The sequence below is a fragment of the Pantoea sp. GbtcB22 genome (assembly GCF_019091025.1).
In the GTDB taxonomy this organism is placed as follows: Bacteria; Pseudomonadota; Gammaproteobacteria; order Enterobacterales; family Enterobacteriaceae; genus Pantoea; species Pantoea leporis.
On the sequence record NZ_JAGXKB010000008.1, the window covers coordinates 1 to 56,439 of the forward strand.

Sequence of the window (56,439 nt, forward strand, 5' to 3'; positions counted from 1 at the left end):
GAGCGGTAGTTCAGTTGGTTAGAATACCTGCCTGTCACGCAGGGGGTCGCGGGTTCGAGCCCCGTCCGTTCCGCCACCCTAATTAGGGGCGTAGTTCAATTGGTAGAGCACCGGTCTCCAAAACCGGGTGTTGGGGGTTCGAGTCCCTCCGCCCCTGCCAGAAAATAATCCTTTGCTTCGGCAAAGGATTTTTTTTGTCCAGAATTCGGCAGTGAAATGAGTTTGAGTTTCACTGTGATCCACTCAAACTCCCTCATTTATTATCTTATTGTGTCAAAACCGGATATTTAAGCAGCTGACGAATGTGACTTTGCTGATCGCTATTCTGCAGCCACACCGCATATAACGGTCGCACGGCGACGGGTGTATCTGGAATAACCATCAAATCACTATAAATGCCGTGCCAAAAATCAGGTAAAAAGGCACAAGCACCGGTGGTATGCAGTAATTCGCGTGTTAAATGTGCGGATGTGGTGGTTAATACGGGAACATCATCACTGGACAGATAACTTTCATGCTGATGAAAATCTGCGCCCCATTCCAGCTTGATATAGTCATATTTTTCACGCTTCTCGGTTTTACGCGCCCGGAATAATGCGAGCGAAATATGCCCTATTTGCTGGCTGGTTAACTCATCCATTTTTGGCGCTTCAGTTGTGATCAACAGGTCCAACTGACGTTCATGCAATTGCTTAACCAGTAAATGTCGCTGGGCGATACGTGCCTCGAGATGAAGGCTTTCGCGATTCTCATAAAGTGTTTGCAACCAGGGAGTTAAATACGCTTCCCAAAGGGATGCGCTACCTCCTATTGAAAGCTCATGATGCTGTTGTGTATGCGAAACTTCCTTTTTGGCCATCAGCCAGGTGCTCATCAGGCTTTCGGCATAGGGTAATAAACGCTCGCCTGCTGAAGTCAGCCGGATGTTATTACGGTGACGAGTAAAAAGGTTTACGCCCAGCTGATTTTCCAGCTGACGAATGCGAAAACTAACGGCAGATTGCGTGAGGTAAAGCGCTTCAGCAGCACGCCCGAAATGGCGTGTTCTGCTCACTTCGAGGAAAGTTTTCAGTAATTCCGTATCCACTGCATTCTCCCAAAAATTGTTTGTCGTACTGATTTAAATGTTTTGTTTTACACTCTGTCAAGCCTATCTAATACTCCGCGCCATAAATAGCACGGCCATATGAGAGTCAGGAGCGTGTAAAATGGCGGATAGCTTCGCAACAACGAATCGTTTCTTTGATAACAAACATTACCCACGTGGTTTTTCGCGTCATGGTGATTTCACCATTAAAGAAGCTCAGCTTCTGGAGCGCCACGGTTACGCCTTTAATGAACTGGATCTCGCTAAGCGTGAACCCATTACAGAAGAAGAGCGTTCATTTTTAGAAGTATGTCGTGGTCTTCGTGAGCCACAAACGGAAGCTGAACGTGTATGGTCGAAATACACCGCACGTATCAAGCGACCTAAGCGTTTCCATACGCTATCTGGCGGCAAGCCGCAGATGGATACGGTGGAAGATTTTAGCGATAGCGATGATTAAGAATAGCGGGGCTTATATAAGCCCCGTTTTTTATTCCAGAGTCTTGTGCAGATAGATCATTAAGCGGTCGATGCTGCGATATCCCACCGCTTCCTGCAAATGACTACGAGTAATCTGCTCTTCACCTGCTAAATCAGCGATTGTCCTGGCCACCTTTAAAATCCGCTGCCAGGCGCGTACTGAAAGCCCCAACGAATTCAACACTTCTTCCAGCCATTCAGCATCCTGCTGCTTCAATGGACACCAGCGCAAAATCTCTGGGTTAGAGAGATGAGCATTCACTTTTCCGCTGCGTGCTGTTTGAATCTTTCGTGCGGCGAGGACGCGAGTTAAAACTTCAGCGCTGCTTTCGCTGACTTGTTGTTTCTTACTCAGAGACCCACTGGGAAGAAGTGGGACCTCTAACGATAAATCAAAGCGATCGAGAAAAGGTCCTGATAACCGATTGAGATAGCGCAACACCTGCTGAGGTGATGAGCGATTATGGTTGCCCTGATAATGCCCGGTCGGGCTGGGATTCATCGCGCCGATCAATTGAAAGCGCGCGGGATACGTCACTTTAGCGCGCGTGCGTGAAATGGCGATTTCCCCGGATTCAATCGGTTCGCGCAAAGCATCAAGCGTTCTGCGCTCGAATTCTGGCAGCTCATCGAGGAATAACACGCCATTGTGTGCCAAGGAGATTTCTCCCGGCCGCGGCAAGGAGCCGCCCCCAACCAGCGCATAGAGTGATGAACTGTGATGAGGCGCTCTGAACGGCCGTTTGCGCCACTGATGATGGAGATTGCCACTGCTTACCAGACTGGCGATAGCGGCGCACTCCAGCGCTTCCTGGTCGTCTAACGGTGGCATGATACCGGGCAGACGCGTCGCTAACATGGTCTTGCCGGTGCCAGGCGGCCCAATCAGTAATAGGTTATGCCCGCCAGCTGCGGTGATCTCCAGTGCACGTCGGCCCTGATCCTGGCCAATGATATCGCTGAGGTCCTGCTTTTCCTGTTCAAGCGTTTCGGGCTGATAATGCGCGACAGTGAGAGTGGTTTTGTTATGGAGAAACGCACAGATTTCTACCAGATGTTTGCCAACCAGCGTCTCGCCCTGTTGAATCAACCCTACATCCTGTTGATTCTGTTCAGCTAACACCATTTGTCTGCCTGCTTGCAGTGCCGCCATCGCAGCTGGAATAGCGGCCTGAACGCCACAGAGCGCGCCGTTAAGTGCTAACTCCCCCAGGAATTCAAATTGCCCCAGTTTTGCGTCTGGCAGCTGCTCAGAGGCCGCCAGAATGGCGATAGCGATGGGGAGGTCATAGCGTCCGCCCTCTTTTGGCAGATCGGCAGGCGCCAGATTGATGGTGACGCGTTTCGCCGGGAAGGTGAACCCGCTATTAATAATCGCGCTTCGCACCCGTTCCCGCGCTTCTTTTACCGTGGTTTCAGGCAGTCCAACCAGCGTCAGGGCCGGCAAGCCGTTGCTGATGTGCACTTCCACCGTCACCAGCGGAGCCTGAACACCCAGCGCAGCTCGTGTTAATACCTTCGATAAAGACATAACCGCTCCTTGTTGTCCTTATCATCAAAGCAGCCAGACAGATGAACAATGGCTTACTGCTCAACTTCAGAGCCAGATTCCTTACATTCCCTGATAATTGCCGCTCTTTCACTGAAAATCAGAGCTTGATCGTAAACTCCAAATGAAGATTACGACGCGGGCGTTATGAATTTTTATCACAAATGTAAATAACCTTTTATTTACAATGTGATAACGGCGGGCCGCCAGCGGCATCATAAAATTTTCCAATGAAAATTATTGTCAACGACACGCTAACTATGGTAACTCTGTAGGTATTACTTCGAACAATCGAAAAAACAAACAACACATGAAAGCCCTTCTACAAGTGATTAGCCTAGTCGTGATTAGCGTGGTGGTGATTATTATCCCACCGTGCGGGGCATCGCTTGGAGAAAGAAAGGCTTAAAAATCAAGTCTGGAATTCCAAAAACCCCCGCACCGAAAGGTCCGGGGGTTTTTTTTTGACCAGGCTAAATATCAGCAAGTTAGCGAGGAACAGATTATGAGCAGTAGCATAAAATTCTGTTGTTCCCCTAGGAATACAGGAGAATAACCATGACAGGTGCACAGTGGGTAGTTCAGGCTTTACGCGCGCAGGGTGTCGATACAGTGTTTGGCTATCCTGGCGGCGCAATCATGCCAGTGTACGATGCGCTCTACGATGGCGGCGTGGAACACCTACTGTGTCGTCATGAGCAAGGTGCGGTGATGGCTGCTATCGGTTATGCCCGCGCAACCGGCAAGACTGGCGTATGTATCGCCACTTCGGGGCCCGGCGCCACCAACCTGATCACCGGTTTGGCGGATGCGATGATGGATTCGATCCCGGTTGTGGCGATCACCGGCCAGGTATCATCGGCCTTCATCGGCACCGATGCCTTCCAGGAAATAGACGTTCTTGGTTTATCGTTAGCCTGCACCAAACACAGTTTCCTCGTTGAATCGCTTGATGATTTACCCTCTGTGATGGCAGAAGCTTTTGCCATCGCGCAATCGGGTCGTCCCGGCCCGGTACTGGTCGATATCCCTAAAGACATTCAGATCGCCAATGGCGAACTGACGCCTCATCTGCTGCCAGTTGAGGAAGAAATCGGCCACTCCGCGCAGCATATTGCAGAGGCGCGCACATTGATGGCGCAATCGCATAAGCCGATGCTGTATATCGGTGGCGGCGTGGGTATGGCGCAGGCGGTTCCAGCCTTACGTGCCATGGCGCAGGAAACCGGTATTCCGATGGTTTCTACGCTGAAAGGTCTTGGCAGCGCGGATGCCAGCAGCGATCTCTATCTCGGGATGCTGGGCATGCACGGCACCAAAGCCGCTAACCTCGCGGTACAATCCTGTGATTTGCTGATTGCGGTTGGCGCGCGTTTTGACGACCGCGTTACTGGCAAGCTGGACACCTTCGCGCCGCACGCCAGCGTCATCCATATCGATATCGATCCTGCCGAGCTGAACAAACTGCGCCGTGCTCACGTTTCACTACAAGGCGATATGAATCAGGTGCTGCCGGCACTGAGCATGCCAATGCACATTGATGGCTGGCGCAAAGAAGTCAGCGCGATGAAAAGCGAATTCGACTGGCGCTACGATCATCCCGGCGAAGCGATTTATGCGCCGTTGTTGCTGAAGCAGTTGTCTGACCGCAAAGCGGACAGCGCCGTAGTCACCACCGATGTAGGTCAACACCAGATGTGGGCCGCTCAGCACATGAGTTTCACCGCGCCAGAAAACTTCATCACCTCGAGCGGTCTCGGCACTATGGGCTTTGGCCTGCCGGCGGCGATTGGTGCGCAGGTGGCACGTCCAGATGACACAGTGATCTGCGTGTCTGGCGATGGTTCTATCATGATGAACATTCAGGAGCTGGGCACCATCAAGCGCGGCAAGCTGCCGGTGAAAATTCTGCTGCTGGATAACCAGCGTCTCGGCATGGTGCGCCAGTGGCAGCAACTGTTCTTTGATGGTCGCTACAGCGAAACCATTCTGACCGACAACCCCGATTTCCTCACGCTGGCCAGCGCGTTTGATATCCCAGGCCAGCGCATTAGCCGTAAAGATCAGGTCGACGCCGCCCTCGATGCTCTGCTGAACAGTGAAGGTCCTTACTTCCTGCATGTTTCGATAGATGAGCATGAAAACGTCTGGCCATTGGTACCGCCAGGTGCCAGCAACGCAAACATGATGGAGAAAACCGCATGAATCAGCATCAATTGTCTATCGAAGCCCGCTTTCGTCCTGAAATATTGGAGCGCATTTTGCGTGTCGTGCGTCACCGTGGTTTCCAGGTGTGTGCGATGAATATGGCCACCGCGGTCAATGCGGAGAACATTAATATCGAAATGACCGTTGCCAGCCAACGCTCAGTCGATTTACTGTCTTCGCAGTTAAGCAAACTTATGGATGTCGCTTGCGTCGAGATCCAACAACAGACAACACAACAAATCCGCGCATAGTCGCCAAAGGAAAAAGCAATGAGTACGAAGAAAGCAGACTTTATTTGGTTCAATGGTGAGATGGTTAAGTGGGAAGACGCCAAGGTCAGCGTTATGTCTCACGCCCTGCACTACGGTACTTCTGTGTTTGAAGGCGTGCGTTGCTACGACTCACACAAAGGTCCAGTGGTGTTCCGCCACCGTGAGCATATGAAGCGTCTGCATGAATCCGCTAAAATTTATCGTTTCCCGATTAAAGCCAGCGTTGATGAGTTGATGGAAGCGTGCCGCGAAGTGATCCGCGTGAACAAACTGAAAAGCGCTTATATCCGTCCGCTGGCCTTCGTGGGCGACGTGGGTCTGGGTGTGAACCCGCCAGATGGCTACACCACCGATGTAATCATCGCTGCCTTCCCTTGGGGTGCTTACCTGGGCGCTGAAGCGCTGGAAAACGGTATCGATGCCATGGTTTCTTCGTGGAACCGCGTTGCACCAAACACCTTGCCAACCGCCGCGAAAGCGGGTGGTAACTATCTCTCCTCTCTGCTGGTAGGCAGCGAAGCGCGCCGCCACGGCTATCAGGAAGGTATCGCGCTCGACACCAACGGCTATATTTCAGAAGGTGCTGGCGAAAACTTGTTCGAAGTGAAAGATGGCATTCTGTTCACGCCGCCGTTCACCTCTTCAGCGCTGCCGGGCATCACCCGTGACGCCATCATCAAGCTGGCACAAGACATGGGTATCGAAGTGCGTGAGCAGGTTCTGTCGCGCGAATCCCTGTATCTGGCCGACGAAGTCTTCATGTCAGGTACTGCAGCGGAGATCACCCCGGTGCGCAGCGTCGACGGCATTCAGGTCGGCGAAGGTAAACGTGGTCCGGTCACAGGTCGTATCCAGAAGGCATTCTTTGGCCTGTTCACTGGCGAGACGGAAGACAAGTGGGGCTGGTTGGATCCGGTTAACGCATAACGAGATTTTTTGCGGGCGTCAGATGGCGCCCGCAACCTTATTATTACTGGAGTAAATAGAGCATGCCTAAGTACCGTTCCGCCACCACCACCCATGGACGTAACATGGCCGGTGCCCGTGCCTTGTGGCGCGCGACAGGAATGACCGACGACGATTTCGGTAAGCCGATTATCGCCGTGGTCAACTCATTCACCCAATTCGTACCGGGCCACGTGCACCTGCGCGATCTTGGCAAACTGGTTGCTGAGGAAATCGAAGCAGCCGGCGGCGTGGCCAAAGAGTTCAACACCATTGCGGTGGATGACGGTATCGCCATGGGTCATGGCGGCATGCTGTATTCACTGCCTTCACGTGAGCTGATTGCCGATTCAGTGGAGTACATGGTCAACGCGCACTGCGCCGATGCCATGGTATGTATCTCCAACTGCGACAAAATCACTCCAGGCATGCTGATGGCGTCACTGCGCCTCAACATTCCGGTGATCTTTGTGTCTGGCGGCCCGATGGAAGCCGGTAAAACCAAACTGTCTGATCAAATCATCAAGCTGGATCTGGTTGATGCAATGATTCAGGGCGCCAACCCGAACGTCAGCGATGCCGACAGCGATCAGATCGAACGTTCTGCTTGTCCAACCTGCGGTTCCTGTTCCGGTATGTTCACCGCCAACTCGATGAACTGTCTGACCGAAGCGCTGGGCTTGTCGCAGCCGGGTAACGGTTCACTGCTGGCCACACACGCCGATCGTAAAGAGCTGTTCATCAATGCCGGTAAGCGCATCGTTAGCCTGACCAAACGCTACTACGAGCAGGATGACGTCAACATGCTGCCGCGGAACATCGCCACCAAAGCGGCGTTCGAGAATGCGATGACGCTGGATATCGCCATGGGCGGTTCCACCAACACCGTTCTCCATCTTCTGGCTGCCGCGCAGGAAGGCGAGATCGATTTCAATATCTCCGATATCGACCGTCTGTCACGCAAAGTGCCGCAGCTGTGTAAAGTGGCGCCAAGTACGCCAAAATACCATATGGAAGATGTGCACCGTGCGGGTGGCGTTATCGGCATTCTCGGTGAGTTAGATCGCGCCGGTTTGATCGACACCAGCGCGCGCAACATTCTGCAGCAGAGCATGCGTGAAACCATCGATCAGTACGACATCATGCTGACCAAAGATCAGGCGGTTAAGGATATGTTCCGTGCCGGTCCTGCTGGTATTCGTACCACCAAGGCGTTCTCGCAGAACTGCCGTTGGGACACGCTGGATGATGACCGTACCGATGGTTGTATTCGTACGCGCGAACACGCGTACTCGCAGGATGGCGGCTTAGCTGTGCTTTACGGCAACATTGCCGAAGATGGCTGCATCGTTAAAACCGCGGGCGTAGACAAAGAGATCCTCACCTTCAAAGGCCCGGCGAAAGTGTACGAAAGCCAGGATGATGCGGTTGAAGCGATCCTTGGCGGCAAAGTGGTAGCCGGCGACGTCGTGGTGATCCGCTACGAAGGACCGAAAGGCGGACCGGGCATGCAGGAAATGCTCTATCCGACCACTTATCTGAAATCCATGGGCCTCGGCAAAAGCTGCGCACTGATCACCGACGGTCGCTTCTCTGGCGGTACGTCAGGCTTGTCGATTGGACACGCCTCTCCGGAAGCGGCGAGCGGCGGCACCATCGCGCTGGTGAAAGATGGCGACATGATTGAGATCGATATCCCGAACCGTGGCATCAAGCTGGCGGTACCGGATAACGAACTGCACGCCCGTCGTGAAGAAGAGCAAGCGCGTGGCGATGCGGCTTATACCCCGCACGGCCGCGTGCGTGAAGTCTCCTTTGCCCTGCGCGCCTATGCATCACTGGCGACCAGCGCAGACAAAGGCGCGGTGCGCGATAAGTCCAAGCTGGGAGGCTAACCGATGGCTGAGTCTCAACCGCTCTCCGCGACGCCAAACGGCGCGGAGTATTTGCGCGCAGTGCTGCGTTCACCGGTGTATGAAATTGCCCAGGTGACGCCGCTGCAAAAAATGGAAAAAATTTCATCGCGTCTTGGCAACACCATTCTGGTGAAGCGTGAAGATCGTCAGCCGGTGCACAGCTTCAAGCTGCGCGGGGCTTACGCGATGATTGCCGGGCTGAACGAAGAGCAAAAAGCGCGCGGCGTGGTCACGGCTTCGGCCGGTAACCATGCGCAGGGCGTGGCGCTTTCGGCCAGCACGTTGGGCATCAAATCACTGATTGTGATGCCGCTGGCCACGGCAGACATCAAGGTTGATGCGGTACGCGCATTTGGCGGTGAGGCTTATCTGTTTGGTGCCAACTTCGACGAGGCGAAAGCCAAAGCGATTGAGCTGGCAGAGCAGCAGGGTTACACCTTCGTTCCTCCGTTTGACCATCCGGCAGTGATCGCCGGGCAGGGCACGCTGGCGATGGAGTTGCTGCAGCAGGACGCGCATCTTGATCGCGTCTTCGTGCCGGTCGGCGGCGGTGGTCTGGCGGCGGGTGTCGCGGTGTTGATCAAGCAGCTGATGCCGCAGATCAAAGTGATTGCCGTGGAATCGGAAGATTCAGCCTGCCTGAAGGCCGCGCTGGATGCGGGTGAACCGGTAGATTTGGCGCGCGTGGGCTTGTTTGCGGAAGGCGTGGCTGTCAAACGCATCGGCAGCGAAACCTTCCGTCTGTGTCAGGAGTATCTCGATGACATCATCACGGTGGATAGCGATGCAATTTGCGCAGCGGTGAAAGATCTGTTCGAAGATGTGCGCGCCGTGGCGGAACCTTCCGGCGCGCTGGCGCTGGCGGGTATGAAGAAGTACATCCAGCTGCACGACATCAAAGGTGAGCGCCTGGCGCACGTGTTGTCGGGTGCCAACGTCAACTTCCACGGCTTGCGCTATGTCTCCGAGCGTTGCGAACTGGGCGAACAGCGTGAAGCGCTGCTGGCGGTCACCATTCCAGAACAGCAGGGCAGTTTCCTCAAGTTCTGTCAGACCATCGGCGGGCGCTCCATCACCGAGTTTAACTATCGTTACGCCGATGCGGATAACGCCTGCATTTTCGTCGGCGTGCGCTTAACGCGCGGGCTGGAGGAGCGCGGTGAGATCATCAGCCAACTGAGCGAAGCCGGTTATCACGTGGTGGATCTGTCGGATGACGAAATGGCCAAGCTGCACGTGCGCTACATGGTCGGCGGACGTCCATCGAAGCCGCTGCGCGAACGCCTGTTTAGCTTTGAATTCCCGGAAGCACCGGGCGCGCTGCTGAAGTTCCTGCAGACGTTGGGTGCGCACTGGAATATCTCGCTGTTCCATTATCGCAGCCACGGCACCGATTATGGCCGCGTGCTGGCGGCATTTGAAGCCAACGATCAGGAACCGGATTTCGAAACCCATCTCACCGCGTTGGGTTACGAATGGCATGACGAAGCGAGCAACCCGGCGTTCCGTTTCTTCCTCGCCGGGCAGTGATTACAGCTGGTGCCAGAACGCATTGATAAGCGGCTCTCCGAGCCGCTTTTTTTGTACGCAAACGCCGAGTTCCAGCGGTGCGACAGACTCCACATTCTCCAGCGTTAACACGCGATTGCGCACCGGTTCCGGGCTGTTCTCCAGCACCACATCCGGCAGCAGCGCAATACCACATCCCAGCGCCACCATTGACACAATCGCCTCATGACCGGAAACCGTGGCATAAATCTGTGGATTGGGAATGCGCTGGCGGCGGAACCATAAATCGATACCGCGGCGTGCAGGTCCTTGTTCCGGGAGGATAAACGGAATTTGCGCCCAATCGGGTTGCTCCTGCGTCGCCTGATTGCGCACCGGGCAGGGCAGCGCCGGAGCGATCAGCACCAGCGGAATCAGGCCCAGTGGCGTAAAATCTATGCTGGCCGGCAGCGATTCTGGGCGACCGGCAATGGCGAGATCGGCGTCGCCGGACTGCACCATCTCAATCGCATCGGCGGCATCACCGGTGGTGAGTTTGATCTCTACCTGCGGATGTTCAGCGCGAAAGCGATCAAGAATCGGCGGCAGATGGCTGTAAGCGGCGGTTACCGAGCAGAACAGGCGCAGTTCGCCGCTCAGCGACGGGCCGTTAAGATCCATCACATGGCGTAACTGCTGATACTGCAGCAACGTCTGCTGCGCAAACTGGCGCAGGCGCTCACCGGCTTCGGTGAGCGTGACGGTGCGGTTATCACGCAGGAACAGCGCGTGACCGACATCCTCTTCCAGGCGCTGAATCTGGCGCGAAAGGGTTGAAGGGCTGACGTGCATGGCACGCGCGGTGCGGCCAAAGTGGCAGCTTTCAGCCAGATGAAGGAAGAGTTTCAGGTCTCGTAAATCCATGCGCGTATCGCCTCAAGGTTATGTTGCAAATTATGCAATGTGACCTTGCTAATATATCAATTTAAGCAACGGATTTCCTGTCATATGATGGGGTCATTCGCGGCGTAAGAGACAACGTCGTTACTGAACAAAAACAAACACAACATCTAACCGGAGTACCCATGGCTAATTACTTCAACACATTGAATCTGCGCAACCAGTTAGCGCAGCTGGGCAAATGTCGTTTCATGTCACGTGACGAATTCGCTGATGGTGCTAGCTTCCTGAAAGGCAAGAAAGTGGTCATCGTTGGCTGTGGCGCTCAGGGTCTGAACCAAGGTCTGAACATGCGTGATTCTGGTCTGGACGTGGCGTATGCCCTGCGTGCTGAAGCGATTGCTGAGAAGCGTGCCTCTTTCCGCAAAGCGACCGACAACGGCTTCAAAGTCGGTACTTACGAAGAGCTGATCCCACAGGCCGATCTGGTGGTTAACCTGACTCCAGACAAGCAGCACTCTGCGGTCGTTCAGGCTGTTCAGCCGCTGATGAAAGATGGCGCTGCGCTGGGTTACTCACACGGTTTCAACATCGTTGAAGTGGGCGAAACCATCCGTAAAGACATCACCGTCGTGATGGTGGCGCCGAAGTGCCCGGGTACGGAAGTACGTGAAGAGTACAAGCGTGGTTTCGGTGTACCTACGCTGATTGCTGTTCACCCGGAAAACGATCCGAAAGGCGAAGGCATGGCGATTGCTAAAGCCTGGGCAGCAGCGACCGGCGGCGACCGTGCAGGCGTGCTGGAATCTTCCTTCGTTGCGGAAGTGAAATCTGACCTGATGGGCGAGCAGACCATCCTGTGCGGTATGCTGCAGGCCGGTTCTCTGCTGTGCTTCGACAAGCTGGTGGCTGAAGGTCACGACGCGGCTTACACCGAAAAACTGATTCAGTTCGGCTGGGAAACCATCACCGAATCACTGAAGTTTGGCGGCATCACGCTGATGATGGATCGCTTGTCTAACCCAGCGAAAATCCGCGCTTATGCTTTGTCTGAGCAGCTGAAAACCATCATGGCTCCGCTGTTCCAGAAGCACATGGATGACATCATCTCTGGCGAATTCTCTTCAGGCATGATGGCTGACTGGGCTAACGACGACAAAAACCTGCTGACCTGGCGTGAAGAGACCGGCGCAACGGCATTCGAAAACGCACCGCAGTTTGATGGCAAAATCGAAGAGCAGGAATATTACGACAAAGGCGTCGTGATGGTTGCGATGGTGAAAGCAGGCGTTGAGCTGGCATTCGAAACCATGGTTGACGCGGGCATCATCGAAGAGTCGGCTTACTACGAATCACTGCACGAGCTGCCGCTGATTGCTAACACCATCGCACGTAAGCGTCTGTATGAAATGAACGTGGTTATCTCGGATACCGCAGAATACGGTAACTACCTGTTCTCCTTTGCGGCAGTTCCACTGCTGAAAGAGTTCATGACCACGCTGCAGCCGGGCGATCTGGGCAAAGCAGTTGAAGGTACGCAGGTGGATAACGCGCAGCTGCGTGACGTCAACGAAGCCGTTCGTCAGCACCCAATCGAATCTGTAGGCCGCAAATTGCGTGGCTACATGACCGATATGAAACGTATCGCTGTCGCTGGCTAAGCCACGCGCGACACAGTTTTCAGCACAATAAAAAACCCCGGCTTGCCGGGGTTTTTTTATTCGTGCTCGCTGTTGCTCTAGGTGTGTGCTCGGTGTCCCCCTCCTCGGTCCTCCCCCATGAATGGGGGAGGAAGATGCTGCCATTTGTTAGTTCTGAAGCTGCATGTGGCAGCGTCTCCTTCCCCCGCTAGCGGGGGAAGGCCGGGATGGGGGACAGCAAGCACGTACAAAGTACCGCCAGCTCAATCACACCGCTTCATACAGCGTCTGATTACGCGTCTCTTTACAGGCAATCAGCGCGATCAATGTCAGCACCGCCATCGAAGCCAGATAGAAGCCCACCGCCTGCAAACCGTAATGGGCGTTCAGCCAGGTGGCGATATAAGGCGCTACCGAGGCACCAAGAATCGACGACAGGTTGTAGGAGAACGATGCGCCGGTATAACGCACTTCCGTTGGGAACAGCTCTGGCAGCAGCGCGCCCATCGGACCAAACGTCAGGCCCATAATGCTCAGACCAAGGATCAGGAAGCCCATTACCAGCACCTGAGAACCGGAACCCAGCAGCATTGGGAACATCAATGCAAAGGCGATAATCATCAACGTAATGGTGATCATGGTTTTACGACGACCAAAGCGATCGGCCAGCAGACCGGCAATCGGCACCATCACACCAAAACCAATCACCGCCACCATCAGCATCCACAGGAAGCTGTTACGTGAATAGCCAAGGCCGGCCGGTGCGGGTGCGGTGCCGTAACTCATCGAATACACGGTCATGATGTAGAACAGCGTGTAAGTGGCGAGCATGATGAAGGTGCCGAGAATGGTGGCGGTCAGATGCTTGCTCAGCAGCGTGCCGATCGGCATTTTCACCTGTTTGTTCTCTTTCTGCACTTTGGCGAATACCGGGCTTTCATGCAGCGAAACGCGCACATACAGGCCAATTAACACCAGCACCGCAGAGAGAATAAACGGCACGCGCCAGCCCCAGTTCATGAACTGCTCGTCGGTCAGCAACCAAGAAAGCAGCAGGAACGTGCCGTTAGCGAAGAAGAAGCCAATCGGCGCGCCGAGCTGTGGGAACGAACCATAAAGCGCACGTTTCTTCGCCGGGGCATTTTCGGTCGCCAGCAGCGCCGCGCCGCCCCATTCGCCACCAAGGCCAAGACCCTGACCAAAACGCGCCAGCGCCAGCAGCAGCGGCGCTGCCACGCCAATGGTTTCATAACCTGGCAGTAAACCAATCAGCACCGTCGAGACGCCCATGGTCAGCAGCGATGCCACCAAGGTGGCTTTACGGCCAACTCGGTCGCCAAAGTGTCCAAACACGGCAGAACCGATAGGACGCGCCACGAAGGCGATCGCGAAGGTCGCCAGCGACTGCAACGTGGCCACGGTCGGATCGCCCTGCGGGAAGAAGATGTGCGGGAAAATAATCACCGCAGCGGTGGCATAGATATAGAAATCGAAGAACTCAATGGCGGTGCCGACAAGCGATGCCACAACCACTTTGCCACGTGAATTGACCGGCGTGTCGTCGTGTTTTTTGTCGAGTGTTTCTGTGATGGAGGCTTGCATAAGTGTTTCTTAATTGTAAATGTAGACAGAGAATCTTACGCACCTGGTTTGCGGCATTCAATGGCGAAAAACCGCGTCAGACCGGGCTTTTTCGGCGAATAAGTGGATAATTTCTGAGTTGCTGCGATCAGTGGCGGATGGGAACGGGAAGTGTCACTTTTTTGGCGGGAATCTCTGCAAAAGGGCCAAATTAAAGTGACCCTTTAGCGTTTCCTGCTGGTTTTTGCTGAAAAAGCAGCCAGCAGGAGACATTTTTAGCTAGTACGGCAATTGTAACAACCTCGTTGGCTTATTTAGCCTGATGCGGCTGCGGCATCTCTTTATCATCTTTGTATTTGGCGGTGGCGATCCACGCGGCGCAGAACAGCGTCAAACGCGCAAAGAAGTAGAAGAACGCCATTAAGCCGAGTACTGAACCAAAGGCCGCGCCCGACGGCGAGCTTGCCAGCTTCGGCAGCGTCAGCGTCATTACAAACTTGATCACCTCAAAGCCAATCGCCGCCAGCAGCGTGCCGCGGAACAGCGCTTTTTTACGCGGCTTGTGGCGCGGTAAAATCCAGAAGATCCACAGGAACAGCAGATAGTTAGCCAGGATAGAGATAGATAACGCAATCACCGTCATCGCTGGGCGCAGCCACTCAATGTCTTCCAGCCCCAGCGCGTTAACGATCGCTGCCTGCGCCGCGCCGGCAATCGAGGTCAGCGACAGCGTAATCACCAGCGCAAACATCAAACCCAACAGCGAAATCAGATCGCGCGCGTACTTCTTCCAGAATTTCTCCTGATCGTCCGGCGTGCGTTCCCACACGTCGCGTGACTGCGCGCGCACCGCTTCACGCAGGTTGCCCATCCAGTTAATGCCGGAGTAGAGCGCCAGCAGCAAACCGGTTAATCCCACTGTGGCACGCTGCTGAATCGCGGTATTCACCGTATTTTTCAGCGTGGTGGCCAACGTCGGGTCGCTGATGCTGTTAACGATTTTGTTGATCAACTCGGTGAGCAAATCCTGATTCGACGCCAGCACAAAACCGACCGCCGCAAAGGAGACCATCAAAATCGGTATCAGAGAGAGAAAGGAAAAGTAAGTGATCGCCGCGCCAAACTGGCTACCGAGACGATCGTTGAAGCGTTCCAGCGCGCGCATAAAGTGCGCCACCGCCGGAATCGCCTGGAACCAGGCAGCGAAGCGCGACACATTTTGAATCGAGCCATCCACGGTTTTATTGCCGGTTTTAATATCAATCAGCGGCTTGGCTTCTGCCTCGGCCGCGGTCTGTTTAGGGGTTTTGTCCGTCATAGACGATAGTCATCCTGTTCACTGCGAAAATACAATTATAGTCTGCTAAGTTACATATTCCTGCAGGACTTGGCTGAGCCATTCCATAAACACTCGCACGCGGCGCGCCACGTTGCGGCGATGCGGATAAAGCAGCGAGATGGGCATCGGTTTCGCCGGGAAGTGATGCAGCACTTCAACCAGTTGCCCCGATTCAAGCAGCGGTTGCACGCCAATCGCCGGCACCTGAATAATGCCGAGCCCTGCCATACAGGCGGCGCGATAGGTTTCGGTGCTGTTTACCGTCACTACGCCGCCGGTTTGAACGTAATGACACTGTTTGCCATCAAAATATTCAAAGCCCAATGAAGGTTGTCCCAGCTGCTGGGTGTAATGCACCATCGCGTGTTGCGACAGATCTTCCAGCCGCACCGGCATGCCGAAGCGGGAAAGGTAGCCGGGGCTGGCGCAGTTGATCAACGCGTGCGAGCCGATTTTCCGCGCAATCAGCCCGGAATCTTTCAGCTCGCCGACGCGCACCACGCAGTCAAATCCTTCGCGAATCACATCAACCTGACGATCGCTGCTGCTCAACTCAATTTCCAGACCGGGATAGTGCTGCAAAAACTCCGGCAATCGTGGCAGCACAAAGCCGGTCGCCATCGCCACCGACATGTCCACGCGCAATTTGCCGCTTAAGGTGCCGGGATCGTGCTGGAACAGGCTGTCCATGTCGTCGAGCATCGATAGTAAATCGAGGCAGCGATCGTAATAAACCAGGCCGTCCTGCGTCAGATGCACACGTCGCGTGGTGCGATGCAGCAGGCGCGTCCCCATTTGATTCTCCAGCGCCTGCAGCTGGCGGGATACGCTGCCTTTCGGTAAACCTAAGCTTTCTGCCGCACGGGTAAAACTGCCCATTTCTGCCACCCGCACAAAAACCTGCATAGCGTGAATTTTATCCATGTTGTTCACCGATTGTTGTTGTTAGTGAAACAGTGCTGCGTATTCCTCTGCGTTTATAGATCAATTTTTCACGAATATCCTTAACACGTGTTCAATTTTCCAACTGGAGCGAAACATGAGTCATAAAATTGCATTGATTACCGGCGGAAATCGCGGTTTAGGCAAGAATGGGGCGCTGAAACTGGCTGCCAAAGGCACTGATATCCTGTTTACCTATCGCGGTCACGCGGAAGAAGCGCAGGCGGTTGTGCAGGAGATTGAAGCGCTGGGCGCGCGTGCGGTGGCGTTACAGCTGGATGTAGGCGACACAGGCACGTTTGACGGCTTCGTGGCGCAGGTGAGAGAAGCGCTGCAGAAAACCTGGCAGCGCGACAGCTTTGATTATTTAGTGAACAACGCCGGCCACGGTCACTACAAGCTGTTCGCAGAGACCAGCGAAGATGAGTTTGATGCGCTGGTGAATGTGCACTTCAAAGGGCCGTTCTTCCTGACGCAAAAACTGCTGCCGCTGATCGTTGATGGTGGACGCATCCTGAATATCTCCAGCGGTTTAACCCGTTTAACGCTGCCAGGTTCAGGCACGTACGCCTCAATTAAAGGCGCGATGGAAGTGCTAACGCGCTATCAGGCCAAAGAGTTAGGCGAGCGCCATATTCGCGTCAACATTCTGGCGCCAGGCGCGATTGAAACTGACTTCGGTGGTGGTCGCGTGCGTGATACCAAAGATCTCAACGACCATATCGCTTCAGTTACCGCGCTGGGCCGCGTTGGTTTGCCGGATGATATTGGCGATGCCATCAGCGCGATCCTCAGCGATGAAACCGGCTGGATCACCGCACAGCGCATTGAAGCCTCAGGCGGCCAAGGTCTGTAAAAATATAAACTGATGCACATATTCGTAGCGGCGCAATTTATTGCGCAATAAATTGCGCCGCTACGGATGGTGCAGATTACAATTACAGCTCAATCGTCCCGTCAATCACCGTCACGGTTTGGCCACCAATCCAGATCGCTTTATCGCTAAAACTCACCTGAATGCGACCTTCCCGCTGAATCGCGCTGCCCTGACGTGCCCGATAATCGCGCGTTTGCTTGTTAGCCTCGAAATAGCGCGCCAGACAGGCGTTGGCGCTGCCGGTCACCGGATCCTCAGTCAAGCTGCCGTTCTCAACCAGCAATGCGCGTACTTCATACTGCTCGTTTTCGCCCGACGGCAACGCACCAAAAATTGCCGTACCGTTAACCTCAGCATGCTGATGTAAACGGTGTAAATCGGCTGCTGACGGCACCACATCCAGCACCGCTTGCGCGCTACTCATCGGAATCAGCAGCCAGCGAATACCCATATCAACGATGGTCGGCATTTGGCTGAGATCGAAGCATTCACTGTTCAGCGCGCTGCTCATCAGCGCATCACTGAACGGCGTTAATGTGGCGGCAGGCGCGGCAAACGCCAGCGCACCGTCATCGCTGATTTTCACCTCAACCAGACCAACGCCGCACTCCTGCACGATTTTGCCCGGCGTTTTCAGCGGCCAACCGGCTTCCAGCAGCGCATGCGCGGTGCCTAACGTCGGATGCCCGGCAAAAGGCAGTTCACCTTCGACGGTAAAAATGCGCACGCGGTAATCCGCCGCCGCATCCTGTGGCGGCAGCACAAAGGTGGTTTCCGACAGATTGGTCCAGCGCGCAATCGCCGTCAGCTGCGCGTCACTCAATCCCTGTGCATCCATGATCACCGCCAGCGGATTACCTTTAAACGCCGACGAGGTAAACACGTCCACCTGTTTAAATGCGACCTTCATTGTCACTCCTTCCTCGTTGAGGTTGTCTGAAATCGGGATTTACATCCTGCTGATTGCGAAAGGCCAGCAACAGGGCTATGAATAGATTAAGAATTCTGGAATCGGAGTCCGCAATGTTAAAAGTTCTTGGCCGTACTTCATCAATAAACGTGCGAAAAGTTCTGTGGCTGTGCGCAGAACTCGATATTGCGTACGAATTAGAACCCTGGGGCGATGATCCACAATCGCTGCACTCGAAAGAGTTTATGGCACTCAATCCCAACGCCATGGTCCCGGTAATAATCGAGGACGACTTCGTGCTGTGGGAATCCAACGCTATTCTGCGCTATCTCGCCAACAGCAATGGCGGCGAATGGCTCTATCCCGACAATCCCCGCGCGCGCGCGCCAGTTGATCAGTGGATGGATTGGCAAGCCACCGAACTTAACACGTCCTGGCGTTACGCATTTATGTCGCTGGTGCGCAACTCGCCGGCGCATCAGGATCCCCGCTTGCTGGCGGCGGCGGTGAAAGGCTGGACGCACACCATGAACATACTCAACCAGCATCTGGAGAAAACCGGGCGCTATGTCGCAGGCCGCAATTTCTCGCTGGCCGATATTCCGGTTGGGCTGGCGGTGAACCGCTGGTTTGAAACCCCGCTGGAACACCCTGACTTCCCGGCGGTGCAGACTTATTACGAACGCCTGACCGAACGCGAGCCTTACACCACCTGGGGCCGCAACGGCAAACCCTGATCCTGTCCCGGCGCGAGGCCTGTCATTTCACAGGCCAGCGCGCCGGTGCGCTGCAGCGCCCACGTATAACGTTCATCAAACGGGTAGCAGCAGGAGAGGCGCAACGCATGTTTGTAACGATCGCTCAGGGAGTAGAGCGCGCCCGGCGTCACACAGATTTGCTCCTGCAGCAGACGATGAAACATCTCTACGGTATCAATGTTCCCCGGCAGTTCGACCCAAAAAACAAACCCGCCGCGCGGCAGGGTCGCGCGCGTGCCCTGCGGAAAGTGGCGTGCCAGAATCCCGCGCGCCGCATCCAGATTGGCGGCATAGCGCCGACGCAGCGTGCGCAGATGATGATCGTAGCCGCCGCTGGCAAGAAATTCGGCCAGGGTTTCACTTAACAAGCGTGATTCCGCCATCGACGACACCGCTTTCAGGTGAGCGATAGCGTCATGAAAACGCCCGGCAGCAGTCCAGCCGACGCGGAAATCAGGCGCCACGGTTTTGGTAAAGCTGGTGCAGTAAATTACCCAACCCTCGCTATCAAACGCCTTTACTGGCGGCGACAGCGGCCACTCAAACTGCAATTCGTCGTACAAACCATCTTCCAGCAGCGGAACGTGGTAAGTGTTCACTAACTTCGCCAGCCGCTTTTTATTCTCCAGCGGCATCACATATCCCAGCGGGTTCTGCGCGCCGGGCATGGCGATCACCGCCTGAACCCGCTTCTCCTGCAGCAGCATCTCCAGCGCATCCAGCGACAATCCCTGCTGCGGATCGGTAGGAATTTCCAGCGCTTTCAGCCCCAGCGACGCCAGCAGCGGGAACAGGAAGAAATAGGTCGGCGACTCCAAACCAATGCAATCGCCGGGTTTAGTCACCGCGCGCAGCGCCAGCTGGAGTGCTTCCATGCAGCCGTGCGTCAGTGTGATCGCCTGCGGCGGCAAGTTGATGCCGTTGTGCAGGGCACGACGCGCAATCTCCTCCCGTAAGCGCTCACTACCGGGTGGAAGCGCATAGCGTCCGATAATGTCGGGATTCTGGCGCAAAATCGACGCAGTAATTCGCCCGATTCGTGCCGCCGGATAGAAGGTGCCATCCTGCGGACAGGCTAATGAGATATTGGTGTAATCGGGATTATTTTGCGCCGCGAACACTTGCTCAATCAGCTCCAGCTTCTGCGCGCTGGGATCGTTGATTTTTGCCGGTAGCGGTTTTACTGAACGCGTCACGGCGGGCAGCACGCCACGCACGTAATAACCCGACTGCGGCCGCGATTCAATCAGGCCGCGATCTTCGAGGATTTGCCATGCATTGAGCACGGTATTGATACTCACCTGATGCGATTGTGCCACGCGGCGTATCGCCGGCAGCCGTTTACCCGGCTTCAGCGTGCCCTGATGTATCGACTCGGCAAAGCTATCGACCAACTGCTGATACAGCGTTTGACCGGATGAGAGTGGAAGGGACACAAAAGCCTCCGCGCGCGATGGGTACAATTCATTTTTGAGACAACTGTACCCATTACAATAGTGGTTTTGTGTCTCTGTTTCCATTGCAACATACGCATTAGCATGAAGGCATCATTGATTCTTCAGGAAGCGCATCATGCTCGATCCCTCATTCTTCAGCTACGTCACCGTGATGTCGATCACGCCGGGTCCAAATAACCTGCTGCTGGCAACGTCGGGTGTTAACTTTGGTTTTAAACGCACGCTGCCGATGCTGTTTGGCATCCTGCTAGGCTGCGCAATACAGATGCTGCTGGCGAGCGTGGCGCTGGATGCGCTGCTGCACTGGATGGGCGCGATTCGCCTGCCGCTGACGGTAGTCGGCTGTAGCTATCTGCTGTGGCTTTCGTGGAAGATTTTCCGCGCTGGCGCGCCGCAACTGCGTGAACGCCCGCGTCCCATGACGCTAATTGGCGGCATCTGTTTCCAGGCGGTGAATCCCAAAGCCTGGCTGATGGTCACCAACGTGGCGCTGATGTACGCCAACAGTAACGGCGTGCTGACGGTGCTACTGGGATTCGCCGCACTGAATCTGCCGTGCATTTTGATTTGGGCAGCGCTGGGCGATCGCCTTCGCAGCCATCTGCAGGTCGCGTGGAAACGTCAGGCGTTTAACAGTTTGATGGCGCTGTCGCTGGTGGCGACAACTGCGTGGATGTTGTACGACGCGGTGCTGCTGAGCAAGCCATAAAAAAAGAGGCCGCTTTCGCGGCCTCTCATCTTGCCAACATCCGATACTACCTTGTTACTTACCCACCACGTGCGCGGTTTCGCGCGCTTCATCGTTGGCGGCATCGGGTGTAATCACCGGCTCGTAGTCGAGTTGCAGCACGCGACTGGTATCGGCCAGCACTTTCTCGGTCAGTGCGACGTCGCCGTTCAGCTTACGGCCCCACGATGGGATCACCATGCGGATTTTGGTCTGCCACTCCGGTGAACGCATCTGTTCCGGGAAGGCTTTCGCCATCAGCTCGAGCATAATCGGTGCGGCGGTGGAGGCGCCCGGTGAGGCACCCAGCAAGGCGGAAATGGTGCCATCTTCCGAAGTCACCACTTCAGTACCAAGACGCAGTACGCCACCTTCAACGGCATCGTTCTTGATGATTTGCACGCGCTGGCCAGCAGTGACTAAACGCCAATCTTCCTGCTTCGCCTGCGGCACGTAAGCGCGCAACGCTTCCATACGATCGCTGTCGCTTTGCAGCACCTGATCAACCAGATATTTCACCAGGTCGAAACTTTTCAGGCCAACCTGCACCATCGGCTTGAGGTTGCTGGTGTTCATCGCGCCGAACATATCCAGCAGCGAACCCTCTTTGAGGAATTTGGTTGAGAAGGTAGCAAACGGCCCAAAAAGCAGCACCTGTTTGCCATCCAGCACGCGGGTATCGACGTGCGGCACCGACATCGGCGGTGCGCCGACGCTGGCTTTGCCATACACCTTCGCCATATGCTGTTTCACCACGTCAGGATTTTCCGTCACCAGGAATGAACCGCCCACCGGGAAACCGGCGTAGCCTTTCACTTCCGGAATGCCGGATTTCTGCAGCAGCGGCAACGCCGCACCGCCGGCACCGATAAACAGCTGGCGCGTGGTCAGCACACGATTTTCACCGCTGGCCAGATTATGCAGCGTGACCTGCCAGCGACCGTCGCTCAGGCGTTTGATATCACGCACTTCCTGGCGCAGACGCAGGCGGAAATTGGCTTTCTTCTCTAAAGAGGCAATCAGCTGACGCGTTACTTCACCGAAGTTCACGTCGGTACCCATTTCAGTCCAGGTCGCCGCCACTTTCTGTTTGCTGTCGCGGCCGTTCATCACCAGCGGAATCCACTCCGTGATTTGATCGCGATCTTCAGAGTAATTCATGCCGCGGAACAGCGTGCTTTTCTGCAGCGCATTGAAACGCTTACGCAGGAATTCAACGTTATCGTCGCCCCAGACGAAACTCATGTGCGGCGTACTGTGGATAAAGCTTTTGGGATTGCGCAGGTTGCCTTTCTGCACGTGATACGCCCAGAACTGACGCGAAATCTGGAACGATTCATTAATCGCGACCGCTTTGGCGATGTCGATGCTGCCATCCGCCTTCTGCGGCGTATAGTTGAGCTCCGCCAGCGCGGCGTGACCGGTTCCGGCGTTGTTCCAGCCATTAGAGGATTCAACGGCCACATCATCAAGACGTTCAACCATCTCAACTGACCAGTCAGGCTCGAGATCTTGCAGCCATGCGCCCAAAGTCGCACTCATCACGCCTGCGCCAATCAGCAGTACGTCGACGTCTTTTCGTTCCTGAAGGTTTGCACTTTCCATTGAAGCGGCGGCGAGCGCCAGATTTACCGCAGTAGTACTCATGAGGCGACATCTCCTCTCTCTGTTGACCTGAAGCTCAACAGGTTCGCAGGCGAAATAGCCGCGCTTCTTTCGAGCGCGTGGCGCTATCTCTCAAAGGTTAAGACTCAGGTATAAGTCACGGGGACGATAACGGTTAACTGCACGTTATGCATATGCATCCGAATATAACATTCTCGTATCGGAATTAAACGTTTGTTTATTTTTTAAAGGCGGAAATGATTCAGCATAAGAATTAATCAGCTCAACCTCGCGGTCATAAGGGATTTTTATCTCTTAATCAGACGGTTAGCGTAATGCAGTTGTTACGCTATTGTGAGGGGTTATAACGGGGGTGAAAACGGCGAGTGATATGCATCACATTTTAATGTGTTGAAAAATATATGTTTTAACTAGATTGATTATTTATGCGGATTTTATGTTGCGCGATATTTCGCCAGGTCGTGTAAAAGTAATGTTACATTTTTGTGGTGATGAATTGAGGTATGACCGCGTAAAGCTGCCAGAAGAAAAATGCATCACCTTGCCGGAAAAACGATCAGCGCGATCGGCGGCGCCACAGGAAGCGAATGACGAAAAACTCGATCGCGCCCAGCAGCAAAAACCACAAACTAAAGACGATGGTATACAGCTGATTAACATCCATCAAATGCAGGCTTTCCTGCAATTGTTTTGCCAGCTCAATACCAAATGAAGGCGCGGGCAGCAGCAGGGCGGAAAGAAAGCCTAGCAGCAGAATGCCGCCTGGGATGATCAGCGTTTCGAATGGATTATTCATGGTCATTGTCCAAATCAGTTAGCGCGGGCATTAGCGCATAAAACCGCGCTACGGTGCAATCCCCGCGCCGGCTCGCGCTCAGAAATTTCTTCTATTCCATTCACTTAGCGTCAAAAATAGCGGAAGTTAAGAGTTATAGCCTTTGCTATACTTAAATCCCTGATTTTACTGTCTTTTTTTTGGCGTTTTTGCGTGTTAGACTGCGCGCACTTTTTCATTACTGAACAATAAATGCGGACAAGTAGCGGCTTTAACGCCGGTTCCGCGGCATTGATTAAAAACCCATGACATTTATCGCAACCCTGATTTTGGCCTTTGGCATGTCGATGGACGCTTTCGCCGCAGCACTGGGCAAAGGCGCGTCGCTGCATCGCCCAGGTTTCAAAGAGGCGCTGCGAACCGGCCTGATTTTCGGCGTTATCGAAATGTTGACGCCGCTGATTGGCTGGGCAATTGGCCTCGCGGCCAGCCGCTACATCATGGCGTGGGATCATTGGGTGGCATTCGTGCTGTTAACCGTGCTGGGCGGCCGTATGATGATGGAAGGTTTTCGTCAAACCGCTGACGAGCCGTGCGAAGCGCCGCAGCGTCATGGTTTTATGGTGCTGGCGTTAACCGCCGTCGCCACCAGTCTTGATGCGCTGGCCGTCGGTGTTGGCCTGGCGTTCCTGCAGGTGAATATCATCATGACCGCCGTCACCATCGGCGCGGCGACCACTATCATGGCAACCACCGGCGTATTGGTTGGACGCTTTATCGGCCCGGTGATGGGCAATTGGGCGGAAGTGTTGGGCGGAGTAGTGCTGATCAGCATTGGCTGCACCATTTTAAGCGAGCATTTAGGCTGGTTTAACTAACCACGTTGTCGTTGTGCCATTCATGGCGACCTCTTCTTCACATCCGCACTAATCCCCAATTCTGTGATCTACTTCAAAAATAATTGCGGTAAAAACGCTCAGCGGCTATACTTTTTGCGTATTTCTTCAACAATTTTTGAACCAGGTGCTTTATGAAACGCTTTTTCCGCTACGTGTTCCGTTCTTATGTCGAGACTTTCAAACACGTACCGCCGGGTGCTTTAAACTAAGCATTCCGTCAAATACCCTCGATAATCGCGGTCAGGGATCGACCTGTGGTTATCAACGATTTTCTTATCTCTCCAGCCGCTAATCTCCCCATTTTTCCCCTAACTCGCTGATAAAACTCCTCAGCCATTAGATTTCGATCTGGCTATAGCCGCACGTTATACCCCGCTACTAAACAAGCATTCGTCACCCCATCTTCTGCGTGAAATAGTCAATTCAGGCCCTATAAACCGTCTGAAACGAGAAACATCATGCTGATCCCACAACCTTATTTACTCTTCCTCGGCGATGTAACCGATCCACTGGCCGCTAAAACCGCACGCGGCATTCACGTCTGGCGTCCAGAGCAGTGCGTTGGCGAAATCAAACTGCCGGGCTGCACCGTCACGCTTGGCCTCGACGTCCTCGACATCGCCGCTGCCAAAGCGCGCGGTGCCAAAACGCTGGTGCTCGGCACCGCCAATGCCGGCGGTTACTTGCCCACGCATTGGCTCGACACGGTAAAAAGCGCCCTCTCTGCCGGGATGAACGTGGCCAGCGGTTTGCACCATCGTCTGGTGGATGAGCCGGAGCTGGTGGCGTTGGCCAAAGAGTTCGGCGTTGAGCTGTTCGACCTGCGCCACATGCGCCCAAAACTGGAGGTCGGCAGCGGTAAAAAGCGCACAGGTAAGCGTGTACTTACTGTCGGCACCGATTGCTCGGTAGGCAAGATGTACACCTCGCTGGCGCTGGAAGCCGCGATGCGTGAACGCGGCATGCAAGCCGATTTCCGCGCCACCGGCCAGACCGGTATTTTGGTCGCGGGCGAAGGTATCGCGATTGATGCAGTGATTGCCGACTTCATCGCCGGCGCGGTCGAAGCGCTGTCGCCAGCCAATGACGCCGATCACTGGGATATCGTTGAAGGTCAGGGTTCGCTGTTCCATCCTTCCTATGCTGGCGTCAGCATGGGCCTGATCCACGGTGCGCAGCCGCACTGGCTGGTGATGTGCCATGAAATGGGGCGTCCGCATATGCGTCATCTGCCGCATCAGCCAATGGTCAGCCTGAAAGATTGCGTTGAAGCCAACCTGCGCGCAGCGCACGTTACCAGCGACGCGGTTCAGCTGGCCGGTTTCGCCATTAACACCTCGAACTACAGCGAAGACGAAGCGCGCGCCTATTGTGCAGAGATCAGCGCCGAATTCGGCGTGCCTGCCACCGATCCGGTGCGTTTCGGCATTGCGGATATCGCCGCGCTGCTGCAGGAGCGTGGCTAACATGCGGCGCATGCAGATTGAAGTGCTGGAATTGCCGCTGGCGCGTCCGTTCGCCATCTCACGCGGTACGCGCACCGCAGTCACGGTGATTCGCGTGACGCTGGAGCAGAACGGTTTTATTGGCCGCGGCGAATGTACGCCAACGCCGCGCTACGATGAAACGCCAGAAAGTGTCAACGCCGAACTGGAAGCGCTGCGCGCCGACATGGAAGCGGGCCTGAGCCGCCTCGATCTGCAAAGCCGTTTGTCTGCCGGTTCAGCGCGTAATGCGCTGGACTGTGCGCTGTGGCGTCTCGATGCCGCGCTGGCGAAGCACACGCTGTGGCAACAGTGCGAGCGTCGTCAGCCGCCATCGGTGATCACCGCCGAAACTCTCAGCCTCGACTCCATCGAAAACATGGCCGCCGCCGCTGCCGATGCGGTATCACGCGGCGCCATCCTGCTGAAAATCAAACTTAATCGCGACGACATTCTGGAGAAAGTCGCCGCGATTCGTCAGGCCGCGCCGCGCGCCACCTTAATCATTGATGCCAATGAAGCCTGGTCGGGCGTGGATTTGCCCAGCCTGTTCAACGCGCTGGCGAGTTTTAACATCGCGATGGTCGAGCAGCCGCTGCCGGCGGGTCAGGATCAGGCGTTGCAGCGCTTCACGCACCCGATTCCGGTGTGTGCCGATGAGAGCTGCCACACCCGCGAGGACATCGCGCCGCTGCGCAATCGCTACGAGATGATCAATATCAAGCTGGATAAGTGCGGCGGTTTGACCGAAGCGCTGGCGATGGTGGAGGAGGCGCAGAAGCACGATATGCGGTTGATGGTCGGCTGCATGCTCGGTTCTTCACTGGCGATGGAAGCGGCGCTGCCGGTGGCGATTGCCGCTGAACATGTCGATCTTGATGGCCCCATTTGGCTGGCCGCTGATAGCTCGCCCTTCCTTTCTTACGCTCAAGGCCAAATCTGGCTGTAACCCGCATGCGGAGCAACGATGACGGACACTTTACTCACATCCAACGCCGCCAGCGTTGCCAATTCAGAACCGGTGCTCGCGATTCAGGATCTCAGCGTCAGTTTTCGCGGCCGTAGCGGCGAAAATCAGGCGTTGAAGGGCATCAGTTTTAACATTCATCAGGGCGAAATTGTCGCCGTGGTGGGCGAAAGTGGCTCGGGTAAATCGGTCACCTCGCTGGCGGTGATGGGCTTGCTAGCCGCATCCGGGCGTATCGATCGCGGCAGCATGCAGTTCCGCGATCGTCAGGGCCACGCGCATCAGCTTGCCACGCTGAATGAAACCCAGCACCGTGCTTTGCGTGGCCGCGAAATGGCGATGATATTTCAGGAGCCGATGACCTCGCTCAATCCGGTGCTGCGCGTCGGCGATCAGCTGACTGAAGCGCTACGTGACCATCAGATTTGCGACAAAAGTCAGGCCGACGCGCGCGCACGCGAATTACTGCGCCAGGTGCGCATCGCCGATGTGAACCGCGTAATGAAAAGCTATCCGCATTCGCTGTCGGGCGGCATGCGCCAGCGCGTGATGATTGCGCAGGCGCTGGCCTGCGATCCGCAACTGCTGATCGCCGATGAGCCGACCACCGCGCTGGATGTCACGGTGCAGGCGCGCATTCTGCATATCCTGCGCGACCTGCAACGCGAGAAGCAGATGGCGGTGCTGTTCATTACTCACGACATGGGCGTGGTGGCAGAAATCGCCGATCGCGTGGTGGTGATGCTGCGCGGCGAAGTGGTTGAACAGGGCACGGTAACTGAAATCTTCAACGCGCCGCAGCATCCTTACACCAAAGCGTTACTGGCGGCGGTGCCGAAGCTCGGCGATATGCGCGAACACGCATGGCCGCAGCGTTTTCCGCTGTTGGGCAGCAATGCCAGCGATAACAGCGAGCAGCGCACCGCGCGCTATGACGAAACGCCGCTGCTGGATGTGCGTGGCCTGAAAGTGTACTACCCGATTCGCAGCGGGATTTTCTCGGCGCTCACCCATCAGGTGCACGCGGTGGAGCAGATCGACTTCAGCCTGTGGCCGGGTGAAACCCTGGCGATTGTCGGCGAAAGCGGCTGCGGCAAATCCACCACCGGCCGGGCGCTGATGCGGCTGATTAACAGCGACGCCGACAGCATCCATTTCCAGGACAATGAAATCGCCAACCTGAAAGAAGCGCAGTTCCAGCCGCTGCGCCGTGAAATCCAGATGGTGTTTCAGGATCCTTACGCCTCGCTCAATCCACGTCTCACTGTCGGCTTCACCATTGCCGAACCGCTGCTGCTGCACGGCAGGGTGAAATCGCTGGAAGAAGCGTCGCCGCAGGTTGATGCGTTGCTGAAAAGCGTGGGCTTATTGCCGGAACATGCGCGGCGCTATCCGCACGAATTTTCCGGCGGCCAGCGCCAGCGTATTGCGATTGCGCGCGCCATGGCGTTGAAACCCAAAGTGATCATCGCCGACGAAGCCGTCTCGGCGCTGGACGTCTCAATTCAGGCGCAGGTGGTGAACCTGATGATGGATCTGCAACAGCAAACCGGCGTGGCGTGGATTTTTATCTCGCACGACATGGCGGTGGTGGAACGTATCGCTAACCGCGTGGCGGTGATGTATCTCGGCCAGATTGTTGAGCTGGGCCCGCGCCAATCGGTGTTCAACCAGCCACAACATCCTTATACCCAACGTCTGCTGGCCTCGGTGCCGGTGGCCGATCCCCAGAACCGGCAACCCCGCACTTTCGAAGAGGGCGAAATTCCTTCGCCGCTGCGCAAGGTGGGAGAAACGGTCATTAAACCGCGTTATCGCCAGGTTGCTCCGCAACACTGGGTCGCTGATTTTGTTTCGCGCTAACCCTCAATACCAGGAGATTTCATGAATCCGATTTTTCGCCGTACTGCGCTTGCGCTGGGATTGACCCTCTCGCTGGCCGCCGCCGCTCAGGCGCAGGATCTGCGCATTTCGATGTATGCCGATATCACCGGCCTCGATCCGCACGATACCTCCGATAACGTCAGCTACTCGGTGCAGAGCGGCATCTTCGAGCGTCTGTTCCAGTTCGATGCAAAGATGAAGCTGCAGCCGTGGCTCGCCACCAGCTACACCAGCAACGATAGCGCCACCGAATTTACCCTGACGCTGCGTAAAGACGTGACCTTCCAGGACGGCACGCCGTTCGATGCTGAAGCGGTGAAAGCCAACCTCGATCGCCTTGCCGACCAGAGCAAAGGCCTCAAGCGCAACAGCCTTTACAAGATGATTGCTAAGGTAACGGTGCTGGCGCCGGATCAGGTGAAAATCGATCTGAACCAATCGTTTGGTGCCTTCATTAACACGCTGGCGCATCCGTCGGCGGTGATGTGGAGCCCGACGATTCTCAAGCAGTATCCGGAAGAAGCGCAGCTGCGCCTGCATCCGGTCGGCACCGGCCCGTTCAAGTTTGTAACGTGGCAGCCGGGTAAAGCGGTGACGCTGGCGAAATACGACGGCTACTGGCAAAAAGGCTGGCCGAAAGTGGATAACGTGATCTTCTCGCCAAGCCCGGAAGATGCCACGCGCGTTGCGGCGCTGAAGTCGGGCCAGGTGGATGCGATCTGGCCGCTGCCATCCGATCTAATCGCCACCGTGCAGAGCGACAGCAAACTGGCGGTACAGCGCGATCCAAGCATTTATCTCTATTACATGGCGATCAACACTCAGCACAAACCGCTGAATGATGTGCGCGTGCGGCAGGCGATCAACTACGCCATTGACCGCGATCTGTGGCTGAAAGTGGCGTTTGCCGGCATGGGTAAACCGGCCAGTTCGGCGATTCCGGAAGGCGTGCAGTTCTACCAGAAACAAGCTACGCCGAACTACCGCTATGCGCCAGATGAAGCCAAAGCGCTGCTGAAGGCCGCCGGTTATCCGAATGGCCTCGATCTCAAACTGTGGGTCACCAACGCCACCGCCAGCGTGCGTGCCGCGCAGGTGTTAAAAGCGCAGCTGGCAACGGTGGGCATTCGCGCCACGGTCACGCCGATGGATTCCGGCACACGCAACGCCAAACTGTGGGGCGTGAAGGATCCGAAACAGGCGGAATTTGATCTCTACTACGGCGGCTGGTCGACCTCAACCGGTGATGCCGATTGGGCCTTGCGTCCACTCTACGCCACCGAATCCTGGGTGCCGACCTCGTATAACGTTTCGTACTTCAGCAACGCCGAAGCCGACAAAGCGATTGCCGGTGGCTTAGCCACCGCCGATCCGGCCAAGCGTGGTGAAGCCTACGCCGAAGCGCAGAAAGTGTTGTGGAAAGAGGCACCGGTAGCGTTCCTCGGCACGCCAGACAACCTGGTCGGCAAACGCAGCACGCTGAGCGGTGTGTCGATGCTGCCGGATGGTAACTTCCTGTTTAATCAGGCGACGTTTAAGTAAAGGTTGGGTGGGGTTGGGTGCTCGCTGTCCCCCTACGAATGTGCTTGCTGTCCCCTACGAATGTGCTCGCTGTCCCCCTCCTCGGTCCTCCCCCATAAATGGGGGAGGAAGATGCTGCCACATGCAGCTTCATCACTGGCATGTGGCAGCGTCTCCTTCCCCCGCTTGCGGGGGAAGGCCGGGATGGGGGACAGCCAGCACGGTCTGGGGGCAGCCAGCACGGTCTGGGGACAGCCAGCACGATCTGGAGACAGCCAGCACCATCTGGGAGCAACCAGCACTATCCCAAATAATAAAGGAACCGCATGTTCGCATACATCATTCGCCGACTGCTGGAGATGATCCCCGTATTGCTGGTGGTCTCGCTGCTGGTCTTCGGCTTCATCAAACTGCTGCCTGGCGATCCGGCGCGTATCTACGCCGGGCCGGATGCGCCTTTGGCCGCGGTGGAAGCAGCGCGTCAGCATCTCGGACTTAACGATCCGCTGCCGCAGCAATATATCAACTGGATCGGCGGTTTGCTGCGCGGCGATCTGGGCGTCACTTATCGCACCCAACAGCCGGTGCTGGACGTGATCAAACAGGGCTTTATGCCGACGCTGTGGCTGGCGCTGGCCGGGTTTGCCTGGTCGGTGATTCTGGGGTTATTCCTCGGCGTATTTGCCGCACTGAAACGCGGTAAATGGCAGGACTGGACCTTAATGAGCGTCGCCGTCGGCGGCATCTCCATGCCCACTTTCTGGCTCGGTCTGCTGCTGATCCAGTTCGTCGCCATGCCGTTTGGCCTGTTTTCCGTCAGCGGCTTTAACCAGCCCAGCGACATCGTGTTACCGGCGATCACACTCGGTTCCTCGGTGGCAGCGGTGATGGCGCGCTTCACCCGTTCGGCGTTTCTTGAAGTGGCGCAGGAAGATTACGTGCGCACCGCCAAAGCCAAAGGGCTGCGCAATCGGCTGGTAACGTGGAAACACGTGATGCGCAATGCGTTGATCCCGGTGATCACCATGCTCGGTTTGCAGTTCGGTTTCTTACTCGGCGGATCGATCGTGGTCGAAAGCGTGTTCAACTGGCCGGGATTGGGCTGGCTGTTGATCGAGTCGATCAAGGCGCAGGATCAACCGGTGATCCAGGCATTAGTCATGCTGTTCGTGTTTGAATTTATCGTCATTAACCTGCTGGTCGATCTGCTGTATGCCGTGGTCAACCCAGCAATTCGCCTGCGACAGGAGCCCTGATGAGTCTGCAATCTCTGCCTGCCCACGCGCAGGAGGCGATCCGTTCGCCGTGGCGCGATTTCCTGCACGCGCTGGTGCGTAATCCGCTGGCGCTGGTCTCCGGCGGCTTTGTGCTGCTGCTGGTGCTGGTGGCCATTTTCGCCCCGTGGCTGGCGCCGTGGGATCCGATGGCGCCAGACTGGATGGCGCTGTCATCGCCGCCGTCCAGCACGCACTGGATGGGCACCGACGAACTCGGTCGCGATCTGTTCAGCCGCATCATCTTTGGCGCACGCATCTCACTGTACGTTGGCGTGCTGTCGGTAACGCTCGGCATGGTGGTCGGCGTGCTGCTGGGTTTGCTGGCGGGCTATTACGGACGCTGGATCGATATGTTGATTATGCGTGGCTCCGACGTGCTGTTCGCCTTTCCCGGCATGCTGCTGGCGATTGCGGTGGTAGCGATTCTCGGTCCGGGACTCAACAACGTGATCATTGCGGTAGCCATCTTCAGCGTGCCGGTATTTGCCCGTATCGTGCGTGCTTCTACGCTGTCGCTGAAACAGGCGGCGTACGTTGAAGCCGTGCGCTGCGCCGGCGCGCCGGATCGCGTGATTCTGCTGCGCCATATTCTGCCGGGCACGCTGTCAAACGTGATTGTCTATTTCACGATGCGTATCGGCACCAGTATTCTGACCGCTGCCGGGCTGAGTTTTATCGGCCTCGGCCCGGAACCCGATGTGCCGGAGTGGGGCAATATTCTGGCGATGAGCCGCAGCATGATGATGGCGGGCTTGTGGCACGTCAGCGTGTTTCCGGGTCTGGCGATATTTATTACCGTGCTGGCGTTTAACCTGCTGGGTGATGCGCTGCGCGACACGCTCGATCCTAAACTGAAGAGCTAAGCATGGACTTTCAACAACTGCAGCGCGACCTGCTGCTGCAACGCTGGCGCAACGAGCGTCAGCTGGGACAACCGCGCAGCGCCAGCGGGCCAACCAATCGCATCAGCGATGTGCCCGGCGTGCGCGTCGGTCACTACACGCTAGCCGACGGCGAGCGACAAACCGGCGTTACCGCGATTGTGCCGCCGGGCGACAATCTGTTTACCCAGCCGCTACCTTGTGCGGCGGCGGTGTTTAACGGTTTCGCCAAGCCGGTTGGCCTGGTGCAGGTTGAAGAGTTAGGCGTGCTGCAAACGCCGATTCTACTGAGCAACACGCTGGCGGTTGGCACGCTGTTTACTACGCTGGTGCGCGATGCCATCAGCCGCAACCGCGAGTTGGGCCGCAGCTTGCCCACGGTCAATCCGCTGGCGCTGGAGTGCAATGACGGCTGGCTTAACGATATTCAGGCGCTGGCGATCACCGAAGCGATGGCGCAGCAAGCACTCTATGACGCCACGGCAGATTTCGAGCGCGGCAGCGTCGGTGCCGGGCGCGGCATGAGCTGTTTCAGTTTGAAAGGCGGCATTGGCACGGCATCGCGCAGTATTCCGTCGCTCAACGCCACGCTGGGCGTGCTGGTGCTGGCGAACTTTGGCGCGTTAACCGCGCTGACGCTGGATGGCGTACGCCTGGGTGAAATGATCGCGCCGCTGCTGCCGGAACTGACGCCGCAGCGCGATGCCGGTTCCATCATCATTATTATGGCGACCGATGCGCCGCTCGATGCACGTCAGCTGAAGCGCGTCGCCAAACGCGCCGGTGCCGGTTTGGGACGACTGGGCAGCTATTGGGGCCACGGTTCGGGCGATATCGCGCTGGCGTTTTCCACCCAGCCGCAGCCGCAACCGCCAGAAGAGTCCACGCTGGAACCGCTGCTCGCCGCCGCCGCCGATGCCACCGAACACGCGGTGCTGGATGCCTTACTCAGCGCCGAATCTGTCACCGGTTTTCGTGGCCATCATCGGCCGTCGTTAACGGAAGTATTGGATAAATTAATTCGATGAAAATCTTTATCTCAGCCGATATCGAAGGCATCGCCGGCGTGATGCGGCCGGAACAGTGTTCACCCGGCCACGCCGAATACCAACTGGCGCGTGGACTGATGGAACAGGAAGTTAACGCCGCGATCGATGGCGCCTTCGCTGGCGGCGCAACGGAAGTGGTGGTGGCCGACAGCCACGCGCAGATGACCAACCTGCGTGCGGAAAATATCGATCCCCGCGCGCGCATGGTGCAGGGCAAACCGCGCGGCTTATCGATGGTAGAAGGCATTGAGCAGCAGCCGTTTGATGGCCTGTTCTTTATCGGCTATCACAGCGCGGCGGGTGAACCGGGCGTGCTGGCGCACACCATTAACGGCCGTGCGTTCTGGCGCATTCACATCAACGGCAAGGTGATGGGCGAAAGCGACATCTACGCCGCAGCCGCTGCTGAACAGGGCACGCCGCTGTGGTTGGTGAGCGGAGACGATCAGCTTAAAGGCTGGATTGCCGAGCATTATCCCTCGGTGGATTACGTCTGTGTGAAACGCGCCATCTCGCACACCTGCGCCGAATCCATTAGCCCGCAGGCAGCGCAAAATGCCATTCGCGCTGCCGCGACGGCCGCCGTGCAACGCAAACGTCAGGTCAGCACCATGCGCCTGAGCGCGCCTTATGAGATGCAGCTGCAAGCCAGCAAACCGGTGCTGGCGGATTTGTTCAGCCTGATTCCCGGCGTGACGCGCATTGACGCGGTCACCGTTGGCTATCGCGCGGATGACATGAACACGTTGATTAGCCTGCTGAGCGCCTTCTCCTATCTGGCGACCACGCAGTCGTAATGTAAAATGTGCGATAAATCGCGCCGCTACCAATATGTGCACATACCGTAGCGGCGCAATTTATTGCGCGATGTGGAAAATAGCGTCATCAGGTCGGTCCGCATTTCCTGCTGAATTTTGCTAACCTGCGCGCAATTTATAGATCACAACGAGGCAGTCATGCAGCTCTGCAGTTTTTATCTTATTGACCAGCAAAGAAAAAGTTACGGTATTGTGCAGCAAGAGGGCGTGATTGATATCGGCTTGCGTCTTGGCGCTGACTGCCCGGACCTGAAAACCTTGCTGCAACGCGGCGCGTTAAGCGATCTCGACGCCTATGTGTCCCAGCCGATTGATCACCCGTTTAGCGCCATTCGCTTCCTGCCGGTGGTGGAAAATCCTGGCAAAGTGTTCTGCGTTGGCATGAACTACGCCGACAAACGCAAAGAGTTTGCCGAGACGATTGAAGCGCCGACGCTATTTGTGCGTTTCGCGGATTCGCTGGCGGCGCACCAGCAGCCGCTGCTGAAACCCATCACCACGCAGGAATTTGATTACGAAGGTGAACTGGCGGTGATCATCGGCCAAGCGGCCTATCAGGTGAAAGCCGCCGATGCGTTGCAGCACGTTGCGGGCTACAGCTGCTTTATGGATGCCACGGTGCGCGACATGCAGTTTACCTGGTTCACCGCCGGGAAAAACTGGCAGCAGACCGGCGGTTTCGGACCGTGGATGACTACAGCTGACGAGATCCCCGATCCGCAGCAGCTGGCGATCAAAACCTGGCTCAATCAGCGCGAAGTGCAGAACGACACCACCGCCAGCATGGTGCATCCGGTGGCGAAGATCATTGAGTACATCTCCGCGTTCAGCCCGCTGTCGCCAGGCGATGTGATCATCACCGGTTCACCGGGCGGCGTCGGTAAAAAACGCACGCCACCGCTGTTTATGTTCCCCGGCGATGAGATTGAAGTGGAAATCGAGAAAATCGGTCGTTTACATCATTACGTGGCTTAGCGCCCGTCATACTTCGAGCCGCCGCTGCGTTGGCTATGTGTGCTCACCCCAGTCACTTACTGATGTAAGCTCCTGGGGATTCACCCACTTGCCGCCTTGCTGCAACTCGAATTATTTAGGGCGTGCTGTCTGTAAAAAGCGCACCACGCGGCTACGATTCAATTGCAGCCGCAGCGTGTCGCCTTCGCGCGCAATCGCGAAGCGCTTCTCCCACGGTCCATCCTGCGCGGTAGCTAATAGGCGATCGTTGCCCAGCGACTGTAAACGCGCACGAATCGCCGCCGGGCCGATGCCCATGATTAAGCTGTCGCCCTCAATCACCAACTCGCTGCGCCACTGCGGCGCGAACCAGCGGCCCTGCAGATGATCGAGGCTGGCCTGATCGGCCTGCACCGGCACAAAACGTCGGGCGGCATGACCAATCTCTCCCACAATCGCCGCGCCAGCATGGCGTAATTGCATCGGGAAAGTGCTGGAGAGCGACACCGCCGTGCCGTGCACATCGTCACGCCACAAGGTTTCGCCTGCGCCGAGCCAGGTGGCGGTCACGCCTTTGATTTCCAGCCAGTCGGCGGTGTCTTCCGCCACGTAAAGTCCGGGCGTTAAATCGTGTCCTTTCTCCGGTAACGCACGATTGAGCAGCGCCGCCATCACGCGCAGCACACTTTCTGAGGTGGTGACATCTTCGCGGTTGGCGACCAGCGCCACGCCGATTTTCAGCTCCGGATGCAGCAGGAAATAGCTCTTATAACCGGCATGCGAACCGCCGTGACCGAACAGCGTCTGGCTGCCAAGCGTCGAGCTGGTGATGCCCAAACCGTACCCGCTGGTGCGGCCATCGTTGAGATTGCGCGGCGCGCTCAGGCGCTGCAGCACGCCCGCGCCTGGTCCGCTATCGGCCAGCAGGCTTTGCAGCCAGCGCGTCAGATGATTCAGGCTGCCAGTGACGCTGCCCGATGCCGAGAGATGCAAACCGGCGCTGGAGAGCTGCCACTGCGCGCCGTTTTGCCAGTAGCCGGGCACTAAACCGGGCACAATATCGAACCAGCTTTCTGGCGCAATCAGGTTGATGTCCAGCGGATCGCAGATGTACTGCTGCAGCAGATCATTAAATAACACGCCTTTGGCTTTCAGCGCCTCTTCAACCAGCCGATAGCCGGTGTTGGTGTAGGAGATTTCGCTGCCGGGCGCGTAGTTGAGATCGCCTTCGCGCGCGACAAAATCCAGCAGGTCGTCGGCGCGGGTGGCGTTGTACACCGACAATCCCAGCAGCGATAAGGTTTCGCGCACGTCCGGCAAACCGCTGCTCATATCCAGCGCCTGGCCGACGGTGATCTGGCCGTTGGCGCCGCACAGCTGCGGCAGATGCTGCACCAGCGGATCGTCGAGCTTGAGATAGCGGCGTCCCGGTCCGGTCACCAGCGCGGCAAACAGATGTTTGGTGATGGAGGCGAAACGCACCACGCTGTCGGCGCTAAACGGCGTTTGCTGCGCCAAATCAGCCAATCCGGCGCAGTGCGTTGAGTGAATCTGGTGCGCATCAAACAGGATCATCGCACCGCCCGGCGCGCCTGGCTGTTGCCAGCTTTCAGTGATCTGTTGTGCGACATCCGCGGCGCGTTGCCAGTAAGCGGTCATGCCGGTTCCTCCAGCGTCATGCTGAGATCGAAAAGTTGGGCGGTATGCGGATGCTGGATGCGTCGCGCGCGCAGATCGTCGGCGCTCAGCTGTTCCACCATCTCGCCATTCTGCATCACGCCAATGCGCTGACACAGATGCGTTACCACCGCGAGGTTATGCGTCACCATAATGTAGGTGAGTTTGCGCTCGCTGCGGAGATCGCTGAGTAAATTGAGTATTTCGGCCTGCACCGACACATCCAGCGCCGAGGTCGGCTCATCCAGCAGCAGCACTTCCGGTTCGGCGATCAGCGCGCGCGCAATCGCCACGCGCTGACGCTGGCCGCCCGACAGCTGATGCGGATAGCGGAAACGCACCGACGCGGGCAACCCCACTTCGCTTAACGCCTGGCTGATGCGCTGTTCGGCGCGATCGAGCTGATGCACCAGCAGCGGTTCGTGCAGGATGCGATCAATGGTTTGACGCGGATGCAGCGAACCAAACGGGTCCTGAAATACCATCTGCACCTGACGATAGAAGGCGCGGCTGCGTTTGGCGCTGAGCTGCATGCCACCAAACAGCATGCTGCCTTGCCAGTCGGCATTCAGTCCGGCGAGCGCGCGCAGGATGGTGGATTTGCCCGAGCCGCTTTCACCGACCAGGCCAAAGCTTTCGCCGTTACCGACCGAGAAACTGACGTCTTTTACCGCCGTGTGCGCACCGAAGTTGATGCGCAGGTTATCGATGTGAATCATAAATTATTCTCGCCACGCGGCATCGCGCTGCAATACGGGTAAACGTTCGCGCGGATGGCGCAACGACGGCAAACACGCCAGCAAACCGCGCGTATAGGGATGCTGCGCCTGCTGCAACTGCCCGGCATCCAGCAGCTCAACGATGCGGCCGGCGTACATCACCGCCACGCGATCGCAGAAGTGCGACACCAGCGGCAAATCGTGGCTAATCAGAATCAGCCCCATGCCGCGCGCCGATACCAGCTCGTCAATCAGCTTCAGAATCTCCGCCTGCACCGTGGCATCCAGCGCGCTGGTGGGTTCATCGGCGATTAACAGTTCCGGATCGGGTGCCAGCATCATGGCAATCATCACGCGCTGGCCCATGCCGCCCGAGACTTCATGCGGATAGCGTTGCGCCACGGCTTCAGGGTCGCGAATCTTCACCTGCTCCAGCAGCTCAATCGCCGCCTGCATCGCCGTTTTGTGGCTGCCGCCTTTGTGCTCGCGCCAGGCTTCGGCAATCTGCTGGCCGATGGTCATCACCGGATTGAGCGAGTATTTCGGGTCCTGCAGGATAAAACCGACGCGCTTGCCGCGAATTTTGCGCAGCACTTTCTCGCTGGCTCCGCGCAGATCGATGCCGTCAAAGCGCAGCACATCGGCGCTGACTTCCGCGTTGCCCGGCAGTAGCTGCATCAGGCTGCGCGCGGTCAGTGACTTGCCGGAGCCGCTTTCGCCGACAATGGCGAACTTCTCGTGGCCAACGCTAAAACTGACGCCGCGCACGGCTTCAACGGTTTCGCTGCGCGAGCGGAAGGCAACGCGCAGGTTCTCAATTTCCACCAACATTTAGCGCTCCTTGGGATCCAGCACGTCACGCAGACCGTCGCCGAGAAAGTTGAACGCCAGAGACGTCAGGAAAATCGCGATACACGGCATCAATGGCACCCACCATTCGCTGAACAGGAAACGACGCGCGGTGGCGATCATCGTGCCCCATTCCGGTGACGGCGGCTGCGCGCCCATGCCGAGAAAACCGAGGCTGGCAGCGGTGATGATGATGGAGCTCATGTCCAGCGTGACGCGCACAATCAGGCTCGGCACGCACAGCGACATGATATGGCGCAGGATAATGCGCAGCGGCGAAGCGCCGGTCAGACGGCTGGCGGCGATAAAGTCGCTGTGGCGGAACTGCAGGGTCTCGGCCCGCGCCAGACGCGCATACGGCGGCCACGACGTCAGGGCAATCGCCAGAATCGCGCTCTCCACGCCGGGTTTCAGCGCGGCGACAAACGCCAGCGCCAGAATCAGACGCGGAAAGGCGAGGAAGATGTCGGTCAAACGCATCAGCGCTTTATCGATGAAACCGCCGGCATAGCCGGCAATGCAGCCAATCAGCAGGCCGAGCGGCGCGGTGAGCAGCACCACGGCGATCACCATGCCGAGCGTGGTGCGGCCGCCGTAGATAATGCGCGTCCAGACATCGCGCCCCAGCTCATCGGTGCCGAGCCAGTGCGCGGCGGAAGGGGCCGCCAGACGGTTTTCCAGATGCTGCATACCGGGTTCGAACGGCGTCAGCCAGGGCGCAAACAGCGCCAGCAGCAGCATCACCGCCACCACCAGCAATCCGGCCATCGCCAGCGGATTACTGCGCAGGCTGAGCCACAGGCGATAACGCCGGCCCCACACCGCCTGGCGGCGATTGGCTGGCGTGTCGTCGAGCAGCCATTCTCGTGAGAAGAAGATCATTTTACGCGCGGGTCCCAAAGTCGATAGAGAAGGTCAGCCAGCTGATTGAGCAGCACATACACGGTGCCGACCAGCAAAGTGGCGCCGATCACCGGGTTCATGTCGGCGTTCATCAGCGATGTAGTGAGATATTGGCCGATGCCGGGCCAGGCGAAGACATTTTCCGTCACCACCGCGCCCTCCAGCAATCCGGCGTAGGTCAGCGCCAGCACCGTAACCAGCTGAACCGCCACGGTGGGAAACGCATGCCGCCAAATCACCCGCCGTGATGACAAACCTTTGGCGCGCGCGGTGATCACGAACTCGCCGCTCAGCGCGTTAAGCATAAAGGTGCGCGTCATACGCGTGATGTAGGCCATGCTGAAGTAGGCCAGAATCAGCACCGGCTGCGCCATGTGGGCCAGCGCATCCCAGAAGGCGTCCATTTCCCCGGCCAGCAGCGAATCAATGGTGAGGAAGCCGGTGACCTGCGGCACCATATCCTGCCAGATGATGTCCTGCCGTCCGGGGCCGGGCGCAATGCCGAGCACCGCGTAGAATATCAGCAGGCTCAGCAGCGCCAGCACAAATACCGGCAGCGAATGGCCGGCGAGACAGATCACGCGAATGGTTTGATCGACCCACGAACGTTGACGCACCGCCGCCCACACGCCAAGCGGAATGCCAATCAGCGCCGCGATGATGATGGCCGCCGTTGCCAGCTCCATGGTGGCGGGGAAGAAGCGGGCGATATCGGTAATCACCGGATTCGAGGTGAGAATCGATTTACCGAGATCGCCATGCAGCAGTTGATTGAGGTAGTGACCAAACTGCACGTAAAGGGGCTGATCCAGCCCCATTTCCGCACGTACGCGCTCAACCACCGATTGCGGTGCGTTATCACCGACCGCCGCCAGCACCGGATCGGTGGGCATGACGCGGCCAATGAAAAAGGTCAACACCGACAGACCAAACAGCGTCAGCACCAGGCTTCCCAGGGTGCTGACGATTCTCTTCAGTAACGGCATCAGGCTTTTTTCACCTGCGCATACGGCCACTGCTCCAGTACGGTCACGTGGACATCACTCAGCGCTTTGCTGGTGGCCACGTTTTTGGTCTTCTGCATCATGAAAATAAACGGGCTCTTCTCGCGGCCTAACTGCTGAATCTGCTGATAGAGCGCGATGCGCTTCGTCGGATCCGGCTCATGCAGCGCCTGCTCGGTGAGTTTGTTAAATTCATCGTCTGACCAGCTGCAGCGCCACGCCAGCGTTCGCGCACGCGCGTTATCGCTGTTGTCGGTGTTAACGCAGAAGGCTTCGGTGTTGGAGTTGGGATCAAAGTAATCGGCGCCCCAAACCGTCAATGCCAGCTGATGCTGTCGCGCACGCATCTTGGTCAGAACCTGGCGATTTTCGGCGGCGATCAGTGACACTTTGATGCCAATCGCGCCCAATTGCGTCTGAATCGCCTGCGCGATGTCCGGATAGGGTTGCATGGAGTAGTGATCGAGGGTGATTTCGAAACCGTCCGGATATCCCGCTTCGGCCAGCAGCGCTTTGGCTTTCGCCAGATCTTTGTGGAATGGCGTATCGTCCAGCGCCGCCGGGAAGCCGCTCGGCAGGAAGCTTTGATGGGTGACAAAACTCATCGACAGAATGTTTTTCTGAATGCTGTCGTAATCCAGCGCCCACTTCAGCGCCTGCCACACCTGCGGTTTTTTCAGGTACAGATTATTGGTGTTGCACGACATCAGCATGATGGCCGACAGCGACTGATTCACCAGCGACACGCTGCTGTCGTTTTTCACCTGCAGCAACTGTTCGGTGGTGAGGTCATATGCGGCATCAACATCGCCTTTTTTCAGCATCAGCGCCTGCGCGGCTGGGTCGGCGATGTGCTTGAGGATCACGCGTTTGGTTTTGCTGGCGCCTTTATATTGCGGGCTAATCTCCAGAATCACCGTTTCGCTGGCATTCCAGGTGCGCAGGGTAAAGGCACCGGAACCGGCGCTGTGCTGTTTCAGCCAGCCGTTACCGAAGTCATTGTTCTGCTGGTTCGCCAGACAGGCTTTCTTCGACACGATGCTGCCGACGGTGGCGGACAAGCAGTAGAGCAGGAAGGTTTCGGCCGCCGGCGCGCCGAGTTTCATCTCCACGGTGTGCGCATCTTTCGCGGTGACCCGCTGCGTCACATTGTCTTTGGTAAAGCCGAACTGGTTGATAATAAAGGCCGGGCTCTTATCCAGCTTGACGATACGCTCAATCGAGAATGCCACGTCTTCTGCGGTAAGCGGCGAACCATCGGCGAATTTGGCCGCCGGATCGAGATGGAACGTGTAAGTGCCGTTATCGCTGCTGACGTCCCAGCTTTGCGCCAGTTGACCAATCACTTTATCGGCTTGCTTGGGATCGGGCGTGACTAAACGTTGATAGAGGTTGCCGCAGATCTGGCCGCCGGTGGCTTCGAAGCTTTCGTGTGGATCGAGGCTGGTGATGTTATCGAGCTGCATCGCGATCACCAGCATGGTCGGCGGCGTCGCGGCAAAGGAAGAATTCAGGCTGAGGTAGGAAACAACAGGTACAGCAGTGCATCCTGCAAGAAAACGTCTTCTGGTAACCATGTAAACTCCCAACTTATTGATAATTAAAATAAAAAATTGCCGTTTGATTGTTTTTTGTCTTGACTTTAGGCACCCACCGGAGGATTAATACCGGTTCTACGTCCTTTGTTTCACGCGTGTGGTTTTGCCCTTTTATGGTGCAATTTGCTCCGCCAGCTGGCAGTGCTGCGCTTTCCCCCGAACATGGAACTGAACAACATGTCTGACTCGATTACCCTCGATATTCCGGTCTTTGACGGCCACAACGATGTGCTGAATAAGCTGTGGCAGCACCATCAGCCGGACGCGGTTAATGCCTTTTTTACTGGCACCAAAACGGGCCAAATGGACTTGCCGCGTATCCGTCAGGGAAATATGGCAGGTGGCATTTTCGCCACCTGGGTGCCGTCCCACCCTCTGACTGCAAGAAGTGCGCCAGACCTTGCAGATTTTCCTCAGGAAATTATCAACTCAGCGCGCGATGCGACCTTTTCCATGCTGGCGCTGCTGCTGCGCATTGAGCAGGCCTCGAATGGCCAGGTGAAGATTTGCCGCAGCGTGCGCGAGATTCGTCACTGCATGGCGAACAAGGTGTTAGCGGTGGTGATGCACGTCGAAGGTGCGGAAGCGCTGGATACCCACGGCGAGCTGCTCGACATGCTGTACGCCAGCGGCTTGCGCACGCTGGGACCGCTGTGGAGCCGCCCAAATCAGTTCGGCGACGGCGTGCCGTTCCTCTATCCCTCATCGCCAGATATCGGCAACGGCCTGACGGCTGCGGGCAAGCAGCTGGTGCGCGACTGTAATCGCCGCCGCATCATGGTCGACTTGTCGCATATGGATGAGAAAGGCTTCTGGCACACCGCGGAAATCAGCGATGCGCCGCTGGTGGCGAGCCACTCCAACGCGCATGTGCTCAGCGCGCAGTCGCGTAATCTCACCGATCGCCAGCTGGCGGCGATTGCCGAAACCAACGGCTTTGTCGGCGTCAATTTTGCCGTGCCGTTCCTGCGTGAAGATGGCGATCGCCATGCGCCGACCGGCGTCGATGCCATCGTGCGCCACGTTGAGTATCTGCTGGAAAAAGTGGGGGAAGAGGGCGTCGGTTTTGGTTCGGATCTCGATGGCGCCACCATGCCAGGCGATCTGAAGGACGTGGCCGGATTCCCGCTGCTGGTGCAGGCGCTGGCGCAACGCGGCTATTCACGCGAGCTGCTGGAGAAGATTTGCCACGGCAACTGGCTGCGCGTGCTTGAAGCCACCTGGGGCGAATAATCATGCGGCTGCGGCATATTGAAGTCTTTCAGGCGATTGTGCAGACCGGCAGCATCAGTGCGGCGGCGCGTTTACTGAATGTGTCGCAGCCGAATGTCAGCCGCGTGCTTAATCACGCCGAGCAGCAGCTCGGTTTTGCGCTGTTTGAGCGGCGCGCGCAGGGCATGGTGGTGACGGCAGAAGGGCGGCGCTTGCTGCCGGAAGTGGAAGATATCTATCAGCGTTTACAGGCGATTACCCAGCTGACCGAGCAGCTACGGCGCGGCGAAGGGCAAACGGTGCGCGTCGGTGCTGCGCATGCGTTTGGTCAGATGGTATTAGCACCCGCGCTGGTGAACTGGCGGCAACAGGCGGCGTCGGTCAGCGTGGAACTGGTCACCGAGCACTTCAGCACCTTGTGCCGCATGCTGATGGATAATCAGCTCGATTTCGCGCTGGTGTTTGGTCAGCAGGTGGATGCCGATTTACTGGCGGAACCGCTGTTTCAGTCGTCGATGGTGGCGTTGCTGCCGCGCGATCACACCCACCATGAGCCGGTGACGCTGGAGTGGCTGTGCGCCAACAACCTGTTGATGATGCAGAATCAGGATCCGCTCGGTCGGGTGCTGCACCGCGCGCTGCGCGATAAAGGGCTCAATCCGGCGGTATCACTGTCGATTAAAACCTATTCGGTGATTGCCGATATGGTGCTGGCGGGCGGCGGCGTCGGGATTGTCGATCTGTTTACCGCGTGCCGTTATGCCGACCAGCTCAAGTTGTTGCCGGTCGCGCAGCCGCTACCGTTTGAGGTGATGTTAATCAGTCGCCGCGATCAGCCGCAGTCGCAATCAACGCTGCAGCTGAAACAGGTGATTCGCAACAAGCTGTGGGAGATCGCGCGCCAGTGTGAATCGCAGTTTTTCACCCCCTGAATCTGTAGCGGCGCAATGTATTGCGCATTGCTCGGTTGGGCACGTTGCTGACATCGACATGCGCGATAAATCGCGCCGCTACAGTATGTGCGGCGCTATGCACGATCAAACCCCATCGGTAATCGGCTTACGCACCAGCAGCAAATAGGCCAGCGCACCCACCACCGTCACACCGGCGCAAATCATCAACGCCAGGCTAAACGACTTGGTGGTATCGAGCACCCAACCGGTGATCACCGGGGCGAACGAGGCGAACACGAAGCTGGCGAAGTTCTGGATGCTGCCGACCGAGGCGGTCATGCGCGCCGTGACGTTGGCGTGAATCAGACCCCAGCACGATGTACCGGCAAAGTGGATGCAGAACAGCGCCATACCAATCATGGTGACCGCGCTGGTGGTGTCGGTGGCACGCGTTACAAAGGCGGTAAACGCGGCGGACAACAGCATGCCCGTGACGATTGAGACCTTACGCACCTTCACCGCATCATGGCCACGACGCACCAGCGCATCGACCACATAACCGTTCAGCAGCATGCCCGCCGCGCCGAACAGGAATGGAATCGCAGCCAGTAAACCGGTGCTTTTCAGATCGAGGTGATAAGTGGATTGCAGATAGCCCGGCAGCCACGCGATGTACAGCCACGCGGTGTAGTTGATGCCGCTGAAGCCAATCATCATGCCCCACATGGTGCGCTGCTTAAACAGGCCGCGCCACTCGGCAAAACTCAGCGGCTCTTTGCGCGATGCCACGCTGCCCGCCTGCAGATAGTGAATCTCTTCGCCGCTCAGCGTGTTGTTATCGCGATCGCGGTACATCAGATACCAGCCGATGGCGAGAAACATGCCGAGCACGCCGATAGTGATAAACATGCCGCGCCAGCCCATCACCATCATCATCGCGGCCAGAATCGGTGGCGCAATCGACAAGCCAATCATCGAAGCGGCGTTAAACATGCCCATCGGCATGCCGCGATCTTTGATGTTGAACCAGTCATTGATCACCTTCACGCCGCACGGGTTCATCGGTGCTTCGCCAATACCTAACCCGATACGCACCAAAATAAACTGGGTGAAGTTATGCACCAAACCGGCGGCCGCCTGGAACAGCGACCAGAAGAACATACCAATCGCCAGCATGATGCGCGGCCCTTTGCGATCGAGCAGCGCACCGCACGGCAGCTGCGCTAAGCCATACGCCAGCGAGAAGGCCGACAGCAGCACGCCAATTTCAGTCGCGGATAAACCCAGTTCTCCCCGGATGGTCATATTGGCCACCGACAGCGAACTGCGGTCGAGATAGTTGATCATGGCGGCGAACAGCAGCAGCAGCATGGCGGTAATCTGGATCTTTCTGATGCGCGGCGAGCGCACCACGTCACTGCGTGCCGGGATAAAATCTTGCCCGTCTGCAGCAGGTTGTGGCGCGTTTTCGCGGCCACGAGCCGAAGTATTTTCCATTGCGACCTCCCGGATCTGGGTACTTATCGTTATGCGTTTGTGTGGGATCCTGCGGCAGCAAAACGGTGCTGCCCCAACGGATTGACTTCGAGACTAGAAGCAATCAGATCGGGATGTTGCGGAGATGTTTCAGATTCGTGCGGGAGCTAATGCTTTGTGGTTTTTAATCGGTTTTTAATTGTACTGGCGGATCGAACGGATCATCGATGTCTTGGCGGTGCCGAGATGAGTGTGCAGGGCGCACAAGGCTTCGACATCCTGACGGCTAATTAGCGCTGTCAGGATCGCCATATGTTCCTCCAGCGCCACGATATTTCTCTGCTTAAGATCGGTTTCATCCCATTGATAATGCGAGTGAAAAATCACGGAAATAATCTCCAGCGACTGATTAAAAAACGGATTGTTGGCGGCGGAGAGAATCAGCGTGTGCATCTCTTTATCCAGCGCGGCGAAGTGGCGGTAATTGCTGGCGATGGTGTCACGCATCGAACGATGGCGATCCAGCAGGTCGCGCGCCTGCATCCAGCGCTCATCCTGCGAGGGCAGGTTGAGAAAACGGGTCAGCGCGTGGGTTTCCAGCATTTCACGCAGCTCAAACAGGTTCTCGGCATACTTCTGATCGAACTTCTTCATGCGCCATTGTCCGCGCTTTACCGGTTCCAGCAGGTCATAACGCATAAAGCGCAGCAGGAATTCACGTACCACAACCGGACTGACCTTCACCTGCTGGGCTAACTGCAGCTCGCTAAAGGTATCGCCCGGCATCAGCTGACGCTGATTAATCAGGTTAAAAAAGGTCTGCTCAAACTGCAGCGCCTGCTGATCGATCGGCGGCGTCAGGGCGTTAAAACCATCTTCTTCGCTGGGATCGCGCACGATAACGTAGGTTTCATCCACCTTTTCCAGCACGCCGCGCTCATGCAGATGCTGCAAAGTGTGGCGCACCGTAGTGCGGCTGATGTTGAACATCTCAGCCAGCGCCGCCTGCGGGGGCAACGGCGAACGGATATGCCGTTTGGCAATGCCTTCCAGCATCTGGTTAATCACGTTCTGACGTAGATTCTGGCTGCGGCTCATACGCGTCTCCGGTTTTTTATCTATTAAAAACCATACAAAGCCCAAAAAAAGCGGTTGGCTTCACACTTCCCCCAACGCAAAACGCTGCCATCGGCGATTTTCGCCATAACTGCGACAACAGCACAGGAGAAGCCAATGACAACGATGAAAACGCTGGTGGTCGCCGAGCCGCGCCAGATGGTATGGCAGCAGCGCGCGAAGCCGACGCCCGCCGCCCATGAAGTACTGATCAAACCGATCGCCGCCGGCATTTGTGGCACCGATATCCACGCCTGGGCCGGAAATCAGCCGTTTTTCAGCTATCCACGCGTGTTGGGGCATGAGCTGTGTGGCGAAGTGGTAGAACTCGGCAGCCAGGCCAGCGGCTTCAGGCTGGGCCAGCGCGTGGCGCTGATTCCTTACGTTGCCTGCCAGCAGTGCGATGCCTGTTTAAGTGGCAAAACCAACTGCTGCGAAAAAATCTCGGTGATTGGGGTGCATCAGGATGGCGGTTTCTGCGAATACCTTAGCGTGCCGACCAGCAATTTGCTGGCGGTGGATGAGGTTGATCCCGAAGCCGCCGCGCTGATTGAACCCTTCGCCATCAGCGCGCATGCGGTGCGCCGTGCGGCCGTTACGGCGGATGAGCAGGTTTTGGTGGTGGGTGCAGGTCCGATTGGCCTTGGCGTGGCCGCGATTGCGGCGGCGGCGGGGGCGAATGTGGTGGTGGCCGACACCAGCGAGCAACGCCGTGCACACGTAGCGCAGAAGCTGGGTTTGGCGACGGTGAATCCATTAGATGCCGATTTTGAAACGCAGTTGCGGGCGGAATTTGGTGGGCGTTTGCCGGCCAAAGTGATCGATGCCACCGGCAGCCCAGCGGCGATGAACGGCGCGGTGAAACTGATTCGTCATGGCGGCACCATCGTGTTTGTCGGCCTGCACAAAGGCGATCTGGTGATCCCGGATATCGAGTTCCACAAAAAGGAAACCACGCTGCTGGGCAGCCGCAACGCCACGCTGGAAGATTTCGCGAAAGTAGGCGAACTGATGGCGAACGGGCAGCTTCGTGCCGACATGATGCTCAATCGCCATTATGATTTTTCTACGCTGGCAGAGCGCTTTGAAGCGGATGTGATTAACAACCGGGAACTGATTAAGGGCGTGATTCACTTCGAACGTTGATATTGGCACCAACCGTAGCGGGGCAATTTATTACGCAAAGAGGGGTTGGCACGGTGCCTTCACTGATGCGCGCGATAGATCGCGCCGCGACAACATTGTGCCTCCTTCACCATATTGTCTGCATTGCCAAGCCAGCGTATTATCTCCCGCCTAAGGTGATGGCGTGCCACCTTCCCCAACCGCCGTTCTGGTCACAGACGGCTGATGACGCCTGACAACACTCGTATCCCTGCGCGGGAGACGGCGGTGTGTCAGGTGTTATTCTGTCCTGCCGCGGCCCTGCGCGTCATTCATATCAGGAGCTCCAAACTATGTTGAAATCGTTACTGGCGGTGGTGCTGGGCGGTGCGGTGGGCTGTACGCTGCGTTGGTTGATCTCATTACGTTTTAACGCGCTGTTTCCCAATTTGCCGCCCGGCACCTTGATGGTGAATCTGGTGGGCGGTTTTATCATCGGTGCGGCGCTGGCTTTCTTTGTGCGTAATCCGCATATCGATCCCTTTTGGAAACTGTTAATTGTCACTGGCTTGTGTGGCGGCTTAACCACCTTTTCCACTTTTTCTGCAGAAATTGTTGGGTTGCTACAATCAGGTAAATACCTTTGGGCGATGTCGAGCGTGATGGTGCATGTTATTGGTTCGCTGCTGATGACCTTCGCCGGTTTTGCCGCGGTCAATCTGCTCGGATAACCATCGCGCTTGAAATAACTCCTCAGAGGTAGATACTGATCGCCATTCTGTGCGCGTGACGCACAGAATTTGTCACCGATTATCCGGACGATTAAGGAGCTGTGTCATGCGTTGTAACCCTAAATTCCTTAACCTGGTGTTGTTAAACGGTGAACCTGAGGAGAAGCTGCGTGCCGCACGCGCCGCCGGTTTCGATCAGGTTGAGATCTGGCGCGACGATGTACAAGCCAGTACGCCACAGTTAGCGAAGCAGTTGCAGCTTGGCTTCACCAATGTACAGGTGCTGCGCGATTTCACCGGTGCGCCGGATCGCGACCGCCAGCAAAAACGCGAAGAGCTGCGTCAGTTTATTCAGATTGCCCAAACCATCGGCTGCGACACCATTCAGGCACCGGCCAGCACGCGTGACGATTGTGTGGCGGCGCGTATTGATGAAGATTTACGTTGGATGGCATCGGAAGCCGCGCGCTACAACATGCGCATCATGTATGAGCCGATGGCGTGGTGCAGCGTAGATAACACGCTGCCGCTGGCGTGGGAACGCTTGCAACGGCTGGACCAGCCGAATATCGGTTTGGTGGTCGATCTGTTCCACATCTGCGCGTTAGGCGGAGATGCGTCGCAGCTGGATGGCATTCCCGCCGACCGTATCTACGAAGTGCAGCTGTGCGATATGGCCGACATGCCACCGCAGGATAAGCAGCCGCTCAGCGAGTACGCGCGTCACCAGCGCCTGTTGCCGGGCGATGGCATCATCGAAGTGGAACGCTTTGTCGATAAGCTGAAAAGTGCCGGTTACAGCGGGCCGGTCGGCATTGAAGTGTTCAACGATAAGTTGAAGGCGCAGCCAGCAGACGTGGCTGCGCAAAAAGCGTGGCAGGCGTTAAATCGTTACTGGCCTTAATCCTGTAAACATTGCGCAATAAAACCGGCGGCATCCATCGCACCCTGCGATGAAATGGTGTGGCCGGTTGCCGCTTCATAACGCGCTTCCACCGTCACGCCAGCCTGCTGTAAACGTTGCTCCGCCGATACGCTTTCGCTAAACGGAATCACCTCATCGGATTTGCCGTGAATCAGCAGCGCAGGCGTATACGGCTGCGGCGTTAATGCGCCATCAAATGCCAGACGGCCGGAAAAGGCCACCACGCCGGCTAGCGGATAACGGCCCGACGCCAGCGCATCTAACGCCATGATCGAACCCTGCGAAAAGCCCACCAGAATCACTTTGTCCCACGCATCCGCCATGCCGTGCTGCGCCATCAGCTGCTGCAGCGTGTTATCAAAGGCCGCGCGCGCTTCACGCACGCGCGCCGGGCGGTTTTCGGGCGTGATGCCGGTCAGGCTAAACCATTGATATCCCATCGCGTGTTCAAAAGGATAGGGCGCATTCGGCGAGGCAAACGCCACATCCGGCAGCAGGCGCGCCCAATGTTCGCCGAGCACCGCGAGATCATCGCCGTTGCTGCCGACGCCATGTAAAAAAATCACTAACGCTTTTGCCATCGCCCTGTTCCTTATAAATCGTAGGCCGCCATATCCGGGCCAACCGGCACAATGCCGTTGGGATTCAGCGCTTTAATTGAATAATAGCCCTGCTTGATGTGATCGATATTCACCGTCTGACGCACGCCAGAGACCGAAAGCATACTCTTTAGATAACGATCGAGCAGCGGATAGTCGCGCAGGCGGCGCAGGTTGCATTTAAACAGGCCGTGATAGGCGGCGTCAAAGCGCACCAGCGTGACGAACAGGCGGATATCCGCTTCGGTTAAGCGCTCGCCGAGCAGGAAAGTACGGCCATCCTGCAAGCGCAGCTCCAGCTCATCTAACTGGCTGAACACATCGTTAAACGCCTGCTGATAACTCACCTGCGTGGTAGCAAAACCGGCGCGATAGACGCCGTTATTCAGGCGCGGATAGATCGATTCGTTTAGCGCGTCGATCTCAGCGCGCAGATCCTCGGGATAAAGATCGATGCGATCGTCCGCCAGCGCGCCAAAGCCGCTGTTCAGCATGCGCAGGATATCGGCTGACTCATTATTGACGATGGTTTGCGTCTTTTTGTCCCACAGCACCGGCACGGTGGCGCGGCCGGTGAAATCGGCATCGGCACGGGTGTAGAGTTCGTGAAGGTATTCGGCTTTATTCAGCCAGTCGCGATCTGCGCCAGGATAATCACCGAAGCGCCAGCCTTGCGCGCCGAGCTGCGGCTCAACCACCGACACGCTGATGACCTTATCCAGCCCTTTCAGACTGCGCGCCAGCAGCGTGCGCGAGGCCCAAGGACAAATCAGCGCCACATAGAGGTGATAACGATCCGGCTCGGCAGCGAATGCGCTGGAACCATCTGCGCTAATCCAGTGACGAAAACGGGATGTCTGGCGCACAAATCCGCCTTGTTGATCGGTGGCTTGCACCGGATGCCACTCTGCACTCCACTTACCGTTTACCAGCATCGTCTTCTCTCCTCAGTGTTGATGAAGTGAGCATACAGCGCTGATGGTTAGGCGATAATCCGGGCAAAATGGCTTTCATTGCTTCCAAATTGGAAGGAATCAGCCGGGCGGATGGTGCTGGAAATGGGCGGCGAGGAAATCGATCAGCAGCCGGGTTTTCTGCGCCAGATGACGCGCCGGCGGATAGAGCGCGAACAGGCCCATGGGCGGCGTGGCGAATTCCTCTAATAGCGAGACGATTTCACCGCGCTGCAGTGCGGGTGCGGCAATAAAACCTGGTAGCCGCGCAATGCCCAATCCGGCAATTGCCGCCTGCAAGCAGGCTTCGGTGTTGGAGAAACAGAGACGACCACGAATCGGCATGCTGACGCTGTCGCCGCACGGCGTGACAAACGGCCAGTGCCAGGGATCGCGGAAGTTGGTATCGCTGATGCACTGATGTGCCGCCAAATCGCGCCAGTGCTGTGGCGTGCCGTGGTGCAGCAGATAACCGGAAGACGCGGCCACGCGGATCGGCACATCGCCAAGGCGGCGCGCGATTAGGCTGCTGTCGTCAAGCTTGCCGATGCGAATCGCCATATCGAAGCCTTCATCGACGATGTTAACTGCACGATCGGAGAAGTTCACGTCGAGTTCGATCTGCGGATAATGACGCGCGAACTCCACCAGCACGCTGGCCAGCACCGCAGTACCAAAGGTACCGGGCGCACTGATTTTCAGGCGGCCGCTCGGCGTAGTGGCGCTGTCGCGCACCGTGGCATCCAGCGTATCAAAGGCTTCCAGCAGGGTTTTTACCCGCTCGTAATAGGCGCGACCGATTTCGGTGGGCGAGAGCGCGCGCGTGCTGCGTTTAAACAGCTGCACGCCGAGTTCCTGCTCCAGCCGGGAGACCAGCTTCGACGCCTGGCCGCTGCTGGTGCCGAGGCGTTCGGCAGCGCCGGCGAAGCTGCCCACTTCCAGCACAGCGACAAACATGCGGTCACAATCGAGGCGATCCATGGCGTTTCCTGACGGCTAAAAAGCCTGAGTATACACATGCCTAAAGGGCGCGCGATAAATGGCGCCGCTACGGAACTATCCACAGGTCGGTTGCGGGCACAAAGCAAGGTATACACATTCAGTGCGCTGCACCTTTTCCCACGCGGGAAAACCTGTTGAACTAGGCGCTCGCTTTCACCTGGCCGGGAGCCGTGAATGTCTTTGCTACATCTGTCGTCGCTGGCGGAGATCTCCGCCGTCGAATGGGATGCGCTGTTACCTGACGATCAACCGTTTTTACGCCATGCCTTTCTTCTTTCATTAGAAGAGAGCGGCAGCGTGCGGCCCGAAAACGGCTGGCAGACGGATCACCTGCTGTGGCGCGAAAACGGCACGCTGCGTGCGGCGCTGCCGGGCTATCGCAAACGCCATTCGCGCGGTGAATATGTGTTCGACCATGCGTGGGCGGATGCCTGTCAGCGCGCCGGTATTCCTTACTATCCGAAATGGCTGGGCGCGATTCCGTTCAGTCCGGTGACTGGCGCACGCCTGCTGGGCGATGAAGAAGCGGTGCTGAAACTGCTCAGCGTGCTGCCGGATAACCTCTATCAACACGGTCTGAGCGGCGCGCACATCAACTTCACCACGCCGTTCGCCAACCACATTATGCAGCAGCAGCCAGACTGGCTTGAACGCCTCGGCTTGCAGTATCACTGGCACAACAAAGGCTATCGCGATTTTCAGGATTTCCTCGACACGCTGATGTCGCGCAAGCGTAAACAGCTGCGCAAAGAGCGTGAGCAGGTGATGAGCAGCGGCTTTGAATTCAGCTGGTATCGCGGCGATGAGCTGCGCGAGGATCAGTGGGATTTTGTTTACACCTGTTATGCCAACACTTACGCGGTGCGCGGCCAGCGGCCCTATCTGACCCGCCACTTCTTTAGCCTGCTGGCGGAGCGCATGCCGCATTCGATTCGCGTGGTGATCGCGACGCTACAAGGGCAACCGGCAGCGATGGCATTCTGCTTAATGGACGGCAACACGCTGTACGGCCGCTATTGGGGCTGTCTGGCGGAGTTTGATCGGCTGCATTTTGAAACCTGCTTCTATCAGGGCATGGATTTCGCCATCGCGGAAGGTGTGCAGCGTTTTGATGCGGGCGCGCAGGGCGAGCATAAGCTGGTGCGCGGCTTTGAGCCGCACATCACCCATTCGTGGCACTATCTGTGTCATCCCGGTTTGCGTGATGCGGTGGCGGATTTTCTGCTGCAGGAACGGGAAGGCGTGCGCGGCTGGGCAATTGAAGCGCGCGACGCCTTACCGTATCGGCGTGGTGATTAATCCGCGCCGACAAAACCGCCGGTCTGATGCTGCCACAGGCGCGCGTAAAGTCCGCCGTGCGCCAGCAGTTCGCGGTGGTTGCCCATCTCGACAATCTCACCCTGCTCCAGCACCACCAGACGATCCATTTTGGCGATAGTGGAAAGACGGTGCGCGATAGCAATCACCGTTTTACCCTGCATCAGCGTTTCCAGGCTCTCCTGAATCGCCGCTTCCACCTCGGAATCCAGCGCCGAGGTGGCTTCGTCCATGATCAGAATCGGCGCGTCCTTCAGCAGCACGCGCGCGATGGCGATACGCTGACGTTGACCGCCCGACAGCTTCACGCCGCGCTCGCCCACGTGCGCATCCAGCCCGGTGCGGCCTTGCGGATCGGAGAGCAGCGGAATGAACTCGTCGGCGCGCGCGCGGATAATCGCCGCCTGCAACTCCTCTTCCGTCGCATCCGGACGACCATACAGCAGGTTTTCGCGAATTGAGCGATGCAGCAGCGACGTGTCCTGCGTGATCATGCCGATTTGTCCGCGCAGGCTCTCTTGCGTCACTTCAGCGATGTTCTGATCGTCAATCACAATACGGCCGCTGTTGATGTCATACAGCCGCAGCAGCAGATTCACCAGGGTGGATTTACCGGCCCCGGACGGTCCAATCAAACCGATCTTCTCGCCCGGCTTGATGTTGAGGTTGAGGCGATTGATCACCTGACGACTGCCGCCATAATCAAAGCGCACATCCTCAAAACGAATCTGACCGCGCGTCACCTGCATGTTTTTCGCATTCGGTTCATCCTGCACGCTCAGCGGCTGCGCGATGGTATTCAGGCCGTCCTGCACCATGCCGATGTTTTCGAAGATGCCGTTCACCACCCACATGATCCAGCCGGACATGTTCACCAGACGAATCACCAAACCGGTCGCCAGCGCAATCGCGCCAACGCTGATCAGCGACTGGCTCCACAACCACAGCGCCAGGCCGGAGGTGCTGACAATCAGCAAGCCATTCAGCGTCGAGAGCGTGATATCCATGGTGGTGACCATGCGGCTGGCGTGCTGGGTTTTGTCGGTTTGCTCCTGAATCGCCTCACGCGCGTAACGCTTCTCCAGATCGTTATGCGAAAACAGTTTGATGGTGGCGATGTTGGTGTAGCCGTCGACAATGGTGCCCATCAATTTCGAGCGCGCTTCCGATGACACCACCGAACGCTGTTTAACGCGCGGCACAAAGAAGCCCAGCGACACGCTGTAAGCCACAATCCAGATCATCAACGGAATCATCAAGCGCCAGTCGGCTTCGGCGAACAGCACCAGCGAGGTCACCGCGTAAATCACCACGTGCCAGATGGCGTCCACCAGCTGTACCGCCGAATCACGCAGCGAGTTACCGGTCTGCATGATGCGCTGGGCAATGCGCCCGGCAAAATCGTTCTGGAAGAAATTCAGGCTTTGACGCAGCACGTAGTTGTGATGCTGCCAGCGGATCATGCTGGTCATGCTCGGGTTAATACTTTGATGTACCAGCATATCGTGCGCAGCAATCACCACCGGCCGCAGAATCAGCGCGACAAAACCCATCCACAGTAATATTTGCCAGTTATCGCTGAACAGCGAAGCGGGCGTCGAGTGATTAACCAGGTCAATGATGCGGCTGAGATAGCTGAACAGCGCCACTTCGATCAGTGCTTGTGCCAGCCCGACAATCAGCAGCGCGACAAAGCTCGGCCACACCTGACGCAGATAGTAGAAGTAGAACGGCCAGACGCTGGCGGGTGGGGAATCGGTTGGCGCATCCTGGAAAATATTGATAAAACGTTCAAAACGGCGATACAACATAGAATCACTCTTCCCGAAATGGTGAGAGTTAACAGCTTAGTGCATGTGAAAAGGGATTACCGACATGGATTTACACATTCGCGGTCGTGAGCCGGGCGATGCCGCCGCCTACCAACGCCTATACAGCCATCCTGACGTTTATCGCTGGACCACGCAGTTGCCGTGTCCGAGCATAGCGACCTGGCAGAAAAAATTCGAAAAGATGGATGAGCTGGGATACATCGGCTTTGTTGCGGAGATTGAGGGTGCGATGGTCGGTGAGCTCACGCTGTTTGTCGAACAGCGTCCGCGTACGCGTCACAGCATTAGTTTTGGTATCAGCGTCGATCCGGCGTTTGGCGGGCGCGGCATTGGTGAAAAGCTGATCCGCCACGCGATGGATTACGCCTTCAACTGGCTCGGCATCATGCGTATTGAGCTGGAAGTGTTCCACGATAACCAACGCGCGCTGCGCCTGTATCAAAAGCTGGGCTTCGAGCGCGAGGGCGTGAAGCGCAAAGCCTGCCTGCGCGACGGCGAATATCACGATATCGTGCAGATGGCTAAACTAAAAAACTGATGGGTTTTGCGCAATAAATTGCGCCGCTACGGAATTGTGCACGCATTCGTAGCGGTGCGATTCATCGCGCGAATTTGACCTTTTACTGACTCTTCTCAACGTACTTCTGCATATTCTCTTTGGTCACCAGCTCGAACGGGATCCACACGTGTGAATCCACTTTCTCGCCTTTGATCAGCTTCTGTGCCACATCCACCGACGTTTTGCCCTGGCCGACCGCATCCTGGAAAACCGTGACCTGAATTTTGTCCTGCGACAGCGCTTTCAGGCCGTCTGGCGTAGCATCGATACCGCCAATCAGCACCTTTTTATTGCTTTTGGCCAGCGCCATGGCCGCGCCTATCGCCATCTCATCGTTATTAGCCGCAACGATATCAATCGCTTCATCGTTGCCCAGCCAGCTATTCATCAAATCCATGCCTTCATTGCGCGCGTAGTTAGCGGGCTGTTTCTGTACCACTTTCATGCCGGGATATTTCGCCACCACTTGCTCAACGTCTTTGGTGCGTTGCAGCGCACCGGCGTCGGTCAGGTTACCGATCATGATCGCCACATTGCCTTTGTAGTTAGCCATTTTCGCCAGCGCTTCCATCTGCAAGGTGCCGGATTCACGCTCGTCGGAGCCGACAAACACCACGCCGGCCGGCAGCGATTTATCGCCCGGCGTGCGGTTGACGTACACCAGCGGAATTTTTGCCTGCTGCGCCAGCCTGGTGAGCTGCGGCGTGCTGGCGGAATCGACCGGATCGACGATGATCGCATCCATGCCCGCACCGATAA

General features: G+C 56.9%; 51 protein-coding genes, 1 tRNA gene and 1 riboswitch (1 of these 53 only partly in view). Of the genes, 29 read left to right on the plus strand and 23 right to left on the minus strand.

Going from position 1 to position 56,439, the window contains the following annotated elements; genetic code table 11:
- The first annotated feature begins 84 nt into the window (after positions 1-84).
- Positions 85-160, plus strand: a tRNA-Trp gene (locus KVT28_RS20165).
- 105 nt (positions 161-265) lie between these two features.
- On the opposite strand, the gene hdfR is transcribed toward KVT28_RS20165, so the two are convergent.
- Positions 266-1,087 (minus strand): HTH-type transcriptional regulator HdfR, encoded by an 822-nt coding sequence (gene hdfR, locus KVT28_RS20170; protein ID WP_008106614.1) that lies wholly within the window; start codon positions 1,085-1,087, stop codon positions 266-268.
- Between the two features lie 121 nt (positions 1,088-1,208).
- On the opposite strand from hdfR, the gene KVT28_RS20175 reads away from it, so the two are divergent.
- Positions 1,209-1,547 carry a DUF413 domain-containing protein gene (locus tag KVT28_RS20175; protein ID WP_008106616.1) on the plus strand — a complete coding sequence of 113 codons (339 nt, stop codon included), beginning with the start codon at positions 1,209-1,211 and terminating at the stop codon, positions 1,545-1,547.
- Between the two features lie 30 nt (positions 1,548-1,577).
- Here the strand turns inward: KVT28_RS20175 and KVT28_RS20180 are convergent, their stop codons facing one another.
- Positions 1,578-3,098 carry a YifB family Mg chelatase-like AAA ATPase gene (locus tag KVT28_RS20180; RefSeq protein ID WP_110867717.1) on the minus strand — a complete coding sequence of 507 codons (1,521 nt, stop codon included), beginning with the start codon at positions 3,096-3,098 and terminating at the stop codon, positions 1,578-1,580.
- Positions 3,099-3,426: 328 nt separating this feature from the next.
- Here KVT28_RS20180 and ilvL point away from each other — a divergent pair, with 328 nt between their 5' ends.
- From ilvL to ilvA, 6 genes are all read left to right on the plus strand, one after another.
- Entirely contained in the window at positions 3,427-3,525 is a 99-nt protein-coding gene (ilvL, locus tag KVT28_RS20185; RefSeq protein WP_071531048.1) for an ilv operon leader peptide, read from the plus strand.
- Between the two features lie 149 nt (positions 3,526-3,674).
- Complete coding sequence (ilvG, locus tag KVT28_RS20190) at positions 3,675-5,321, plus strand: acetolactate synthase 2 catalytic subunit (protein WP_110867716.1); 1,647 nt, start codon at positions 3,675-3,677, stop codon at positions 5,319-5,321.
- On the plus strand, positions 5,318-5,575 hold the full coding sequence (ilvM, locus tag KVT28_RS20195; RefSeq protein ID WP_101762784.1) for an acetolactate synthase 2 small subunit: 258 nt from the start codon (positions 5,318-5,320) through the stop codon (positions 5,573-5,575). Before ilvG ends, ilvM begins: the two co-directional genes overlap by 4 nt.
- A gap of 18 nt (positions 5,576-5,593) precedes the next feature.
- Positions 5,594-6,523 (plus strand): branched-chain amino acid transaminase, encoded by a 930-nt coding sequence (locus KVT28_RS20200; RefSeq protein ID WP_007888821.1) that lies wholly within the window; start codon positions 5,594-5,596, stop codon positions 6,521-6,523.
- Between the two features lie 62 nt (positions 6,524-6,585).
- Positions 6,586-8,436 (plus strand): dihydroxy-acid dehydratase, encoded by a 1,851-nt coding sequence (gene ilvD / locus KVT28_RS20205; RefSeq protein ID WP_217549803.1) that lies wholly within the window; start codon positions 6,586-6,588, stop codon positions 8,434-8,436.
- Positions 8,437-8,439: 3 nt separating this feature from the next.
- Positions 8,440-9,987: a threonine ammonia-lyase, biosynthetic gene (gene ilvA / locus KVT28_RS20210; RefSeq protein ID WP_217549805.1), complete on the plus strand. Its 1,548-nt coding sequence runs from the start codon at positions 8,440-8,442 to the stop codon at positions 9,985-9,987.
- Here ilvA and ilvY read toward each other — a convergent pair whose 3' ends face one another.
- The gene (gene ilvY / locus KVT28_RS20215) at positions 9,988-10,869 is read right to left on the minus strand and encodes an HTH-type transcriptional activator IlvY (RefSeq protein WP_008106630.1); all 882 of its coding nucleotides are present in this window, start codon (positions 10,867-10,869) and stop codon (positions 9,988-9,990) included.
- A 161-nt stretch (positions 10,870-11,030) separates the two neighbouring features.
- Here ilvY and ilvC point away from each other — a divergent pair, with 161 nt between their 5' ends.
- The gene (gene ilvC / locus KVT28_RS20220) at positions 11,031-12,506 is read left to right on the plus strand and encodes a ketol-acid reductoisomerase (protein WP_008106632.1); all 1,476 of its coding nucleotides are present in this window, start codon (positions 11,031-11,033) and stop codon (positions 12,504-12,506) included.
- A gap of 246 nt (positions 12,507-12,752) precedes the next feature.
- Here ilvC and KVT28_RS20225 read toward each other — a convergent pair whose 3' ends face one another.
- From KVT28_RS20225 to KVT28_RS20235, 3 genes are all read right to left on the minus strand, one after another.
- Entirely contained in the window at positions 12,753-14,087 is a 1,335-nt protein-coding gene (locus KVT28_RS20225; protein WP_101762781.1) for an MFS transporter, read from the minus strand.
- Positions 14,088-14,376: 289 nt separating this feature from the next.
- Positions 14,377-15,384 carry an inner membrane protein YhjD gene (yhjD, locus tag KVT28_RS20230; RefSeq protein ID WP_110867713.1) on the minus strand — a complete coding sequence of 336 codons (1,008 nt, stop codon included), beginning with the start codon at positions 15,382-15,384 and terminating at the stop codon, positions 14,377-14,379.
- 45 nt (positions 15,385-15,429) lie between these two features.
- A complete protein-coding gene (locus KVT28_RS20235; protein WP_101762793.1) occupies positions 15,430-16,329 on the minus strand; it encodes a LysR family transcriptional regulator in 900 nt (299 codons plus the stop codon).
- Between the two features lie 115 nt (positions 16,330-16,444).
- Between KVT28_RS20235 and KVT28_RS20240 the strand changes: the two genes are divergently transcribed.
- Positions 16,445-17,203 (plus strand): SDR family NAD(P)-dependent oxidoreductase, encoded by a 759-nt coding sequence (locus KVT28_RS20240; protein ID WP_110867712.1) that lies wholly within the window; start codon positions 16,445-16,447, stop codon positions 17,201-17,203.
- Between the two features lie 82 nt (positions 17,204-17,285).
- Here the strand turns inward: KVT28_RS20240 and KVT28_RS20245 are convergent, their stop codons facing one another.
- Positions 17,286-18,134: a PhzF family phenazine biosynthesis protein gene (locus KVT28_RS20245; RefSeq protein ID WP_110867711.1), complete on the minus strand. Its 849-nt coding sequence runs from the start codon at positions 18,132-18,134 to the stop codon at positions 17,286-17,288.
- A gap of 113 nt (positions 18,135-18,247) precedes the next feature.
- Between KVT28_RS20245 and KVT28_RS20250 the strand changes: the two genes are divergently transcribed.
- Positions 18,248-18,871, plus strand: a complete 624-nt coding sequence (locus KVT28_RS20250) for a glutathione S-transferase family protein (protein WP_101762777.1) — start codon at positions 18,248-18,250, stop codon at positions 18,869-18,871.
- Here the strand turns inward: KVT28_RS20250 and KVT28_RS20255 are convergent.
- On the minus strand, positions 18,838-20,328 hold the full coding sequence (locus KVT28_RS20255; protein ID WP_137386740.1) for a PLP-dependent aminotransferase family protein: 1,491 nt from the start codon (positions 20,326-20,328) through the stop codon (positions 18,838-18,840). The two genes, KVT28_RS20250 and KVT28_RS20255, sit on opposite strands and share 34 nt — an antisense overlap.
- A gap of 136 nt (positions 20,329-20,464) precedes the next feature.
- Here KVT28_RS20255 and KVT28_RS20260 point away from each other — a divergent pair, with 136 nt between their 5' ends.
- Complete coding sequence (locus KVT28_RS20260) at positions 20,465-21,058, plus strand: LysE family translocator (RefSeq protein WP_217549808.1); 594 nt, start codon at positions 20,465-20,467, stop codon at positions 21,056-21,058.
- A 54-nt stretch (positions 21,059-21,112) separates the two neighbouring features.
- Here the strand turns inward: KVT28_RS20260 and mqo are convergent, their stop codons facing one another.
- Together mqo and KVT28_RS20270 are read right to left on the minus strand one after the other, a co-directional pair.
- Positions 21,113-22,723, minus strand: a complete 1,611-nt coding sequence (mqo, locus tag KVT28_RS20265; protein WP_217549809.1) for a malate dehydrogenase (quinone) — start codon at positions 22,721-22,723, stop codon at positions 21,113-21,115.
- 535 nt (positions 22,724-23,258) lie between these two features.
- Complete coding sequence (locus KVT28_RS20270; RefSeq protein WP_007891898.1) at positions 23,259-23,498, minus strand: DUF1158 domain-containing protein; 240 nt, start codon at positions 23,496-23,498, stop codon at positions 23,259-23,261.
- Positions 23,499-23,782: 284 nt separating this feature from the next.
- Between KVT28_RS20270 and mntP the strand changes: the two genes are divergently transcribed.
- The 10 genes from mntP to KVT28_RS20320 all read left to right on the plus strand — a co-directional run bounded on the left by mntP (position 23,783) and on the right by KVT28_RS20320 (position 35,232).
- On the plus strand, positions 23,783-24,355 hold the full coding sequence (gene mntP / locus KVT28_RS20275) for a manganese efflux pump MntP (RefSeq protein WP_217549811.1): 573 nt from the start codon (positions 23,783-23,785) through the stop codon (positions 24,353-24,355).
- A gap of 479 nt (positions 24,356-24,834) precedes the next feature.
- Positions 24,835-25,842 (plus strand): N-acetyltransferase DgcN, encoded by a 1,008-nt coding sequence (gene dgcN / locus KVT28_RS20280; RefSeq protein ID WP_192236912.1) that lies wholly within the window; start codon positions 24,835-24,837, stop codon positions 25,840-25,842.
- A 1-nt stretch (position 25,843) separates the two neighbouring features.
- Positions 25,844-26,809, plus strand: coding sequence for an N-acetyl-D-Glu racemase DgcA (gene dgcA, locus KVT28_RS20285; RefSeq protein ID WP_217549813.1), 966 nt, complete (start codon positions 25,844-25,846; stop codon positions 26,807-26,809).
- A gap of 18 nt (positions 26,810-26,827) precedes the next feature.
- Entirely contained in the window at positions 26,828-28,690 is a 1,863-nt protein-coding gene (locus KVT28_RS20290; RefSeq protein WP_217549815.1) for an ABC transporter ATP-binding protein, read from the plus strand.
- A 21-nt stretch (positions 28,691-28,711) separates the two neighbouring features.
- Complete coding sequence (locus KVT28_RS20295; protein ID WP_217549817.1) at positions 28,712-30,253, plus strand: glutathione ABC transporter substrate-binding protein; 1,542 nt, start codon at positions 28,712-28,714, stop codon at positions 30,251-30,253.
- Positions 30,254-30,558: 305 nt separating this feature from the next.
- Entirely contained in the window at positions 30,559-31,488 is a 930-nt protein-coding gene (locus KVT28_RS20300) for an ABC transporter permease (RefSeq protein WP_008106670.1), read from the plus strand.
- Positions 31,488-32,372 (plus strand): ABC transporter permease subunit, encoded by an 885-nt coding sequence (locus KVT28_RS20305; protein ID WP_007891891.1) that lies wholly within the window; start codon positions 31,488-31,490, stop codon positions 32,370-32,372. Before KVT28_RS20300 ends, KVT28_RS20305 begins: the two co-directional genes overlap by 1 nt.
- A gap of 2 nt (positions 32,373-32,374) precedes the next feature.
- Entirely contained in the window at positions 32,375-33,418 is a 1,044-nt protein-coding gene (locus KVT28_RS20310) for a P1 family peptidase (protein ID WP_192415460.1), read from the plus strand.
- Positions 33,415-34,236, plus strand: a complete 822-nt coding sequence (locus tag KVT28_RS20315) for a M55 family metallopeptidase (RefSeq protein ID WP_217549819.1) — start codon at positions 33,415-33,417, stop codon at positions 34,234-34,236. Before KVT28_RS20310 ends, KVT28_RS20315 begins: the two co-directional genes overlap by 4 nt.
- Positions 34,237-34,395: 159 nt before the next feature.
- A complete protein-coding gene (locus KVT28_RS20320; protein ID WP_101762766.1) occupies positions 34,396-35,232 on the plus strand; it encodes a fumarylacetoacetate hydrolase family protein in 837 nt (278 codons plus the stop codon).
- Positions 35,233-35,343: 111 nt separating this feature from the next.
- Here the strand turns inward: KVT28_RS20320 and KVT28_RS20325 are convergent, their stop codons facing one another.
- The 6 genes from KVT28_RS20325 to KVT28_RS20350 are packed head-to-tail and all read right to left on the minus strand — an operon-like array spanning position 35,344 to position 41,940.
- Complete coding sequence (locus KVT28_RS20325; protein WP_217549821.1) at positions 35,344-36,870, minus strand: serine hydrolase; 1,527 nt, start codon at positions 36,868-36,870, stop codon at positions 35,344-35,346.
- Complete coding sequence (locus tag KVT28_RS20330; RefSeq protein ID WP_217549824.1) at positions 36,867-37,607, minus strand: ABC transporter ATP-binding protein; 741 nt, start codon at positions 37,605-37,607, stop codon at positions 36,867-36,869. The genes KVT28_RS20325 and KVT28_RS20330 overlap by 4 nt, the downstream gene beginning before the upstream one ends.
- Positions 37,608-37,610: 3 nt before the next feature.
- Positions 37,611-38,438, minus strand: a complete 828-nt coding sequence (locus KVT28_RS20335) for an ABC transporter ATP-binding protein (protein WP_217549826.1) — start codon at positions 38,436-38,438, stop codon at positions 37,611-37,613.
- Positions 38,439-39,338: an ABC transporter permease gene (locus KVT28_RS20340; RefSeq protein ID WP_217549828.1), complete on the minus strand. Its 900-nt coding sequence runs from the start codon at positions 39,336-39,338 to the stop codon at positions 38,439-38,441.
- Positions 39,335-40,345 (minus strand): ABC transporter permease, encoded by a 1,011-nt coding sequence (locus KVT28_RS20345; RefSeq protein WP_217549830.1) that lies wholly within the window; start codon positions 40,343-40,345, stop codon positions 39,335-39,337. The genes KVT28_RS20340 and KVT28_RS20345 overlap by 4 nt, the downstream gene beginning before the upstream one ends.
- Positions 40,345-41,940 (minus strand): ABC transporter substrate-binding protein, encoded by a 1,596-nt coding sequence (locus KVT28_RS20350; protein WP_217549832.1) that lies wholly within the window; start codon positions 41,938-41,940, stop codon positions 40,345-40,347. Before KVT28_RS20350 ends, KVT28_RS20345 begins: the two co-directional genes overlap by 1 nt.
- Positions 41,941-42,138: 198 nt before the next feature.
- Between KVT28_RS20350 and KVT28_RS20355 the strand changes: the two genes are divergently transcribed.
- Positions 42,139-43,194, plus strand: a complete 1,056-nt coding sequence (locus KVT28_RS20355; RefSeq protein ID WP_217549834.1) for a dipeptidase — start codon at positions 42,139-42,141, stop codon at positions 43,192-43,194.
- Between the two features lie 2 nt (positions 43,195-43,196).
- On the plus strand, positions 43,197-44,105 hold the full coding sequence (locus KVT28_RS20360; protein WP_192236921.1) for a LysR family transcriptional regulator: 909 nt from the start codon (positions 43,197-43,199) through the stop codon (positions 44,103-44,105).
- A 105-nt stretch (positions 44,106-44,210) separates the two neighbouring features.
- On the opposite strand, the gene KVT28_RS20365 is transcribed toward KVT28_RS20360, so the two are convergent.
- Both KVT28_RS20365 and KVT28_RS20370 read right to left on the minus strand, forming a co-directional pair.
- Positions 44,211-45,563, minus strand: coding sequence for an MFS transporter (locus KVT28_RS20365; protein WP_217549836.1), 1,353 nt, complete (start codon positions 45,561-45,563; stop codon positions 44,211-44,213).
- A 174-nt stretch (positions 45,564-45,737) separates the two neighbouring features.
- Positions 45,738-46,640, minus strand: coding sequence for a GntR family transcriptional regulator (locus tag KVT28_RS20370; protein ID WP_192236923.1), 903 nt, complete (start codon positions 46,638-46,640; stop codon positions 45,738-45,740).
- A 135-nt stretch (positions 46,641-46,775) separates the two neighbouring features.
- Between KVT28_RS20370 and KVT28_RS20375 the strand changes: the two genes are divergently transcribed.
- From KVT28_RS20375 to KVT28_RS20385, 3 genes are all read left to right on the plus strand, one after another.
- A complete protein-coding gene (locus tag KVT28_RS20375; protein WP_217549838.1) occupies positions 46,776-47,804 on the plus strand; it encodes a zinc-binding alcohol dehydrogenase family protein in 1,029 nt (342 codons plus the stop codon).
- Positions 47,805-47,949: 145 nt separating this feature from the next.
- Positions 47,950-48,025: riboswitch (Fluoride riboswitch) on the plus strand.
- Positions 48,026-48,115: 90 nt separating this feature from the next.
- Positions 48,116-48,493: a fluoride efflux transporter CrcB gene (gene crcB, locus KVT28_RS20380; RefSeq protein ID WP_101762757.1), complete on the plus strand. Its 378-nt coding sequence runs from the start codon at positions 48,116-48,118 to the stop codon at positions 48,491-48,493.
- A 106-nt stretch (positions 48,494-48,599) separates the two neighbouring features.
- A complete protein-coding gene (locus KVT28_RS20385; RefSeq protein WP_217549840.1) occupies positions 48,600-49,397 on the plus strand; it encodes a sugar phosphate isomerase/epimerase in 798 nt (265 codons plus the stop codon).
- Here KVT28_RS20385 and KVT28_RS20390 read toward each other — a convergent pair.
- From KVT28_RS20390 to KVT28_RS20400, 3 genes are all read right to left on the minus strand, one after another.
- Positions 49,394-49,999, minus strand: coding sequence for an alpha/beta hydrolase (locus tag KVT28_RS20390; RefSeq protein WP_217549842.1), 606 nt, complete (start codon positions 49,997-49,999; stop codon positions 49,394-49,396). The genes KVT28_RS20385 and KVT28_RS20390 overlap by 4 nt on opposite strands.
- 11 nt (positions 50,000-50,010) lie before the next feature.
- Positions 50,011-50,952, minus strand: a complete 942-nt coding sequence (locus KVT28_RS20395) for a glutathione S-transferase family protein (protein WP_217549844.1) — start codon at positions 50,950-50,952, stop codon at positions 50,011-50,013.
- Positions 50,953-51,051: 99 nt separating this feature from the next.
- Positions 51,052-51,951 carry a LysR family transcriptional regulator gene (locus KVT28_RS20400; RefSeq protein WP_137386717.1) on the minus strand — a complete coding sequence of 300 codons (900 nt, stop codon included), beginning with the start codon at positions 51,949-51,951 and terminating at the stop codon, positions 51,052-51,054.
- Between the two features lie 195 nt (positions 51,952-52,146).
- Between KVT28_RS20400 and KVT28_RS20405 the strand changes: the two genes are divergently transcribed.
- Positions 52,147-53,271, plus strand: coding sequence for a GNAT family N-acetyltransferase (locus tag KVT28_RS20405; protein WP_217549846.1), 1,125 nt, complete (start codon positions 52,147-52,149; stop codon positions 53,269-53,271).
- On the opposite strand, the gene KVT28_RS20410 is transcribed toward KVT28_RS20405, so the two are convergent.
- Positions 53,268-55,100, minus strand: coding sequence for an ABC transporter ATP-binding protein (locus KVT28_RS20410; protein ID WP_217549848.1), 1,833 nt, complete (start codon positions 55,098-55,100; stop codon positions 53,268-53,270). The two genes, KVT28_RS20405 and KVT28_RS20410, sit on opposite strands and share 4 nt — an antisense overlap.
- Before the next feature lie 64 nt (positions 55,101-55,164).
- On the opposite strand from KVT28_RS20410, the gene KVT28_RS20415 reads away from it, so the two are divergent.
- Positions 55,165-55,659 (plus strand): GNAT family N-acetyltransferase, encoded by a 495-nt coding sequence (locus tag KVT28_RS20415; protein ID WP_101762750.1) that lies wholly within the window; start codon positions 55,165-55,167, stop codon positions 55,657-55,659.
- An 82-nt stretch (positions 55,660-55,741) separates the two neighbouring features.
- Here the strand turns inward: KVT28_RS20415 and KVT28_RS20420 are convergent, their stop codons facing one another.
- Positions 55,742-56,439: the 3' portion of a sugar ABC transporter substrate-binding protein gene (locus KVT28_RS20420; RefSeq protein ID WP_217549851.1), read on the minus strand. 217 nt of this gene lie beyond the right edge of the window; the window shows 698 of its 915 coding nt (coding positions 218-915); its start codon lies off the right edge, out of view — the gene reads right to left on this strand; the stop codon is at positions 55,742-55,744.

What these genes read in the sequence shown, in the direction of transcription:
- KVT28_RS20175 (WP_008106616.1), top strand. Translation starts at nt 1,209, where the DNA reads ATGGCGGATAGCTTCGCAACAACGAATCGTTTCTTTGATAACAAACAT.
- KVT28_RS20180 (WP_110867717.1), bottom strand. Translation starts at nt 3,098, where the DNA reads ATGTCTTTATCGAAGGTATTAACACGAGCTGCGCTGGGTGTTCAGGCT.
- ilvL (WP_071531048.1), top strand. Translation starts at nt 3,427, where the DNA reads ATGAAAGCCCTTCTACAAGTGATTAGCCTAGTCGTGATTAGCGTGGTG.
- ilvG (WP_110867716.1), top strand. Translation starts at nt 3,675, where the DNA reads ATGACAGGTGCACAGTGGGTAGTTCAGGCTTTACGCGCGCAGGGTGTC.
- ilvM (WP_101762784.1), top strand. Translation starts at nt 5,318, where the DNA reads ATGAATCAGCATCAATTGTCTATCGAAGCCCGCTTTCGTCCTGAAATA.
- KVT28_RS20200 (WP_007888821.1), top strand. Translation starts at nt 5,594, where the DNA reads ATGAGTACGAAGAAAGCAGACTTTATTTGGTTCAATGGTGAGATGGTT.
- ilvD (WP_217549803.1), top strand. Translation starts at nt 6,586, where the DNA reads ATGCCTAAGTACCGTTCCGCCACCACCACCCATGGACGTAACATGGCC.
- ilvA (WP_217549805.1), top strand. Translation starts at nt 8,440, where the DNA reads ATGGCTGAGTCTCAACCGCTCTCCGCGACGCCAAACGGCGCGGAGTAT.
- ilvY (WP_008106630.1), bottom strand. Translation starts at nt 10,869, where the DNA reads ATGGATTTACGAGACCTGAAACTCTTCCTTCATCTGGCTGAAAGCTGC.
- ilvC (WP_008106632.1), top strand. Translation starts at nt 11,031, where the DNA reads ATGGCTAATTACTTCAACACATTGAATCTGCGCAACCAGTTAGCGCAG.
- KVT28_RS20225 (WP_101762781.1), bottom strand. Translation starts at nt 14,087, where the DNA reads ATGCAAGCCTCCATCACAGAAACACTCGACAAAAAACACGACGACACG.
- yhjD (WP_110867713.1), bottom strand. Translation starts at nt 15,384, where the DNA reads ATGACGGACAAAACCCCTAAACAGACCGCGGCCGAGGCAGAAGCCAAG.
- KVT28_RS20235 (WP_101762793.1), bottom strand. Translation starts at nt 16,329, where the DNA reads ATGGATAAAATTCACGCTATGCAGGTTTTTGTGCGGGTGGCAGAAATG.
- KVT28_RS20240 (WP_110867712.1), top strand. Translation starts at nt 16,445, where the DNA reads ATGAGTCATAAAATTGCATTGATTACCGGCGGAAATCGCGGTTTAGGC.
- KVT28_RS20245 (WP_110867711.1), bottom strand. Translation starts at nt 18,134, where the DNA reads ATGAAGGTCGCATTTAAACAGGTGGACGTGTTTACCTCGTCGGCGTTT.
- KVT28_RS20250 (WP_101762777.1), top strand. Translation starts at nt 18,248, where the DNA reads ATGTTAAAAGTTCTTGGCCGTACTTCATCAATAAACGTGCGAAAAGTT.
- KVT28_RS20260 (WP_217549808.1), top strand. Translation starts at nt 20,465, where the DNA reads ATGCTCGATCCCTCATTCTTCAGCTACGTCACCGTGATGTCGATCACG.
- mqo (WP_217549809.1), bottom strand. Translation starts at nt 22,723, where the DNA reads ATGAGTACTACTGCGGTAAATCTGGCGCTCGCCGCCGCTTCAATGGAA.
- KVT28_RS20270 (WP_007891898.1), bottom strand. Translation starts at nt 23,498, where the DNA reads ATGAATAATCCATTCGAAACGCTGATCATCCCAGGCGGCATTCTGCTG.
- mntP (WP_217549811.1), top strand. Translation starts at nt 23,783, where the DNA reads ATGACATTTATCGCAACCCTGATTTTGGCCTTTGGCATGTCGATGGAC.
- dgcN (WP_192236912.1), top strand. Translation starts at nt 24,835, where the DNA reads ATGCTGATCCCACAACCTTATTTACTCTTCCTCGGCGATGTAACCGAT.
- dgcA (WP_217549813.1), top strand. Translation starts at nt 25,844, where the DNA reads ATGCGGCGCATGCAGATTGAAGTGCTGGAATTGCCGCTGGCGCGTCCG.
- KVT28_RS20290 (WP_217549815.1), top strand. Translation starts at nt 26,828, where the DNA reads ATGACGGACACTTTACTCACATCCAACGCCGCCAGCGTTGCCAATTCA.
- KVT28_RS20295 (WP_217549817.1), top strand. Translation starts at nt 28,712, where the DNA reads ATGAATCCGATTTTTCGCCGTACTGCGCTTGCGCTGGGATTGACCCTC.
- KVT28_RS20300 (WP_008106670.1), top strand. Translation starts at nt 30,559, where the DNA reads ATGTTCGCATACATCATTCGCCGACTGCTGGAGATGATCCCCGTATTG.
- KVT28_RS20305 (WP_007891891.1), top strand. Translation starts at nt 31,488, where the DNA reads ATGAGTCTGCAATCTCTGCCTGCCCACGCGCAGGAGGCGATCCGTTCG.
- KVT28_RS20310 (WP_192415460.1), top strand. Translation starts at nt 32,375, where the DNA reads ATGGACTTTCAACAACTGCAGCGCGACCTGCTGCTGCAACGCTGGCGC.
- KVT28_RS20315 (WP_217549819.1), top strand. Translation starts at nt 33,415, where the DNA reads ATGAAAATCTTTATCTCAGCCGATATCGAAGGCATCGCCGGCGTGATG.
- KVT28_RS20320 (WP_101762766.1), top strand. Translation starts at nt 34,396, where the DNA reads ATGCAGCTCTGCAGTTTTTATCTTATTGACCAGCAAAGAAAAAGTTAC.
- KVT28_RS20325 (WP_217549821.1), bottom strand. Translation starts at nt 36,870, where the DNA reads ATGACCGCTTACTGGCAACGCGCCGCGGATGTCGCACAACAGATCACT.
- KVT28_RS20330 (WP_217549824.1), bottom strand. Translation starts at nt 37,607, where the DNA reads ATGATTCACATCGATAACCTGCGCATCAACTTCGGTGCGCACACGGCG.
- KVT28_RS20335 (WP_217549826.1), bottom strand. Translation starts at nt 38,438, where the DNA reads ATGTTGGTGGAAATTGAGAACCTGCGCGTTGCCTTCCGCTCGCGCAGC.
- KVT28_RS20340 (WP_217549828.1), bottom strand. Translation starts at nt 39,338, where the DNA reads ATGATCTTCTTCTCACGAGAATGGCTGCTCGACGACACGCCAGCCAAT.
- KVT28_RS20345 (WP_217549830.1), bottom strand. Translation starts at nt 40,345, where the DNA reads ATGCCGTTACTGAAGAGAATCGTCAGCACCCTGGGAAGCCTGGTGCTG.
- KVT28_RS20350 (WP_217549832.1), bottom strand. Translation starts at nt 41,940, where the DNA reads ATGGTTACCAGAAGACGTTTTCTTGCAGGATGCACTGCTGTACCTGTT.
- KVT28_RS20355 (WP_217549834.1), top strand. Translation starts at nt 42,139, where the DNA reads ATGTCTGACTCGATTACCCTCGATATTCCGGTCTTTGACGGCCACAAC.
- KVT28_RS20360 (WP_192236921.1), top strand. Translation starts at nt 43,197, where the DNA reads ATGCGGCTGCGGCATATTGAAGTCTTTCAGGCGATTGTGCAGACCGGC.
- KVT28_RS20365 (WP_217549836.1), bottom strand. Translation starts at nt 45,563, where the DNA reads ATGGAAAATACTTCGGCTCGTGGCCGCGAAAACGCGCCACAACCTGCT.
- KVT28_RS20370 (WP_192236923.1), bottom strand. Translation starts at nt 46,640, where the DNA reads ATGAGCCGCAGCCAGAATCTACGTCAGAACGTGATTAACCAGATGCTG.
- KVT28_RS20375 (WP_217549838.1), top strand. Translation starts at nt 46,776, where the DNA reads ATGACAACGATGAAAACGCTGGTGGTCGCCGAGCCGCGCCAGATGGTA.
- crcB (WP_101762757.1), top strand. Translation starts at nt 48,116, where the DNA reads ATGTTGAAATCGTTACTGGCGGTGGTGCTGGGCGGTGCGGTGGGCTGT.
- KVT28_RS20385 (WP_217549840.1), top strand. Translation starts at nt 48,600, where the DNA reads ATGCGTTGTAACCCTAAATTCCTTAACCTGGTGTTGTTAAACGGTGAA.
- KVT28_RS20390 (WP_217549842.1), bottom strand. Translation starts at nt 49,999, where the DNA reads ATGGCAAAAGCGTTAGTGATTTTTTTACATGGCGTCGGCAGCAACGGC.
- KVT28_RS20395 (WP_217549844.1), bottom strand. Translation starts at nt 50,952, where the DNA reads ATGCTGGTAAACGGTAAGTGGAGTGCAGAGTGGCATCCGGTGCAAGCC.
- KVT28_RS20400 (WP_137386717.1), bottom strand. Translation starts at nt 51,951, where the DNA reads ATGGATCGCCTCGATTGTGACCGCATGTTTGTCGCTGTGCTGGAAGTG.
- KVT28_RS20405 (WP_217549846.1), top strand. Translation starts at nt 52,147, where the DNA reads ATGTCTTTGCTACATCTGTCGTCGCTGGCGGAGATCTCCGCCGTCGAA.
- KVT28_RS20410 (WP_217549848.1), bottom strand. Translation starts at nt 55,100, where the DNA reads ATGTTGTATCGCCGTTTTGAACGTTTTATCAATATTTTCCAGGATGCG.
- KVT28_RS20415 (WP_101762750.1), top strand. Translation starts at nt 55,165, where the DNA reads ATGGATTTACACATTCGCGGTCGTGAGCCGGGCGATGCCGCCGCCTAC.